General features: G+C 70.3%; 55 protein-coding genes (2 of these 55 cut by a window edge). 30 read left to right on the top strand and 25 right to left on the bottom strand.

Annotated elements, in window-relative coordinates; all coding sequences use genetic code 11:
- A protein-coding gene (locus AB0L64_RS21880) for an alpha/beta hydrolase (protein WP_363712673.1) crosses the window boundary here: on the top strand, positions 1-566 show its 3' portion. The gene continues 295 nt to the left of window position 1, outside the view; only the last 566 of its 861 coding nucleotides appear in the window; its start codon lies off the left edge, out of view; it ends in the stop codon at positions 564-566.
- Here AB0L64_RS21880 and AB0L64_RS21875 read toward each other — a convergent pair.
- A complete protein-coding gene (locus tag AB0L64_RS21875; protein ID WP_363712671.1) occupies positions 563-1807 on the bottom strand; it encodes an amidohydrolase family protein in 1245 nt (414 codons plus the stop codon). The two genes, AB0L64_RS21880 and AB0L64_RS21875, sit on opposite strands and share 4 nt — an antisense overlap.
- A 64-nt stretch (positions 1808-1871) precedes the next feature.
- Here AB0L64_RS21875 and AB0L64_RS21870 point away from each other — a divergent pair, with 64 nt between their 5' ends.
- Positions 1872-2360 carry a MarR family transcriptional regulator gene (locus tag AB0L64_RS21870; protein WP_363712669.1) on the top strand — a complete coding sequence of 163 codons (489 nt, stop codon included), beginning with the start codon at positions 1872-1874 and terminating at the stop codon, positions 2358-2360.
- A 64-nt stretch (positions 2361-2424) separates the two neighbouring features.
- Here the strand turns inward: AB0L64_RS21870 and AB0L64_RS21865 are convergent, their stop codons facing one another.
- Positions 2425-2640, bottom strand: coding sequence for a helix-turn-helix domain-containing protein (locus AB0L64_RS21865; RefSeq protein WP_012923942.1), 216 nt, complete (start codon positions 2638-2640; stop codon positions 2425-2427).
- A 118-nt stretch (positions 2641-2758) separates the two neighbouring features.
- Positions 2759-3934, bottom strand: coding sequence for an acetoin utilization protein AcuC (locus tag AB0L64_RS21860; protein ID WP_363712667.1), 1176 nt, complete (start codon positions 3932-3934; stop codon positions 2759-2761).
- A 300-nt stretch (positions 3935-4234) separates the two neighbouring features.
- On the opposite strand from AB0L64_RS21860, the gene AB0L64_RS21855 reads away from it, so the two are divergent.
- From AB0L64_RS21855 to AB0L64_RS21845, 3 genes are all read left to right on the top strand, one after another.
- Positions 4235-4972 carry a hypothetical protein gene (locus tag AB0L64_RS21855; protein ID WP_363712665.1) on the top strand — a complete coding sequence of 246 codons (738 nt, stop codon included), beginning with the start codon at positions 4235-4237 and terminating at the stop codon, positions 4970-4972.
- 188 nt (positions 4973-5160) lie between these two features.
- The gene (trpS, locus tag AB0L64_RS21850) at positions 5161-6129 is read left to right on the top strand and encodes a tryptophan--tRNA ligase (RefSeq protein WP_363712663.1); all 969 of its coding nucleotides are present in this window, start codon (positions 5161-5163) and stop codon (positions 6127-6129) included.
- On the top strand, positions 6126-6872 hold the full coding sequence (locus AB0L64_RS21845) for an endonuclease/exonuclease/phosphatase family protein (protein ID WP_363712661.1): 747 nt from the start codon (positions 6126-6128) through the stop codon (positions 6870-6872). The genes trpS and AB0L64_RS21845 overlap by 4 nt, the downstream gene beginning before the upstream one ends.
- Here AB0L64_RS21845 and AB0L64_RS21840 read toward each other — a convergent pair.
- Together AB0L64_RS21840 and AB0L64_RS21835 are read right to left on the bottom strand one after the other, a co-directional pair.
- Entirely contained in the window at positions 6858-7760 is a 903-nt protein-coding gene (locus AB0L64_RS21840) for a TIGR03560 family F420-dependent LLM class oxidoreductase (RefSeq protein ID WP_363712659.1), read from the bottom strand. The genes AB0L64_RS21845 and AB0L64_RS21840 overlap by 15 nt on opposite strands.
- 363 nt (positions 7761-8123) lie before the next feature.
- A complete protein-coding gene (locus tag AB0L64_RS21835) occupies positions 8124-8480 on the bottom strand; it encodes a helix-turn-helix domain-containing protein (RefSeq protein ID WP_363712657.1) in 357 nt (118 codons plus the stop codon).
- A gap of 50 nt (positions 8481-8530) precedes the next feature.
- On the opposite strand from AB0L64_RS21835, the gene AB0L64_RS21830 reads away from it, so the two are divergent.
- Positions 8531-8965 carry a PPOX class F420-dependent oxidoreductase gene (locus AB0L64_RS21830; RefSeq protein WP_363712655.1) on the top strand — a complete coding sequence of 145 codons (435 nt, stop codon included), beginning with the start codon at positions 8531-8533 and terminating at the stop codon, positions 8963-8965.
- On the opposite strand, the gene AB0L64_RS21825 is transcribed toward AB0L64_RS21830, so the two are convergent.
- Together AB0L64_RS21825 and proC are read right to left on the bottom strand one after the other, a co-directional pair.
- Positions 8958-9524 (bottom strand): hypothetical protein, encoded by a 567-nt coding sequence (locus tag AB0L64_RS21825; protein WP_363712653.1) that lies wholly within the window; start codon positions 9522-9524, stop codon positions 8958-8960. The genes AB0L64_RS21830 and AB0L64_RS21825 overlap by 8 nt on opposite strands.
- A gap of 70 nt (positions 9525-9594) precedes the next feature.
- Positions 9595-10398 carry a pyrroline-5-carboxylate reductase gene (gene proC, locus AB0L64_RS21820; protein WP_363712651.1) on the bottom strand — a complete coding sequence of 268 codons (804 nt, stop codon included), beginning with the start codon at positions 10396-10398 and terminating at the stop codon, positions 9595-9597.
- 103 nt (positions 10399-10501) lie between these two features.
- Between proC and AB0L64_RS21815 the strand changes: the two genes are divergently transcribed.
- Complete coding sequence (locus tag AB0L64_RS21815) at positions 10502-11041, top strand: hypothetical protein (protein ID WP_363712649.1); 540 nt, start codon at positions 10502-10504, stop codon at positions 11039-11041.
- Here AB0L64_RS21815 and AB0L64_RS21810 read toward each other — a convergent pair whose 3' ends face one another.
- Positions 11042-11971: a proline dehydrogenase family protein gene (locus AB0L64_RS21810; protein ID WP_363712647.1), complete on the bottom strand. Its 930-nt coding sequence runs from the start codon at positions 11969-11971 to the stop codon at positions 11042-11044.
- Positions 11972-12040: 69 nt separating this feature from the next.
- Between AB0L64_RS21810 and AB0L64_RS21805 the strand changes: the two genes are divergently transcribed.
- Genes AB0L64_RS21805 through AB0L64_RS21790 form a run of 4 tightly spaced genes read left to right on the top strand, consistent with a single transcriptional unit; the run spans position 12041 to position 15651 of the window.
- Positions 12041-13075 carry a DUF695 domain-containing protein gene (locus AB0L64_RS21805; protein WP_363712645.1) on the top strand — a complete coding sequence of 345 codons (1035 nt, stop codon included), beginning with the start codon at positions 12041-12043 and terminating at the stop codon, positions 13073-13075.
- Positions 13076-13133: 58 nt separating this feature from the next.
- The gene (locus AB0L64_RS21800) at positions 13134-13640 is read left to right on the top strand and encodes a SigE family RNA polymerase sigma factor (protein ID WP_363712643.1); all 507 of its coding nucleotides are present in this window, start codon (positions 13134-13136) and stop codon (positions 13638-13640) included.
- 11 nt (positions 13641-13651) lie between these two features.
- Positions 13652-14683 carry a hypothetical protein gene (locus tag AB0L64_RS21795; protein ID WP_363712641.1) on the top strand — a complete coding sequence of 344 codons (1032 nt, stop codon included), beginning with the start codon at positions 13652-13654 and terminating at the stop codon, positions 14681-14683.
- A 59-nt stretch (positions 14684-14742) separates the two neighbouring features.
- On the top strand, positions 14743-15651 hold the full coding sequence (locus tag AB0L64_RS21790; protein WP_363712639.1) for a hypothetical protein: 909 nt from the start codon (positions 14743-14745) through the stop codon (positions 15649-15651).
- A gap of 42 nt (positions 15652-15693) precedes the next feature.
- Here AB0L64_RS21790 and AB0L64_RS21785 read toward each other — a convergent pair whose 3' ends face one another.
- From AB0L64_RS21785 to AB0L64_RS21760, 6 genes are read right to left on the bottom strand one after another with little or no spacing between them, the layout of a single operon-like run.
- Positions 15694-16431 (bottom strand): ABC transporter permease, encoded by a 738-nt coding sequence (locus AB0L64_RS21785; protein WP_363712637.1) that lies wholly within the window; start codon positions 16429-16431, stop codon positions 15694-15696.
- The gene (locus AB0L64_RS21780) at positions 16428-17150 is read right to left on the bottom strand and encodes an ABC transporter ATP-binding protein (RefSeq protein WP_363712635.1); all 723 of its coding nucleotides are present in this window, start codon (positions 17148-17150) and stop codon (positions 16428-16430) included. Before AB0L64_RS21780 ends, AB0L64_RS21785 begins: the two co-directional genes overlap by 4 nt.
- Before the next feature lie 44 nt (positions 17151-17194).
- Positions 17195-17764 (bottom strand): HDIG domain-containing metalloprotein, encoded by a 570-nt coding sequence (locus AB0L64_RS21775; RefSeq protein ID WP_363712633.1) that lies wholly within the window; start codon positions 17762-17764, stop codon positions 17195-17197.
- Positions 17764-18354 carry a TetR family transcriptional regulator gene (locus tag AB0L64_RS21770; protein ID WP_359932044.1) on the bottom strand — a complete coding sequence of 197 codons (591 nt, stop codon included), beginning with the start codon at positions 18352-18354 and terminating at the stop codon, positions 17764-17766. The genes AB0L64_RS21775 and AB0L64_RS21770 overlap by 1 nt, the downstream gene beginning before the upstream one ends.
- Positions 18351-19205, bottom strand: a complete 855-nt coding sequence (locus AB0L64_RS21765) for a sugar phosphate isomerase/epimerase (RefSeq protein WP_363712630.1) — start codon at positions 19203-19205, stop codon at positions 18351-18353. Before AB0L64_RS21765 ends, AB0L64_RS21770 begins: the two co-directional genes overlap by 4 nt.
- A gap of 4 nt (positions 19206-19209) precedes the next feature.
- Complete coding sequence (locus AB0L64_RS21760; RefSeq protein ID WP_363712628.1) at positions 19210-20142, bottom strand: Ppx/GppA phosphatase family protein; 933 nt, start codon at positions 20140-20142, stop codon at positions 19210-19212.
- Positions 20143-20215: 73 nt separating this feature from the next.
- Between AB0L64_RS21760 and AB0L64_RS21755 the strand changes: the two genes are divergently transcribed.
- Positions 20216-20956, top strand: coding sequence for a hypothetical protein (locus tag AB0L64_RS21755; RefSeq protein ID WP_363712626.1), 741 nt, complete (start codon positions 20216-20218; stop codon positions 20954-20956).
- A 55-nt stretch (positions 20957-21011) separates the two neighbouring features.
- Positions 21012-21644 carry a VOC family protein gene (locus AB0L64_RS21750; protein WP_363712624.1) on the top strand — a complete coding sequence of 211 codons (633 nt, stop codon included), beginning with the start codon at positions 21012-21014 and terminating at the stop codon, positions 21642-21644.
- Position 21645: 1 nt separating this feature from the next.
- Here the strand turns inward: AB0L64_RS21750 and AB0L64_RS21745 are convergent, their stop codons facing one another.
- A complete protein-coding gene (locus AB0L64_RS21745; RefSeq protein WP_363712622.1) occupies positions 21646-23169 on the bottom strand; it encodes a wax ester/triacylglycerol synthase family O-acyltransferase in 1524 nt (507 codons plus the stop codon).
- 125 nt (positions 23170-23294) lie between these two features.
- Positions 23295-24719 carry a family 20 glycosylhydrolase gene (locus AB0L64_RS21740; protein WP_363712620.1) on the bottom strand — a complete coding sequence of 475 codons (1425 nt, stop codon included), beginning with the start codon at positions 24717-24719 and terminating at the stop codon, positions 23295-23297.
- Positions 24720-24809: 90 nt separating this feature from the next.
- Between AB0L64_RS21740 and AB0L64_RS21735 the strand changes: the two genes are divergently transcribed.
- The 11 genes from AB0L64_RS21735 (at position 24810) to AB0L64_RS21685 (ending at position 37577) form a co-directional block, all read left to right on the top strand.
- Positions 24810-26009, top strand: a complete 1200-nt coding sequence (locus tag AB0L64_RS21735) for an MFS transporter (RefSeq protein WP_363712618.1) — start codon at positions 24810-24812, stop codon at positions 26007-26009.
- 4 nt (positions 26010-26013) lie between these two features.
- Positions 26014-26709, top strand: coding sequence for a class I SAM-dependent methyltransferase (locus tag AB0L64_RS21730; RefSeq protein WP_363712616.1), 696 nt, complete (start codon positions 26014-26016; stop codon positions 26707-26709).
- Between the two features lie 89 nt (positions 26710-26798).
- Positions 26799-27350, top strand: coding sequence for a hypothetical protein (locus AB0L64_RS21725; protein WP_363712614.1), 552 nt, complete (start codon positions 26799-26801; stop codon positions 27348-27350).
- Complete coding sequence (locus tag AB0L64_RS21720; protein ID WP_363712612.1) at positions 27340-28587, top strand: ABC transporter substrate-binding protein; 1248 nt, start codon at positions 27340-27342, stop codon at positions 28585-28587. The genes AB0L64_RS21725 and AB0L64_RS21720 overlap by 11 nt, the downstream gene beginning before the upstream one ends.
- A complete protein-coding gene (locus AB0L64_RS21715; protein WP_363712610.1) occupies positions 28587-30359 on the top strand; it encodes an ABC transporter permease subunit in 1773 nt (590 codons plus the stop codon). The genes AB0L64_RS21720 and AB0L64_RS21715 overlap by 1 nt, the downstream gene beginning before the upstream one ends.
- Positions 30356-31642: a hypothetical protein gene (locus AB0L64_RS21710; protein ID WP_363712608.1), complete on the top strand. Its 1287-nt coding sequence runs from the start codon at positions 30356-30358 to the stop codon at positions 31640-31642. The genes AB0L64_RS21715 and AB0L64_RS21710 overlap by 4 nt, the downstream gene beginning before the upstream one ends.
- Positions 31643-31652: 10 nt before the next feature.
- The gene (gene radA / locus AB0L64_RS21705; RefSeq protein WP_363712606.1) at positions 31653-33053 is read left to right on the top strand and encodes a DNA repair protein RadA; all 1401 of its coding nucleotides are present in this window, start codon (positions 31653-31655) and stop codon (positions 33051-33053) included.
- Positions 33054-33183: 130 nt separating this feature from the next.
- A complete protein-coding gene (locus tag AB0L64_RS21700) occupies positions 33184-34122 on the top strand; it encodes a beta-ketoacyl-ACP synthase III (RefSeq protein WP_363712604.1) in 939 nt (312 codons plus the stop codon).
- A 179-nt stretch (positions 34123-34301) separates the two neighbouring features.
- On the top strand, positions 34302-35396 hold the full coding sequence (gene disA / locus AB0L64_RS21695) for a DNA integrity scanning diadenylate cyclase DisA (protein ID WP_355694744.1): 1095 nt from the start codon (positions 34302-34304) through the stop codon (positions 35394-35396).
- A gap of 115 nt (positions 35397-35511) precedes the next feature.
- Positions 35512-36084, top strand: coding sequence for a PadR family transcriptional regulator (locus AB0L64_RS21690; RefSeq protein WP_363712601.1), 573 nt, complete (start codon positions 35512-35514; stop codon positions 36082-36084).
- Positions 36060-37577: a DHA2 family efflux MFS transporter permease subunit gene (locus tag AB0L64_RS21685; protein ID WP_363712599.1), complete on the top strand. Its 1518-nt coding sequence runs from the start codon at positions 36060-36062 to the stop codon at positions 37575-37577. The genes AB0L64_RS21690 and AB0L64_RS21685 overlap by 25 nt, the downstream gene beginning before the upstream one ends.
- Here the strand turns inward: AB0L64_RS21685 and AB0L64_RS21680 are convergent.
- Entirely contained in the window at positions 37565-38239 is a 675-nt protein-coding gene (locus AB0L64_RS21680) for a hypothetical protein (RefSeq protein ID WP_363712597.1), read from the bottom strand. The two genes, AB0L64_RS21685 and AB0L64_RS21680, sit on opposite strands and share 13 nt — an antisense overlap.
- Positions 38240-38262: 23 nt before the next feature.
- On the opposite strand from AB0L64_RS21680, the gene AB0L64_RS21675 reads away from it, so the two are divergent.
- Complete coding sequence (locus AB0L64_RS21675) at positions 38263-39153, top strand: A/G-specific adenine glycosylase (protein ID WP_363712595.1); 891 nt, start codon at positions 38263-38265, stop codon at positions 39151-39153.
- Between the two features lie 54 nt (positions 39154-39207).
- On the opposite strand, the gene AB0L64_RS21670 is transcribed toward AB0L64_RS21675, so the two are convergent.
- The 6 genes from AB0L64_RS21670 to AB0L64_RS21645 all read right to left on the bottom strand — a co-directional run bounded on the left by AB0L64_RS21670 (position 39208) and on the right by AB0L64_RS21645 (position 48745).
- Complete coding sequence (locus AB0L64_RS21670; RefSeq protein ID WP_359931988.1) at positions 39208-40158, bottom strand: DivIVA domain-containing protein; 951 nt, start codon at positions 40156-40158, stop codon at positions 39208-39210.
- Between the two features lie 72 nt (positions 40159-40230).
- A complete protein-coding gene (locus AB0L64_RS21665; RefSeq protein ID WP_363712593.1) occupies positions 40231-42213 on the bottom strand; it encodes a kinetoplast-associated-like protein in 1983 nt (660 codons plus the stop codon).
- Positions 42214-42540: 327 nt separating this feature from the next.
- Complete coding sequence (locus AB0L64_RS21660; RefSeq protein ID WP_363712591.1) at positions 42541-45090, bottom strand: ATP-dependent Clp protease ATP-binding subunit; 2550 nt, start codon at positions 45088-45090, stop codon at positions 42541-42543.
- A 341-nt stretch (positions 45091-45431) separates the two neighbouring features.
- A complete protein-coding gene (locus tag AB0L64_RS21655) occupies positions 45432-45761 on the bottom strand; it encodes an Lsr2 family protein (RefSeq protein ID WP_355694755.1) in 330 nt (109 codons plus the stop codon).
- Between the two features lie 229 nt (positions 45762-45990).
- The gene (gene lysS, locus AB0L64_RS21650) at positions 45991-47511 is read right to left on the bottom strand and encodes a lysine--tRNA ligase (RefSeq protein WP_363712588.1); all 1521 of its coding nucleotides are present in this window, start codon (positions 47509-47511) and stop codon (positions 45991-45993) included.
- Between the two features lie 10 nt (positions 47512-47521).
- Entirely contained in the window at positions 47522-48745 is a 1224-nt protein-coding gene (locus AB0L64_RS21645) for an MFS transporter (protein ID WP_363712586.1), read from the bottom strand.
- A 58-nt stretch (positions 48746-48803) separates the two neighbouring features.
- On the opposite strand from AB0L64_RS21645, the gene AB0L64_RS21640 reads away from it, so the two are divergent.
- The 4 genes from AB0L64_RS21640 to AB0L64_RS21625 all read left to right on the top strand — a co-directional run bounded on the left by AB0L64_RS21640 (position 48804) and on the right by AB0L64_RS21625 (position 51514).
- Positions 48804-49373 carry a winged helix-turn-helix domain-containing protein gene (locus tag AB0L64_RS21640; RefSeq protein WP_363712584.1) on the top strand — a complete coding sequence of 190 codons (570 nt, stop codon included), beginning with the start codon at positions 48804-48806 and terminating at the stop codon, positions 49371-49373.
- A 71-nt stretch (positions 49374-49444) separates the two neighbouring features.
- On the top strand, positions 49445-49891 hold the full coding sequence (locus AB0L64_RS21635; protein WP_359931971.1) for an NfeD family protein: 447 nt from the start codon (positions 49445-49447) through the stop codon (positions 49889-49891).
- A complete protein-coding gene (locus AB0L64_RS21630) occupies positions 49879-50799 on the top strand; it encodes an SPFH domain-containing protein (RefSeq protein ID WP_363712582.1) in 921 nt (306 codons plus the stop codon). Before AB0L64_RS21635 ends, AB0L64_RS21630 begins: the two co-directional genes overlap by 13 nt.
- A 46-nt stretch (positions 50800-50845) precedes the next feature.
- Positions 50846-51514 (top strand): DedA family protein, encoded by a 669-nt coding sequence (locus tag AB0L64_RS21625; protein ID WP_363712580.1) that lies wholly within the window; start codon positions 50846-50848, stop codon positions 51512-51514.
- Here the strand turns inward: AB0L64_RS21625 and AB0L64_RS21620 are convergent.
- Positions 51500-52807 (bottom strand): hypothetical protein, encoded by a 1308-nt coding sequence (locus AB0L64_RS21620; protein WP_363712578.1) that lies wholly within the window; start codon positions 52805-52807, stop codon positions 51500-51502. The genes AB0L64_RS21625 and AB0L64_RS21620 overlap by 15 nt on opposite strands.
- Positions 52808-52987: 180 nt before the next feature.
- Between AB0L64_RS21620 and AB0L64_RS21615 the strand changes: the two genes are divergently transcribed.
- A complete protein-coding gene (locus AB0L64_RS21615; RefSeq protein ID WP_363712576.1) occupies positions 52988-53548 on the top strand; it encodes a carboxymuconolactone decarboxylase family protein in 561 nt (186 codons plus the stop codon).
- On the opposite strand, the gene AB0L64_RS21610 is transcribed toward AB0L64_RS21615, so the two are convergent.
- Positions 53536-54797, bottom strand: partial view of a multicopper oxidase family protein gene (locus tag AB0L64_RS21610; RefSeq protein ID WP_363712574.1) — the 3' portion only. The gene runs 175 nt beyond the window's last position; 1262 of the gene's 1437 nt are visible here — the last part of the coding sequence; its start codon lies off the right edge, out of view — the gene reads right to left on this strand; its stop codon occupies positions 53536-53538. The genes AB0L64_RS21615 and AB0L64_RS21610 overlap by 13 nt on opposite strands.

The following is a 54797-nucleotide window of genomic DNA, read 5'->3' as shown; positions in this document are numbered from 1 at the left end:
GGCACGACCGGGGAGCGTTGGTGGCGTTCCGCGCGGGTCTTGATCACCCGGATGCCGTCTCCCATCTGATGTGTCTGGACGTTCTGCCGAACCTCGACGCGTGGGACGTCATGCAGGGAGCCGGTGCTGCGGTCGGCTTCCACCTCTACCTGATGGCGCAGCCGCCCGGCCTGCCGGAGCGGATGATCGCGGCCAGCTCGGACGAGTTCTTCGGGTACTTCCTGGATCAATGGGTGAACGATCCCGCGGCGATCCCGTCCGACGTCCGCGCGGCGTACCTGGAGGCTTGCCGGCGGGCAGTGCCGTCGATCGTCGCGGACTACCGCGCCACGGCGACCGTCGACATCGCCCACGATGAGCAGGACCTTGCCCGCGGCAACAAGTTGCGCATGCCGGTGACCGTGATCCAGCAGGACTGGGGCACCGCCCTCGGCTTCGACGCCGCCGCCCGCTGGAAAACCTGGACCACCAACCTCCACCACCAAACCACAACCTCCGGCCACTTCATGGCCGAAGAATCCCCCACCGAGATCACCACAGCGATCCGGGCGCTCCTCGACCGCTAGACGGATGCCCCCTCGAGGTACACCGCGGACTCCGCGAGCTCGGACAGGGCGTCTGGCAGCGACGTGCTGATGATGTGGCCGTCGCGCTTGACTGGGGTGCCTGCGACCAGGACTGTGTCGACGTTGCCGGGGTGGGCGGATGTCACCACAGTGGCCACTGGGTCGTGTAGGCCGCCGGCGAGGTTGAGGTCTGTGGCCCTTAGCAGGATCACGTCGGCCTGATTGCCGACGGCAAGCGATCCTACGTCGGGCAGGCCCAGTGCACGCGCACCGGCGGATGTTGCCAGCTGCAGGATCTCGGCGGCGGAGAAGGTCGGGTAGCCGAGGGAGAGCACCTCGTGCATGGCGCGGAACATGTCGCCGCCGGCTGTTGTCACGACGTCGATGCCGAGGCTGAAGTCGACGCCGGCTGCTCGCAGGCGGCCGGCTAGTGGCTGGCCCATCTCCATGCGGGCCTCGACGGTCGGTGTCGCGGAGACTGCCGCGCCGGTCTCCGCGATCACCTTCAGCTCGGAGTCCGGCAGGTTGTTGCCGTGCACGTACAGCGTGGTGGGCCGCGCCAGTCCGGCGTCCCGCAACCGCGTGACCGGATCCGGTGTGTCCGAGCTGCTGCTGATGTGCACCACGACCGGCACATCGAGCGAGTCCGCCAGCTCCCAGTCCGCCCGCACGGTCTCGAACGGCGCGAACGACGGCCCGATCGCCGCCACCGCGAGCCCGAGCCGCCCGGAGCGGCGGGCCAGCACCCGGCGCATCTCCCCCGCCTCCACGGCGCCGCCGCTCAACGGCGACGGCCCGTAACCGAAGACGGCCCGGATGCCGCTGCGCTCCAGCGCGTCCAGCGCCGCGTCGGCGTGGTCGGGGGTGCGCTGGACGTGTGAGTAGTCCTGCACGGTGGTGATCCCGGCGTCCAGGCACTCGAGGGCGCCGACGAGGTTGCCTGCGGCAACATCCTCCGGCCGGAACCGCGACCCGTAGGCACCGAGCACCCGCTCGAAATAGGTCCCGAGACCGGCGTCGACCGCGATCCCCCGCAGTGCCGTCTGCCACAGATGCCGATGGGTGTCGACGAAACCGGGCAGCACGATCCGCTCCCGCGCGTCGATCACCTCCGCGTCGACCTCCAGCCCCGGCCCGACCGCGGCGATCCGTCCGTCCTCGATCAAGACATCGGTGTCCCGGCGGACGACGACCTCCGGGTGGGTGTCGATCACCGTCCCGCCCTTCAGCAACAGCCTCACGAGCATCTCCCTCAGTAGAAAGCTTTGAGGAAAGCTATCATCAAAGAAAGCTAGGCTGTCAACCGTGACCGACGACCCTGTGGACCGGGTGATCGCCTCCTGGGAGCACGAGCTGCCCGAGGTGCTCTATCCGACCAGCGAGCTGACGAAGCGGATCATGCTGCTCGCCGGCGAGCTGAACTCGGCGACCCGGCGGGTGCTCCGCGACCTGGAGCTGACGATGGCGGAGTTCGACGTGATCGTCTCGCTGCGCCGGTCCGGGGCGCCGTACCGCCAGAAGCCGTCCGACCTGGTCCGGATCCTGTTGCTGTCCTCCGGCGGCACCAGCAATGTGACGAACCAGCTGGTCCGCCGCGGCCTGGTCGTCCGCGAGCCCGACCCGGACGACGGTCGCGGGACGCAGGTCCGGCTGACCCCGGAGGGCATCAGCCTCGCCGAGCAAGCTGTGAAGGCCAGCTCGGCCGCCCACGCCGAGCTGTGGGCCGACATCCCGGCCGACACGCTCGAGGCGGCCACCGCCGCGCTACGAGGCCTGTCCGCCCGCGGCCGGTGAACCTCGCGCGGACATACAACGAGGCGGCCCGACCCAGAAGGGCCGAGCCGCCTCGTTCTCGTTGTTATCCGGCTTGAAAGAAGGCGCCCTTGAGGTAGTCGTGCACGGCGTCCTCCGACACCCGGAACGAACGACCCACCCGCACCGCGGGCAGCTCCCCGGAGTGCACCAACCGGTACACCGTCATCTTGGACACGCGCATGGCCGTGGCGACTTCCGCCACGGTCAGGAACTTCACCTCGGCGAGCGGCTGCTCACCACCGGACTTCTTTGATGCCATTGCGCACCGCACTTCCAGCACGGATCGTGCGCCGGCTTCCCCTCCGGCACCTCCGTCCGTGCATGTCACGAGCGTAGTGGCTGTTGGTACGAATGGGAAAGAGGGGGACTCGTGTGACTCACCAGCTCGGATCGAGACCGAGCAGCGGGAAGCTCGCGTCGCGGGTCGCCTTGATGGCGCGGTCCAGCCAGGTGTCGGGGTTGTAACCGGTCGACCAGTCGACGTACGACGCGTCACGGCCGTCGGTCATCCGCAGCGGCGCGACCCGCCCGAACCGCAGCTGGACCTCCTCGCGCCAGGCGTCCGGCACCGGCGTCGCGGGGTCGATCGGCGTACCGGCGACGATCGCCAGCAGATGCGTCCAGGCCCGCGGCACGACGTCGATGATCGCGTACCCGCCGCCGCCCGTGGCAACCCATTTCCCGTCCGCCACCTCGTGCGCGAGGTCGTGCAGCGCGACGTACGCCGCCCGCTGCCCGTCGATCGTCTTCGTCAGGTGCGCCAGCGGGTCCTCGACGTGCGAGTCGCAGCCGTGCTGCGTGACCAGCACGCTCGGGCGGAACGCCTTCACCACGTCCGGTACGACGGCGTGGAACGCGCGCAGCCAGCCCGCATCCCCCGTGCCGGGCGGCAGCGCGACGTTGACCGCCGTACCCTCGGCGCCCGGCCCGCCGGTCTCACCGGCGCTTCCGGTGCCCGGGAAGAGTGTGGTCGGCGACTCGTGCAGGCTGACGGTCAGCACCCGCGGGTCGTCGTAGAACACGGTCTGGACGCCGTCCCCGTGGTGGACGTCCACGTCGACGTACGCGACCCGCTCGGCGCCGTGGTCGAGCAGCCACCGGATCGCGATCGCCGGGTCGTTGTAGACGCAGAATCCGCTGGCCTGGTTGGGCATCGCGTGGTGCAGGCCGCCGGCGACGTTCGCGGCGTGCAGAACGTCCCCCTCCCAGACCGCGCGGGCCGCCTCCACGGTCGCGCCGGCGATCCGCGCCGAGACCTCGTGCATGCGCGGGAAGCAGTACGTGTCCGACGTGCCCAGGCCGTGCACCGGATCGGCCTCGTCGGGGTGGTCGCCGGCCGCTTTCACCGCGGCCACGTACTCGGTGGTGTGCACGGTCTCGAGCAGCGCGTCGTCGGCGGTCGGCGCGGGCGCGACCTTGAGGTGGTCGAGGACGCCGAGCTCACGGGCGAGCTTGATGGTCAGCTCCACCCGGATCGGACTCATCGGGTGTCCCCGGCCGAAGTCGTACGCCGTCAGCCCGTCGTCGAACACCAGCAACGCCTCACCGCTCATGCCCTCGACCTTAACCGTCGCGCCTGCGCAAGCGCGGGTCCGAAGCCGCTCCAACCGGGTTGAGCGGGGTCCGGGCTCAACAGGCACGGACGGCGCGACACCCCTCCCTGGCCGCGCCGGCCCCGCCAGCGGTCCAACAGTCGATTCATCGGCGCCGGACTGCAAAGCGTTACAGATTTTGCCGTCGGAGGCGCAGAAACCGCAGATTCTGGGTCCGCCGCGGCGTCGGGCGACTGCGGACAGTGAGATTCGGACTTGCGAGTACCCTCGGTCGGCCGCCACAGTTCTCCGGTGAGGCAAATGAAACCCAACCGGCGGCAGATCTTTACAGTAGGAGCGGCGGCCGCGGCCGCCGCGACGGTGGCCGCCTCGACCGAGACCGCATCCGCCACCACGTCGTCGGACACCGGGCCGTACGGCTCCGGCGTGCTCGGCTCCTGGGCCGGTGCGACCCGTGCCATCTCCACCGCGGCGCAGTTCCAGCACACCCGTGAGACCAACGGCGTGTTCATGTTCGGCGACAGCATCTCCGTGCAGGACGGCAAGGCGCTCGCGATCCGGCTGCAGGACCGCGACGGCAGCCAGCTGGCTGTCAACAACTGGTCCAGCCGGCCGACGTCCGGCGCGGTCGACGCACTCCAGCAGTGCGCGTCGGCGTACGGTCTGCCGCGGCGCGTGCTGATGGCGAGCGGGTCCAACGACATCTTCGACCCGCCGAAGTTCGCCGCCCAGGTGGCCCGGGCGGTCAGCATCGTCGGGCAGAACCGGATCCTGTACTGGGTCAACATCCAGGTCGTCCGCAAGAGCGTGACCTCGACCGTGCAGCTCGCCGACCAGCGGAACAGCTCGTGGCTCAACATGCAGCTCTACGACCAGCAGGAGAAGTACCCGAACCTGCGGATCATCCGGTGGGCCGAGTGGCTCTGGGTCAAGCCGTACCGGCTGCTCAACTACCTGCGCGACGGCGTGCACCCGACGGTGCCGCTCGGTCAGGACGCCCGCAACGAGCTGATCGTCCAGTCGCTCGTCCAGCGTTGAATTCCTTCCCCACCCCACCGCCCGGTCGGTGAGATATGCTGGCAGCGTGAACACGAACTTGCAGCTGTGGTGGGCCGCCTAGGGCGGTCCACCCGGCGTGTTCGCACGCAGCCACTGAGGCCGCCTCGCCGAGGCGGCCTTTTTCATGTCCTCGGTGAGGCCTCACACACCACCGAAAGGGCACGATCATGACCTCGCTTTCCGGCATCACCCCGTCCGGCCGGCTGACGCTCGGCAACCACCTCGGCGCGCTGCGCCGGTTCACCGACCCGGACGGTTTCTACTTCGTCGCGAACCTGCACGCGATGACGACCAAGCACGATCCGCGAAGACTCGCCGCGCTGACCCGCGAGTTCGCGACGCTGATGCTCGCGGCCGGTGTCCCGGAGGGCACCGTCTTCGTCCAGTCCGACGTCCCCACGCACGCCCAGCTCGCGTACCTGCTGGAGTGCACGTCGTACGTCGGTGAGCTGTCCCGGATGATCCAGTACAAGGAGAAGGGCAAGGGTCGCCCGATGACGCGGGCCTCGCTGTTCACGTACCCGTGCCTGATGGCCGCGGACATCCTGCTGTACGGCGCGGAGCAGGTCCCGGTCGGCGGCGACCAGGACCAGCACGTCGAGCTGGCCCGGGACATCGCGATCCGGTTCAACCGCGAGTACGGCGACACGTTCGTCGTACCGCAGCTGAACAAGGCGGCGCTCGCGACCCGGGTGAAGGACCTGCAGAACCCGACCGCGAAGATGAACAAGTCCGACGCCGACGACGCGATCGGCACGATCCGGCTGCTGGACCCGCCGGACGTCATCCGCCGGCAGATCATGCGCGCGGTCACCGACTCCGGGAACGAGGTCCGGCACGACGAGGCGGACAAGCCGGGCATCACGAACCTGCTGGAGATCCTGGCGGCCTGCACCGACGGCGATCCGGTCGAGCTCGCGAAGTCCTACGCGTCGTACGGCGCGCTGAAGCAGGACGTCGCGGACGCGGTGCTGGCCGTCATCGAGCCGCTGCAGAAGGAGTACGCGCGGCTCACGACCGACCGCGGCGCGATCGAGGACCTGCTCGCGCAGGGCCGGGACCGGGCGCTCGAGGCGAGCACACCGCGACTCCGGGCGGCGTCCCGCGCGATGGGTTTGGCAGGATCACCTGTATGAAGATCCGCGCCGCTTCGTTCAACATCCGCAACTCCTCCGCGCCCGACGGCGACAACGCCTGGCCGGTCCGGCGGAAGGCAACGGTGGCGGCGATCGAGCACCTGGACGCGGACGTGGTCGGGCTGCAGGAGGTGCTGCCCGACCAGCTCGACTACCTGCGCTGGCGGTTCCCGAAGCACGAGCTGGTCGGCGCCGGCCGGGACGACGGCATGAGCGCGGGCGAGCACGCCGCCGTCCTGGTCCGGCCCGGTGACTGGCGGATCGAGCGGCACGAGACCCGCTGGCTGTCCGACGACCCCGGGACGCCGGGATCGATCGGGTGGGACGCCGACCTGACGCGGGTCGCGACCCTGGTGTGGCTACGGCACCGCAACGGTACGACGGTCGGCCTCGTCAACACGCACTACGACCACGCGGGCGAGGTCGCGCAGCTGCAGTCGTCCCGGCTGATCGCGCGCTGGATCACCGGGTCGCTGCCGTGGATCGTGATGGGCGACCTGAACGCGACACCGGACTCCCCGCCGCTGAAGACGCTGGTGGACTCCGGGCTGCGGCTCGCCGTACCGGCCGCCGCGGGCGGCAGCTGGCACGACTTCACCGGAGCGACCGACGACGACCGCATCGACCACATCCTCGTCACGAAGGAATGGACCGTGACCGAAGCGGCCGTCTCGCACTACCGCCCGGACGGCCGCGTGCCGAGCGACCACTGGCCGTTGTTCGCGACGCTAGAACTTCAGTAGGACCTCTTCGCGCAGCCGTTCCAGCGCGTCGAACCGCCGGTTGCCCTCACCGAGGAACGCGTCCGGGACCAGCAGTTCGTCGATCCCGGCCGCCGGGTACTGCGCGACCACGTCGAGCACCTCCTGGGCCGACCCCATCACCACATGGGCCCCACGCTCCTCCAACCGGGCCTTCCGCTCGGTTGCCTCGGTGTCCCCCGGCTCGACGATCTCGAGGAAGGTCTGGGCCGACCGCCTGACGGTCCGGGGATCCCGCCCGACCCGCTCGCAGTGCTGGGCGAACACCTCGCCTTTCTGCGCCGCCAGATCGGGACGTCCCCAGTGGTTCCACTCGTCCGCGTACCTGGCAACGATGCCGAGGGCAACCTTTTCGCCGGAGGCGCCGATCAGGATCGGGAGCTGCGCCGGCTTCGGCTCACAGGGCGCGTCCGACAGCTGGTAGTACTTGCCGTCGAAGGTCGTCCGCTCCTGCGTCAGCAATCCCTTGATGACCTGGCACGCTTCCTCGAAGCGCTTGAGCCGCGGCCCGATCGCAGGGAGCTCGATGCCGTACGCCGCGTGCTCGTTCACCTGCCAGCCCGCGCCGATGCCGAGCACGAACCGGCCGTTCGCCATCTGGTCGATGGTCGCGGCCGCGTTCGCCACCACGGCCGGATGCCGGTACGTGTTCCCCAGCACCATCGTGCCGACCCGGACCCGCTCGGTTCGCGCGACGATCCCGGCGACCAGCGCCAGCGCCTCGTTCACCGGAACGCTCAGGTCGTCCCCGTTCTGCATGAAATGGTCAGCGATCCACACGCCGTGCCAGCCGGTCCGCTCGGCGTACTCAGCACCTTCAAGCACCGACTGCCAGCTCCGGGAGGCCGCAGGCCACAAAGAGAAGTCCATACCCCGACCCTACGGTCGCCCACCCCGACGCCCACCACGCCGCCGCCCACCGCCGCCACCGCCCTACCCGCGGTCCGTTTGAGTGGTGAACCCCGCATGTTGCCCGTTCACCGTTTGCACCCAGCACGGGAAGGGGCACGGCAGAAGGTTCACCCCCGAAACGGCCCTGGACGGCGGCCGGCGGCCGGCGGCGTGGTTTTGGCAGGTTCACCTCGGAGCTTGCCCGTTTCCCCGGTGGCATGCGGACTGTCAACGGGCGCGCTCGAAGGTTCACCACTCAAACGGCCCTGGACGGCCGGGTGGGGTGGGGCGGGCGGAGGGCGGGGGCGGGCGGAGGGTGGGAGGTGGGGTGAGGTGGGGTGGTCAGGTGTTTTCCTGGGCTGCGAGGACGGCTTCGCCGTTCTCTTCCGCCCACTCCGTGAGCAAGCGGATCGGGCCCATCAGCGTGCGCCCGAGCTCGGTCAGGTCGTACTCGACGCGGGGCGGGACGCCGCCGTGGTGCATGCGCGTGACCAGACCGTTGGTCTGCAGGCGGCGCAGGGTCTGGGTCAGCACCTTCTTCGAGATGCCGCCGATCAGTTCGAGCAGCTCGGAGTGCCGTCTGGCGTGATCGTTGAGACCCCACAGCACCACGACCGCCCACTTGTCGGCGATCAGCTCGACCGCGAGCCGGGCCGGGCAATCGGCCAGGAAGACATCTCCGGGTTCCACTCCGTGCACAGCGGTCAGGGTACCCAGAGGTTCCCACGGCGCTGTCTAGCGTCTGCCGCATGAACAGACTTCCCGAGAGCAGCTACCGGCTCTTCGACGAGCCGAAGGACGTCACGATGATCACGATCGACCCGGACGGGTCGCCGCAGGCCGCGCTGGTGTGGGTCGGGCGGGACGGCGAGGACCTCCTGATCGGCGTCGAGGAGAAGCATCGCAAGACCCGGAATCTGCGCCGGGACCCGCGGATCACGTTGCTCGTGCAGGACGACCGGATCAGCCCGCGCGGCCTGACGCAGTACCTGGTCGTGCGCGGAACCGTGCAGTTGGAAGGACCCGGCAACCCGGCGTACAAGACGCTGATGGACCGGCTGGCGCGGAAGTACCTCGGCCAGGAGACGTTCCCGTTCGGCAGCGAGCAGGTGTACGCCGGGGCGACGGTCGTGCGGGTGCGGGTCGAGAAGGTGACCGGGGAAGGGCCGTGGGCGGTCAGATGACGATGTGCCAGCGGAGCAGGAAGGCGCCGATGGAGAGGACGACGTAGAGCAGGACGAGCGCGGCGCCGATGCCGGGGCGCGGGCGGTGGCGGCGGACCGGGGTGGTCAGGGAACGCTCGCGCAGGGCCTCCATCACCGCGGCGACCTCGGCCGTGCGGTCGGTGGGAATGCCGTTGATCTCGTGCTCGTCCGGGCCGCGGGTGAGCACGACGTTGTCGTCGCCGACCTCGATCTTGCCGACGTCCTGCCAGGCCAGGCTGCGGATCAGCATGCTCGTCCGCGCCTTCAGGCCGCTCGGGAACAACTCGACGCGGTACAGCACGACGCCGCCGGCGACCCGGACGACCGATGCGCCGATGATCGTCAGCAGCGCGACGGCCAGCATGTCGCGGGCGCCCATCCACAGCCACGAGTTCAGCGCCGGCACGACGACGAACGGCAGCACGAACAGCGTCCAGGCCCACCACGGCGCCGGGTCCAGCGGCACTCGCCACGGGAGCGGCGGCACCTCCTGCTGCGGCGCAGGCGCGGCGACCGGCTCGACCGAACCATTAGTCATGGGCGGACTCATCCCTCGAACATGGTGGGAAACCTCGGCGCCCACCTTAACGCCACCCGCGCGAGAGGTGTTACTCGGCGGCCAGGGCCCGTGACCGGTTGCGAGCGGCCTCGATCGCGGACAGGAACGCGGCGCGGACCTTGTGGTCCTCGAGCTCCCGGACCGCGGCGGCCGTCGTACCGCCCGGAGAGGTGACGCGCTCGCGCAGGACCGTCGGGTGTTCGCCGGTCTCGCGCAGCAGCTTCGCGGATCCGACCACGGTCTGCACGACCAGATCGGTCGCCGTGCCGCGCGGCAGGCCCATGTGCACGCCGGCCTCGATCATCGCCTCGACCACGAAGAACAGGTACGCCGGGCCGGAGCCCGAGATCGCGGTGACCGCGTCCTGCTGCTTCTCCGGCACCCGGATCACCCGGCCGGTCGCGGCCAGCAGGCTCTCGGCCAGCTCCAGGTGGCTCTCGTCGCAGTGCGCGCCGCGGGAGATGGCGGCCATCCCCTCGTCGACCAGGGCGGGCGTGTTCGGCATCACCCGGACGACGGCGACGCCTTCCGGCAGCCGCGACTCGACGAAGTTGGTGGTGATACCGGCGGCGAGCGAGACGACGGTTTGCGACGGCCGGACCGCCGGGGCGATCTCGGCGAGCAGGTCCGGCATGTCCTGGGGCTTCACCACCAGGACCAGCGTCTCCGCCTGCTTCGCGGCCTCCACGTTCGACACGACGTCGACGCCGTACCGCTCGCGCAGCTCGGTGGCACGCTCCTCCCGGCGCTCGGTGATCAGGAGGTCCTCCGGTCGCCGCCCGGCCCGAATCAGCCCGGACAGCAACGTCTCCCCCATCACCCCGGCCCCGAGAACGGCCACCTTTGCACTCATGCCCACAGACTACTGACGAACTGCTCAGATCCCGGTCCCGCTGCCCACCAGGCGGGACATAGGCTCTCCTCTCCCACTCCTCCGCCCCGAGAAGAGACCGCCCATGCGAATGCTGCGCGCCCTCGCCGTCCCCGCCGCCGCTCTCCTGCTGGCCGGCGGCCTGACCCAAGTCACCGCCGCCGCACAAGCCGTGGCCGCCCCTGGAGCTGCCGCCGTCGTACAGGCCGCCGACACCGACACGGACGACGGCGACACCGGAACCCTGACCAACCCGACCATGGCCACCGTGGTCGCCCCTGCGGCGATGTCGACGGCAGGCTATTCGTACACGTCGCCCGTCGACCACTGCATCCTCTACGGCTACGAGATCGGCGCCACCTGCTACCAGTGGGTCGGTGACGATCAGTGGGTGGTGGACGGCATCGCCAACGGCTGGGCCGCCGTGGTGCACGTACAGACCAACTACGGCAAGGACCGGTACTGCCAGGCGCTCCCGTCCGCTGACGGCTGGGGGAAGTGCAACTACGACCACGTCGAGGGCAAGTGCGTCCGCTGGCAGATGTACGAGCTCAAGGACGGGGACACCCGGAACTTCACGGGCTGGAGCGCCTGGTACGGCACGCAGTACGGCTACCCGTGCTGATTACTTCCTGCTGATCAAGGAGCGGGCGAAGAACTGCAGGTTGGCGGGGCGCTCGGCGAGGCGCCGGACCAGGTAGCCGTACCAGTCCTCGCCGTACGGGACATAGACGCGGACCGTGTGGCCGAGGCCGGCCAGCCGGAGCTGCTCCTCGGGGCGGATGCCGTACAGCATCTGGTACTCGTAGCTGCCCGGCTTGCGCCGCGCGCGGTCGGCCAGCGCGCCGGCGATCCGGATCAGCCGCGGGTCGTGCGACGCGATCATCGGGTAGCCCTGGCCGTTCATCAGGATCTTCAGGGCGCGGACATAGGCCTTGTCGACCTGGCGCTTCTCCTGGAACGCGACCGACTCGGGCTCCTTGTAGGCGCCCTTGCAGAGGCGGACGCGGGAACCGGCGTACGCGAGGTCGCGGCAGTCGGCCTCGGTACGCCGCAGGTACGCCTGCAGGACCGCGCCCGTCGCCGGGAAGTCCTGGCGCAGCTCGCGGAGGATCCCCAGCGTCGAGTCGGTCGTGGTGTGGTCCTCCATGTCCAGCGTCACCGTCGTGCCGGCATTGCGGGCGGCGAGGCAGATCGTCCGCGCGTTGTCGAGCGCGATCTTCTCGCCGTCACCGGGCAGCGCCTGCCCGACCGCGGACAGCTTCACCGAGACCTCGGCGTACTTCGTCAGGCCGGCCGCGGACAGCTTCTTGAGCAGCTCCAGGTACGCGTCGGCGGTCGCGGTCGCGGCGGCCGGATCGGTGACGTCCTCGCCGAGATGGTCGAGGGTGACGCGCAGCCCGTTGCTGACCAGCTTCTCGGTGGCCAGCACCGCCTCCGGAGCGGTCTCACCGGCGACGAAGCGCGCGACGATGCCACTGGACACCGGCAGCGACGCCACCGCCTTCTTGATCTGGGGGCTGCGGGACATCCCCAGCAGCATTCGCCGAAGCACTCCGTGTTCCTCCTCAACCAGGGGTCACTGGTTCGATCGTCGCACCCCTGCTTGTTAGAGGATGCGCCCATGCCCATCTTCAAGCGCCGCCGCCGGAACGCCGTGGAGGCCGACCCGATCGGCGCGTTCTGGTCCTGGTGGTCGAGCACCGGAGCCGGCGGCGTCGCGGACGCCGTCAGCCGCCGGGAGCCGACCGGCGCGAACGCGGAACTGAACGAGCGGGTCGCCCGCATCCACCCCGACCTGGAGTGGGAGCTCGGCCCCGGGCTGCACGCCGAGCACGTGCTGATCGTCACCGCGGCGGGCAACCCGGCGCAGCGTGCGATCGCCCGCCGCTGGCTGCGGGCCGCCCCGCCGTCCGACCAGGTCTGGGAGTACGCCGACCTGCGCCGCCCCGGGCCCGCGGTGACGTTGCAGTTCGACGGGCTCCCGCCGGTCGCGATCGACGAGTCGCTGGTCTCGATCGAACCCGACGCGGCGGCGGTGCACGTCGGCGTCCACCACCCGGTGTTCTCGTCGCTGCCGGTGGACGCGCAGCGGCGGGTGACGTTCCTGATCCTCGACCTGGTGCTCGGCGAGGAGATGGTGGAGACATGGGTGGGCGCGATCGACACGCTGCCGGACGCGCCGCAGGACGCCGTACCGGTGACCGAACTGCTGCCGGCGGTGGCCGGGTTCGCCGCCGAGCACACGCTCGAGGACGGCAGTCCGGCGTGGAAGATGCTGGAGGGGACCCGCGACGGGCAGCGAGTGATCGCGACCGCCGAGTACCCGCTGCGGTCGATCCGCCGGCCGCATCTCGACACCCACGTGGCGGTCGCCATCCACTATCCCCTGGTCCGCGACGACGGGCTGCCCGAGTCCGAGATGCTCGACGAGCTGCGGGCCTTCGAGGACCACCTCACCGATCGCCTCGGCGGCTCCGGCAACCTGCTCGCCCACGAGACGTCCGCCGGCGTCCGGATCCTGCACTACTACGTCGACGGCACCACGCCCGCCGATGCCCAGCTCCAGGCCGCCACGACCGGCTGGCCGCACGGCAAGGTGGCGCTCACCGCGTCCCCCGACCCCGCCTGGCAGAACGTCGCGCACCTGTCGGGGTGATGCAACCTGGGAGTCCGGGCTTTTCGTCTTGAGGGGGAGATGGAGAGTGGAGGCGCGGATGTCGGAGCGAGACCAGGAGTTCGTCGAGTTCGTCGAAGGAGCCGAGGCGGCGTTGCGGCGGACGGCGTTCCTGGTGTCGGGTGACCGGCACCGGGCCGACGACATCGTCCAGGACGCGCTGTACAAGCTGTACCTGGCCTGGCCGAAGGTACGGCGGACCGGCAACCCGTTCGCGTACGCCCGCCGGACGGTGGTCAACGCGGCGTACGACGGGAAACGCCGGCCGTGGCGCCGGGAGGTGGCGATCGCCGACGTACCGGACCGGGCCGGGGACGACGACTTCGCGGTCGGGCACGCCGACCGGGTCGAGGTCCTGGCGGCCCTGCGATCGCTCGGTCCGCGGCAGCGCGCCTGCGTCGTCCTGCGGTACTACGAGGACCTGTCCGTCGAGCAGACCGCGGACATCCTCGGCTGCTCCACGGGCACCGTGAAGAGCCAGGCGGCACGTGGTCTCGAAACTCTCCGACGAGCCATCGACCAGCGGCGGACGAGCCGGGCGCTGTGAAGGAGAACGAGATGGAAGACGTACGAGAGATCAGCGCCGAACTGCACCGGCTCGCCGAGTCGGAGACGATGCAGCCGCTGGACACAACCGAACTACTGGCCCGCGGCCGCCGCACCAGGCGCCACCGCAAGCTGCTGGGCGCGGGCGGTGCGGTCGCAGGCGTCGCGGTGATCGCCCTCGGCGCCAGTCTGCTGCCCAACCTGAGCTCGGCCGACAACCAACCGGGGATCGCCGGCAACCCGCCCGATCGGTTCGAGGCCGTGCCGGGAGTGCCGCGCGGCGAGGCCGGCGCGGACCAGCGAATCACCATGGCCGAAGCACAGCGCCGCTGTGAGCTGCGGAATCCGGACGAGAAACGCAAGCTCGCGGACACCAAGGGCGCCCGGTCCGGCCACCCGGCGACGTACGACGTGAAGGTCGGCGACAAGAAGAACCACTGCATCGTCCCCGGCGGCGACAAGCCGTCGCCCGAGTTGGTCGCGGCGGCAAACAAGGATCCGATGCCGAAGAGCATCGCCGGCAAGCTCCGCAACTGTTCCGTCCTGGCCTGGGTCGACGTGACCGGCTGGCAGGTCGTGGCGTCCGACGAGTCGAGGACGCTCGGACAGGCCGAGGTGGTCGCGATCTCCCCTATCGGCCACAAGGTCATGGAGTGCTCGTTGCAGACAAACGTCCCGTTCGCGACCGGCCTCCAGGGCAACACGACGTTCGCGACGCTGACCAACCTCACCAGCAGCGACCCGCAATTGAACCCGGCCGTCAAGTCCGGCCGGACCGATATGTACGCCGGCGGAGGCAGCAGCGGGCCTTGCACTGCAGGGATCTGCAAGGGGTGGGGAATGAGCGGCTGGGGCCGAGTCGGTTCGAAGGACGCCGTCACGGTCCGCCTGCGGATCGCGAACGGCCCGGTCTACCAGGTCCCGGTCGGCGAGGGCGGCTGGTTCGCCTTCACCTGGAAGAGCTCAGCGGTCCACCAGGAGAAGACGTACCCGAAGGTCGCGGCGTACGACAAGGCCGGGAAGATCGTCAAAGTCTTCGAATAGTTATCAACCGAACGGCGGCCTCGTTGGTCTTACCCATCGAACTTTTCGAAGGGGGAGACATGGGGAAACTGCGTACGACCTTGACCTTGCTCGCGGCGGCCGGACTGGCCGCCGCGGGTGTGAACACCGCCGTCGCCGGGACGACGGCAACCACCGCGTCCTGCGGGCTGAACCTCGGCTCGGTGACGGCCGGTGGTGACCAGACACTGCAACGGCTGACCGCGTCGGCACCGCCGGCGGCGGGTGCGCGGAGCGTCGTACCGAACGTGTACGCCGACGGCGCGGCGAGGATGGTCGCGACGCTCGTCAACGAGGCGACGGCGACCGGCAGTTCCCGGTACGGGCGGGTCGTGCTCGGGGACTCGATGTACCAGCACTGGCTCGAGCTCGACAAGAGCGGCAAGGTGACGTCGTCGGAGCTGGCCCGGATCGGCGGCGGGTGGAGCAGGTTCGTCGACCACGAGACGTCGGTGTTCAACGACGACCCGGCGCACCCGCGGACCTACGAGTACGCGCTCCGCTCGGACGGCGTGCTGTTCCGGTGGGTCGTCGGCGACACCGGCGCCTGGAAGGCGTACGGATCGGCGTCCGGGTTCGCGGCGGTGAAGTCGATGACGCTGATCAGCAAGGCCGCGGCGTACGACACGTTCCTCGCGAACACCCGCGGCGGCGCGCTCTACACCATCCGCATCCCGGTCAACTCCCAGCTGCGGCCGGTCGTCACCAAGGTGCGGTCCGCGACCTGGCAGGGCTTCGAGACGCTCGTCGCCGGCGGTTGCGGCAACTACGGGACCGTTGTCGTCGGCATCGACAAGGAGACCAAGTCGGCGTACCTCTACACCTTCGGTCACGCGGACGGGGCGAAGACGTCGATCACCGGCCACGGAAAGGTGCCTGGCACCTTCGCCGATCCCAGCTACTTCCGCTGGGCCCCGCCGGTGAAGTCCGACTGGCTGTTCGGCGAGTAGGACAGGTCTGGCGCGCGCACCCCACTGCGCGCGCCAGATCCCCTAAGCGGTGCGGCGTCTGAGTGTGGCCGCACCCAGGCCCAGAGACGCCAGGATGAACGCGACGACCACCAGCGTGTCACCGCCGACCCCTGAGGTGAATCCGTTGCCTGCGGCAACTCCCAGGACGGCGTCGACGGCGTAGGACAACGGCAGGACGTCGCTGATCGCGTGCAGGACCGTCGGCAACTGGTCGCGGGGAACGAGCAGGCCGCACAGCAGGATCTGCGGGATCATCACGGCCGGCATCATCTGCACGGCCTGGAACTCGGTCGCCGCGAACGCGCTCGCGAACAGGCCCAGCGCCGTACCGAGGACGCCGTCGAGGACCGCGACCACACCGAGCTGCCAGGCGTCGCCCTGGATGTCCAGATCCAGCAGGTACAAGGCGATCGAGACGACCACCAGCGCCTGGACGACGGCGATCAGCGCGAAGGCAAGCGCGTACCCGAGCAGGAAGTCCAGCTTGCCCATCGGCATCGTGAACAGCCGGGACAGGGTGCCGCTGGACCGTTCGCGCAGCGTCGCGACCGATGTGACCACGAACATGACGATCGACGGGAAGACCGCGAGCAGCGGCCCGCCGATCCGGTCGAAGACCATCGGGGAGTCGGTGAACATCCACCACATCAGGCTGACGAGCAGGGTCGGCAGCACGATCAGCATCGCCACCGTCCGGTGGTCCCGGCGCAACTGCGCCAGCACCCGGGCCGCAACGGCGAACGTCACCCGCGGGGTCATCGCGCACCAGCCTTCCGGTCGATCAGGGTGAGGAACGCCTGCTCCATCTCGCCGGCGCCGGCCGCCGCGAGCAGCGCCTGCGGCGTGTCGTCGGCCAGCAGTTCGCCCTCGCGCATCAGCAGGAGCCGGTCGCAGCGGGAGGCCTCGTCCATGACATGGCTGGAGACGAGCAGGGTCGCGCCGCCGTCGGCGAGCCGATGGAAGAGCGCCCAGAGATCGCGCCGCAGCACCGGGTCGAGTCCGACCGTCGGCTCGTCGAGCACCAGCAACTCCGGGTCGCCGAGGAGCGCGGCGGCCAACGAGGCGCGCGACTGCTCGCCGCCGGAGAGGCGGTCGACACGGGCGTCCGCATGGCCGGCGAGGTCGACGGCCTCGATCACCCGTTCGACGTCGCCCGACGCGACCCCGAGGACCGCCGCGAAGAAGCGCAGGTTCTCGGTGACGGTCAGATCGCCGTACACACTGGGCTCCTGCGTCACGTAGCCGATCCGCCCGCGCAGCTTCGGCGCGCCGGCCGGCAGCCCGAGGACCGAGACGTCGCCGGTCACCCGCGCCTGCAGGCCGACGATCGCGCGGATCAGCGTCGTCTTGCCACAGCCGGACGGCCCGAGCAGCCCGGTCACGGTCCCGGCCCGGAGGTCGAACCCGACCCCGTGCAGGACCTCCCGGTCGCCGCGCACCACGACGACGTCACGGCAGCTCACCGCGTTTTTCATCATATGATGAATTTAGCGCGAACCAGGACCGACGGCAACAGGGAGATTCAGACGACGGCGTACCCGGTGGCCCGGCTCAGCGCGTCCAGCGACGGGTCGCCGTACCGCTCCCGCAGCGCCGCGAAGCGCGTCACCTTGTCCGCGCCGAACCGGCCGACCTCGGCGGCGTAGGTGTCACCGGACAGGAACACCGGCGGCCGCCGCTTGCTGTGGAACTTGTCCGCGTACAGGACGAGTTCCTCCTCGGGCGTCCGCGGCAGGTAGTCGTCGACCGGGATCGGCAGCGCCTGCCGTACGACGTCCTCGCGCGTGATCCCGACGCCGGTGTGACACGACGCGAACCGGCAGATCTCGACCGGGAACCCGAGCGACGCGAGCAGTGCGTGCCCGAGGACGCCGTGCCGCACGTATGCCGTCGAGTCCAGGCGGTAGACACCGATGTCGTGCAGCAGAGCGCCCGCCCGCACCAGGTCGGCGTCGATGTCCAGACCGGCGAAGAACTGCGAGGCCACCGCGCAGACCAGCCGGCAATGCTCGTACACCAGCTCGAACGACGACCGGCTCGGCGCGTGGTCGCGGTGCAGCGCGCGGATCTCCCGGTCGGTCGGGATCTCCATCAGCCCGAGACGTACTGCTGGATCGCCGGCGCGATCCGGTCGACGAGGGCGTCCAGGCCGGCCGAGGCCACCGGCTCGAGCTCGACCACGTAGCGGGTCAGCGCCAGCCCGATCAGGTGGCTCGCGATCAGCGCGACCCGCAGCTTCGCGTCCGGGACGTCGATGAACCGCGAGACCGGCTCCAGGATCATCCGGGTCATCCCCTCGCGCATGATCCGGGCGACCTCGTCGCTGGTCACGACGCTGCGCAGCATCGCCTTCATCCGCTGCTGCCCCTCGTCGGACTCCCAGACGCCGAGGAACACCGTCGCGATCCGGCGGCCGAGATCCTCGCGGGAGCCGTCCAGGATCGCCGCGGCCACCTGCCGCGGATCCAGCGGCAGCGCCATCGCCTCGATGAACAGCTCGTCCTTGCTGTCGAAGTAGTGGTGGACGAGCGCGGCGTCGACACCGGCCTGGCGCGCGACCGCGCGGATCGAGGTGGCCGCGAATCCCTTGTCCGCAAAGGATTCCCGGGCCGCCCGGAGGATCTCGCCCCGGGTGTCGGGCCCGCCCGGACGGCGTCCCGGCGTACGGCGGGCGACCGTCACGGAGTCAGCTCCGAGATCTCCCCCTCCGGGGTGACCGCGAACGACGTCCGGCGGGAGCCCGCCTTCACGAAGTGCTTGCGGGTGAACTCCAGCGACTCGATCAGGTCGATCTCGCGTTCGGACCGGCTGGCCGCGCGGCGGGTGTTGATCTCGATGACGATGTGACCGCGGAAGTCCTGCTTGGCCAGGGCGGTCAGCAGGTCCGCGGCGCGCTGCGTGCCGCGGCCCGGCACCAGGTGCTCGTCCTTCGCGGAGCCGGTCCCGTCGGTCAGGTGCACGTGAGTGAGACTCTTGCCCATCGTCGCGGCCAGCTCGACGCAGTCCTGCTCCGCGGTGGACGCGTGCGACAGGTCGAGGGTGGTGTGCGCGTAGCTCTGCTCGGTCGGGTCCCAGCTCGGCGCGTACGCCTGCAGGCCCTTTCCCGGCGCCCGCCACGGGTACATGTTCTCGACCGCGAAGATCACGCCGGTCTCCGCCTCCAGCCGCGCGATGCCCTCGACGAAGCCGCGCGCGTACTCCCGCTGCCAGCGGAACGGCGGGTGCACGACGACCACGTCCGCGCCGAGGTCCTTGGCCGCCTCCGCGCTGCGCTCGAGCTTGCCCCACGGGTCGGTCCCCCAGACCCGCTGGGTGATCAGCAGGCAGGGCGCGTGGACCGCGAGCACCGGCAGCTGGTGGTAGTCGACGAGGCGCTGGACCGCGTCGATCTGGGTGCTGAGCGGGTCGATCCCGACCATCACCTCGACGCCGTCGTACCCGAGCCGGGCGGCCAGTTCGAAGCCGCTGGCGGTGGACTCGGGGTAGACGGAGGCGGTGGACAGGCCGATCTTCGCGGTCGTACGGGGGTTCATTGGTTCACCGGGGTTGCAGCTGGTCGAGCCGGGACAGGATGACGCCTTCACGCAGGGCCCACGGACAGACCTCGAGCGCGGGCAGGTCGAAGAGGTCCATCACGGCGTCCGCGACCAGCGCCCCGGCGGTCAGCTGGGAGGCGCGGCCGGGCGAGACCCCGGGCAGGGCGGCCCGCTCGGCGGCCGACATCTTGGTCAGTTTCGGGATCCACTCGCTCAGATCGTCGCGGTTCAGCGTGCGCGGCACGTACGGCCCGTCGGCAGACGGGGCCGCGCCGGCGATCCGGGCCAGCGAACGGAACGTCTTGCTGGTGGCCACGGAACGCTGCGGCTTACCGGCCCGCAGTACCGGACCTGCGACCGCGGCCAGCTCCAGCCGGATCCGGCGCCGCAGCGCCCGGACCTCGTCCCTGTCCGGCGGATCCGCGGTCAGCCCCTCGCGGGTCAGCCGGCCCGCGCCGAGCTGCACCGACTCCGCCACCGTCGGCTGCTCGTCCGATCCGGCCGCGATCTCCAGGGATCCGCCGCCGATGTCGAACACCGCGAGCCGCCCGGACGACCAGCCGAACCACCGCCGGACCGCCAGGAACGTCAACCGGGCCTCGTCCTCACCGGTCAGCACCTCGAGGTCCACGCCGGTCTCGTCGCGGACCCGGCACAGCACCTTCTCGCCGTTCGGCGCCTCGCGGAGCGCGGACGTCGCGAACGAGAGCACCGACTCGCAGCCCTTGTCCTCGGCCAGCACGACGGCTTCCTTGGTGAACGCGATCAGCCCGTCGACCCCGGACTCGGCGATCCGGCCGTCCTGGTCCAGGTGCTCGGCCAGCCGCAGCTCAGTCTTGTGCGAGTACGCCGGCAGCGGCGCGGCGCCACGGTGCGCGTCCACCACGAGCAGATGAACGGTGTTGGATCCCACGTCGAGTACGCCGAGCCGCATACCCTCACGCTACTGGACAACCGCAGCAGCAGTGCATTCACGCATGGGCGGCTTCGGCGCGTACGCTTTTCAGGTGCCTGAGGTTTCTCTCGATTTCCCCCGTGCCTGGGTCGAGTTCACCGACCCCGCCGACCCCGACCAGGTCTTCCGCTGCGACCTGACCTGGCTGACCTCCAACTGGAGCTGCATCTTCGGCGGCGGTTGCCAGGGGATCTACAAGGGCCGCCCGAACGACGGCTGCTGCACCCTTGGCGCGCACTTCTCCGACGCCGACGACGAGAAGCGGGTGAAGAAGTACGTCAAGGAGCTCGGCAAGGAGGACTGGGAGTTCCGCAAGGAGGGCCGGAACAACGGCTGGGTCGAGACCGACGACGACGGCGAGCGCAAGACCCGGGTCTGGGAGGGCGCCTGCATCTTCCTGAACCGGCCGGGCTTCCCGGGCGGCGCCGGGTGCGCGCTGCACGGGCTGGCGCTGAAGCGCGGTATCCATTTCGTCGAGACCAAGCCGGACGTGTGCTGGCAGCTGCCGATCCGGCGGACGTTCCGCGAGGTCGAGCGGCCGGACGGCACGACGTACACCGAGGTCGGCATCGGGGAGTACGACCGTCGCGGCTGGGGTCCGGGCGGGCACGACCTGGACTGGTACTGCACCGGTAACACCGAGGCGCACATCGCCGTCGAGCCGGTGTTCGAGTCCAGCAAGGTGGAGCTGCAGACGCTGATGGGCGTGAAGGCGTACGACGTCCTCGCCGACCTGTGCCGGCAGCACTTGGAGGCCGCGCGGCCGTTGCTGCCGCACCCCGCCTCGAAATAGCGCCGACACACCCTCGGTGTGTCGGCTGTCGGTGCGAGACGTAACAATGACTGACATGCGTCTGGATCATCTGTCGTACGCGTGCGGACCCGATGGCTGTGCGGCCACGGTCGAGCGGCTGTCCGCGCTGCTCGGCGCCGAGTTCCTGGACGGCGGGGTGCACCCGCGGTTCGGCACCGTCAACCACATCCTGCCGCTGGAGAACGACCGGTACATCGAGGTGGTCGACGTGCTCGACCACCCGGCGTCGGACAAGGCGCCGTTCGGGCAGGCGGTCCGGGCCCGCAAGGAGCTCGGCGGCGGCTGGCTGGGCTGGGTGGTCGCGGTCCGCGACATGGCGGCGATGGAGAAGCGCCTCGGGCGGCAGGCGGTGCCCGGCAACCGGCACCGGCCGGACGGGGTGAACCTGACCTGGCGGCAGATCGGCGTGAAGGGCCTGATCGCGGACCCGCAGCTGCCGTTCTTCATCCACTGGGACGACCTCGCCGAGCACCCGTCGATCGGCGGCAAGGACCTCGAGCTCACCGGCCTGGAGATCGCCGGCGACCCGTCCCGGGTCACCGACTGGATCGGCCACCCCGCCGACCATCTGCTCGACGACCTCGACGTCACCTGGGCCGGCCCGAACGGTCAGCCCGGCCTGGTAGCAGCCACTTTCAGCACGCCGAACGGCCCGGTCCGGATCTGAGTCAGTGGAGGATCTCCAGGTCGGCCAGGGAGGTCTCCAGGTGGCCGAGCAGGCGCTGCAGGTGCGGGACGGTGCGGCGGCAGCCGACCAGGCCGAAGTGCAGCTCGTGCGCGTAGCTGGTGACGCTGATGTTCAGTGCTTGGCCGTTCAGGACGATGCTTGCGGGATACATCCCGAGCAGGCGTGAGCCGTTCCAGTAGAGCGGGCTGTCGGCGGGGCCCGGCACGTTCGAGATGACCACGTTGTACGGCGGCGTCGTACGGCCGGCCACGCCGGGAAGGATCGCGGCAGGACCGGCGACGCCGAAGCCCAGCGCGCCGACGATCAGGTTCTGCAGCGGGCTGAGGCCGGACAAGACGCGCTTGGCGTGCGCGGTCGACGCCATGATCCGGTGGATCCGGCGCTCGGGGACGGCCTCGTCGGTGGCGAGGTCGGCGATCAGGGTGGCGAGCGAGTTGCCGCCGCCGGGGGCGTCGTCCTTGGTCCGCAGGGAGACCGGCACCATTGCCGTCAGCCCTTTGTCCGGCAGGGCGTTCTGCTCGAGCAGATAGTTGCGCAGGGCCCCGGAGCACATCGCCAGCAGGACGTCGTTGAGCGTCGCGCCGGTGATTGCCCGGACCTTCTCCAGCCGCTCGATCGGCCACGACTGCGCCGCGAACCGGCGCGCGCCGGTGACTCGCTGGTTGAAGATCGTCCGCGGCGCCTGGAACGGCATCGTCGACTCCAGCAGCCCTTTGAGCCCGGCGGCGGGGAGTCCGGCCAGTTCCGCCAGCAGGTGCCCGGCGGCACCGGGCACCTGCGCGGCGGCACCGAGCGTGCGCCCAGGCACGCGACCGAGAGCGGCAAGCAACCCCGCAGGAGTCGGCAGCCCGCCGAACGCCCCTCCCGGGGCAGCACCGAGCCCGGGGCGGGCGGCACCGGGCGCGACCCCGTAGCCGACCCTCGACCCGGCGCCTTCGCCGCGGAGCGGCTTCTCTCCTCCGGCCGGCAGGGCGTAGGTGGCCGGCATACCTGTGCGGGTCGGGTCGGTGGTGAGGGTGTCGTGCATCCAGCGCAGTGCCGTGACGCCGTCGATCATCGAGTGGTGGATCTTGCTGTAGATCGCGAACCGCCGGCTCTCGACGCCGTCGATCAGGTGCATCTCCCACAGCGGGCGGTGCCGGTCGAGGAGGGTTCCGTGCAGGCGGCCGGTGAGTTCGAACAGCTCGCGGAACCGTCCGGGCCGCGGCAGCGCGGACAGCCGGACGTGGTACTCCAGGTCGATCTCGTCGTCCTGCTCCCAGGACCAGTAGCCGAGGTCGACGGGCCGGTTCCGCACCCGGCGCGCGAACAGCGGGTTGACCTCCGGCGCCGCCACGATCTCGTGGTACAGCCGCGACACGAAGTCCCGCGACGACTCCGGGAACACGTGGTCCCGCCCGGCCCCCTCCGGAAGCTCGAACAGCATCAGCCCGCCGACATGCATCGGCTGCTCCCGGGTCTCCCCACCAAGGAACATCGCATCCAGCGGCCCCACCGCGGCCATGCGCCCTCCGCTCCCGATCTGGTCCCCCGACCCATCGTCGCGGCCGGGCGCCACCCCGTCCACACCCCCACAACAATCCGCTCGATCCACCACTTTGACGGGCCGGCGGCGGGCGGCGGGGCGGGCTAGTCGAGGGGGCGGTGGTTGAGGCCGAGGGCCTCGATGCGCTTGAGGTGCGGGCGGAGCCGGCCGAGGAACTCGTCGTACGAGACCTTCGGGGATCCCCAGGCGCGTTCGGCGAAGGCGGACAGCCGGGGCAGCAGCATGTAGCCGACCTGCTCCGGGCCCTCCATGTACTCGGTCCAGATCTGGCACTGGGTGCCGATGACCAGCGCCTTCTCCGCGTCGGACAGCGCCGCCGGGACCACCTCGAAGTCGTACACCTTCTCCAGCGGGATGTTGCCGCCGATCGCCAGCGGCTCGGTCGCGGGGTCGCCCTGGTAGTAGTCGAAGTACACCGACTCGCACGGCGCCATCACGACCTGGTGCCCGGCCTTCGCCGCGACCTCGCCGCGCTGGGCGCTCCGCCACGCCATGATGACCGCGTCCTTGGGGCAGTCGGTCTCGACCATCTCGTCCCACCCGACCAGCCGGCGGCCCTCCTCGGCCAGGACCTCCGCGACCTGCGCGGTGAACCAGCCCTGCAGCTGTCCCGGCTCGTCCAGCCCCAGCTCGGCCTGCCGCTTCTGCGCCGCGTCCGACTCGGCCCACTGCACCGACGGGCACTCGTCCCCGCCCAGGTGGACGTACTCGGCGGGGAAGATGTCCAGCACCTCGCGCAGCACGGTCTTCACGAACTCGACCGTCGCGTCGTTGACGTTCAGCACGTCGTCGCTGATCCCCCAGACCTGCCGCACGGACAGCTGCTGGCCGGGGTGGTTGCCCAGCTCGGGGTACGCCGCGATCGCGGCCTGCATGTGCCCCGGCAGGTCGATCTCGGGGACGACGGTGATGCCACGCTCCGCGGCGTACGCGACGATCTCGCGGAGGTCGGCCTTGGTGTAGAACCCGCCGTGCCGCGTCCCGTCGTACTCGAACTCCGTCTGGCCGTGCGACATCCTGCCGACCATGCTCTCGACCCGCCACGCGCCGACCTCGGTGAGCCGCGGGTACGCCTCGATCTCGACCCGCCAGCCCTGGTCGTCGGTGAGGTGGAAGTGCAGCACGTTCAGCCGGTGCAGGGCGAGGACGTCGATGATCCGGAGCACGAACTCCTTGGGCATGAAGTGCCGCGCGACGTCGAGCATCATGCCGCGCCAGCCGAACCGCGGCGCGTCCGCGACGTGCGCCAGCGGTACGGCGACCTGCCCGCCGCCGGCCGGCTCGGCGGCCTCGACGAGCTGGGCGTACGTCGTCTCGGCGTGCCGCAGCGCGTCCTCGGAGCCGGCCGTCAGCCGGGCGCCCTCGCCGGTGATCTCGATCCGGTACTCGGCGGCGCCGAGGTTCTCGACGACGTCCCGGACGGCCTCGCCGAGCGGGTCGGCGGTCACCCAGCGGCCGTCGTGGACGGTGAGTTCGCGCGGGGCAGGAACGATCGCGATGTCGGACATCCGGACTCCAGGGGGAAGCAGCGCGGGTCGATTTATGTCAGGACGATCCTATAAGCGGCTTCCCTGTCAGGTTCATGAGAGGGTTTGCCCGTGACGAGCGAGCAGCAGCGGACAACTCTCCGGGTCCTGGTGGCGAGCAACGCGCTCGGCGGCGTCGCGACAGCCAGCGGTTTCGCGGTAGCCGCGCTGCTGGCGGAGAACGTCTCCGGCTCGACGTCACTCGCGGGCCTGGTCGCCACCTCGACCACGCTGGGCGCAGCCGTCCTGGCCGTCCCCCTGGCCGGCCTTGCCCGCACCTCCGGTCGAAGGGTCTCGCTGTCGCTCGGCTACCTCATCGCGTTCGTCGGCGCCGCGCTGACGATCGTCGCCGCGCAGATCGGTTCACTCGCACTGCTGCTGGCCGCCGGCTGTCTGTTCGGCAGCGGCTCGGCTTCCAACCTGCAGTCCCGGTACGCCGCGACGGACAACGCGGAGCCCAGCCGGATCGCCAGGTCACTCGGACTGGTCGTGTGGGCAACCACGATCGGAGTCATCGTCGGACCGAACCTGACCGGTGTCGGCGGCTCGGTGGGGACGTCGCTAGGCATCCTGGCGCTGGCCGGCCCGTACGTGTTCTCGGTCGTCGCCTTCGGCCTCAGCTCAGCCACGGTGTGGGTCGGGATGCGCAGCCAGGTGCGGCCCACCAAGGTGGAGCGCCAGCCGCTCGGAGAGACGTTCCGCCAGGTGCTGAGCATCCCGCACGCGCGGCTGGGCCTGCTGGCGATCGCGACGGCGCATGCGGTGATGGTCGGCGTGATGTCGATGACCTCGGTGCACCTGCGGCACCACGGCGCCTCGCTGACCATCGTCGGCTTCGTCATCAGCGGTCACGTGGCCGGCATGTACGCCCTGTCGCCGCTGACCGGCTGGCTGGCGGACCGGCTCGGCCGGATCCCCACGATCGGCATCGGCCTCGGCGTACTGGCCGTGGCGATGATGCTGGCCGCGGTCGCGCCGGACGATGCGCATGCGCTGACCGGACTCGCGTTGTTCACACTGGGCCTCGGCTGGTCGGCCTGTCTGGTCGCCGGGTCGACGCTGCTGTCGCGGTCGGTCCCGGACGACATCCGTACGTCGGCACAGGGGCTGTCGGATCTCACCATGGGCGTCCTGGCTTCCCTTTCGGGCACGGCTGCCGGGCCGGTCCTCGCCTATCTCGGCTTCCACTGGCTGGCGGTCTTCTGCGGCATCCTGCTCGTTCCGGCCGCCGTGCTCGCCGCGACGACCAAACAGGCAATGGCTAGGGTCTAGCGGTGTGAGCATCGCGGAGGGCGGGATCCCGAGCCCGAACATCTGGCACCACCCGAAGGTGTACGAGGTCGAGAACCGCGCGGTCGACCCGAACGGCGTGATCGAACCGGCGATGCGGGCGATCCGCGACTGGGCCGGCGCGACCGTGCTCGACATCGGCTGCGGCACGGGCTTCCACCTGCCGATGTTCGCGGCGACTGCCGCACGCGTGATCGGCGTCGAGCCGCACGGAACACTCGCCGACGCGGCCCGGCGGCGGACGAGCGCGCTGCCGAACGTCGACGTACGGCAGGGTACGGCGCAACGCCTGCCGGTGCCGGACTCGTCGATCGACGTGATGCATGCGCGCTGGGCGTACTTCTTCGGGCCGGGCTGCGAGCCCGGGCTGGCCGAACTGGACCGGGTGATGCGCCGCGGCGGGACCGCGTTCGTGATCGACAACGACGGGAGCCGTTCGACGTTCGGCGAGTGGTTCAGGACGTCGTACCCGATGATCAAGCCGCCGGAGGTGGAGCGGTTCTGGGCGGACCGCGGCTGGCACCGGACGGCGCTCGACATGGGCTGGCGGTTCGAGACCCGCGCCGACCTGGAGGCGGTGGTGAAGATCGAGTTCACCCCGAAGGACGCCCGGCGGATCCTCGCGTCGCACACGGGCGTCGAGGTCGACTACGCGATCAACCTCTGGAGCCGGAGCTTCTGACGACACTCGGGCGCCTGCGCACGGACCTCGCCGCCTCATAGGGTTGACGAACCACTGGACGGGGCTTTCTGGGGAGGCGCCAGGCGCGGATGGACGGACTGCTGCTCGAACGGGTGCCTGGGTTGCCGGAGAGGCTCCGGGTCGATGTCGGTGAGCAGCGTGCGGTGGTGGTGCCTCAGGCAACCGACCGTCGCAGGCTGGCCGACGTCGTGACCGGACTGGACGAACCACCGCCCGGAGCGCTGGTCCTGGCCGGAGGAACGGTCCGGCTGGTGCCCGCGGAAGGCGGTCTGCTCCCTCACCTCACAGTGCTCGACAACGTGATGCACGGACACCGCACCTCGCAGCAGGTCACCAAGCAAGCTGCCCGGGAAGCGAGTCTGGTCAAGGCCGTCGGCTGCGGTCTCGAGGACGTGCTGGACCGCTACCCGTACGAGATCACGCCCGGCCGTCGCCGACTGGCCGGAGTGGCCCGCGCGCTCGGCGCGTACCCTCGCGCGATCGTGCTGGAGGACGCGAACGGCCTGCCTACCTGGGGATCCCTGCTGTCGCTGCGGCCCAACCCCGACCTCGCCTCAGCCGCTCTGCTGCTCATCACGACCAGCGCGGACCGTACGGCGGGATTCGTCGATGCCGAGTAGCCGCAGAGTGTTCCTGGGAGCAGCGGCAACGTTTCTGCTGACCGGATGTTCGAGTGACGTGCTGGGACTGCGGCGCGCGGTCCGGGTGGCGGTGAGCTGGAGCGGTGAGGAGCTACGCGCGTTCCACAAGGTGCTGGAAGGCCTGGGTGCGTTGGACTACCCGGTCGAGGTCGTCCCGCTCGGCGACGACATCTCCACCGCCTTCGGCGCCCGCTCCACCCGCAGGCCGGACATCGTCATGCTGCCGCAGCCAGGTCTGGTCCCGCGGCACCTGGCCGACCTGGAGCCGGTCCCCGACGACATCGCACAGCTCGGTCGCGCACGCCTCTGGAAAGAGCTCCTGGTCCACGAGGGAACGACGTACGGCGTGCCGTTCAAGACGGCGCACAAGTCAGCGGTCTGGTACCGGCCGTCGGTGTTCCGCCAGGCAGGCGTCGGACCGCCCCGGCTGTGGAGCGAGTGGCTGACGCTGAACCAGACACTGACCCAGGCCGGTGTCACACCGTTGTCGCTGGCCGCAGGTGACGGATGGGTGCTGACGGACTTCTTGGAGAACATTCTGCTGGGTATCGCGCCGTCCGTGTACGCCGGACTCGCGACAGCGACCGACCCGCGTCCGTCGCAACACCCGGAGGTCGCAGCGGCGCTTCGGTTGCTGGGCACGATGTGGTCGGCGCCCGGTGTCCTGGCCGGCGGTGTGAAGGAGTCGCTCGTCCAGCAGTTCCCGGATGCACTGGTGGAGGTCTTCGGGCATCGCAGGGCCGCCATGGTGCTCGCATCCGACTTCGCCGAGCCGGTGGTGCGCTCGTTTGCCGCAGACCCTGACGACATAGGGCTTTTCACGTTCCCTCCCATGGCTGCAGGGGCTGCAGCACCTGTGGTCGTCGGAGGTGACGTGATGGTGCTGCCGAAGCCGACCACGGAGGACGCCCGCGACCTGGTCCGCCGGCTGTCCGCGCCGACCGCGGCAGACCCCTGGATCGCGGAGGGCGGGTTCCTGGTCGACGGCCGGACCAGTGGGTACTCCCCCGAGCTCACCCGGCTGGCAGAGCAGCTCACCAAGCCCGGCGAGCAACTGCGGTTCGACCTGTCCGACCAGCTCGGGCGCATCGGCGACATCAACGGTCTGTGGCGCGTCCTGACCGACTTCCTGATCGCGGTCGGCCGGCCCGGGGCCGTCGTACCGGACGCGGTGGGCGACGCGATAGCCGAGCTGCGGAAGGTGGAGGAGAGCTGATGGGCCTGCACACCAACGGCCTGTCACTCGAGGTCGTCGGCCGGGAGATCACCGGCCGGCCGGTCCAAGGCAGACCCCGCCGTCCCGCCGGCCCGTACCTCTTGGGGCTGCCGGCGTTGTTGCTCAGCTGCCTGCTGCTGATACCGATCGGCGTGACCGTGGTGACGGCGTTCCGGACCGACGGCGGGTTCGGCCTCGGCAACTTCGCGGTGATGGGTGACCCGTCCGCTTTGCATGCCGTGGGCAACAGTCTGTTGTGGATGCTGGTCGCGTTCGGGACGGTGGGCGTCGGGTTCCTCCTGGCCTTGTCGAGCTATCGGCTCCCGGCGGTCACGACGTTCCTCCAGCCTGCGCTGGTCATTCCGTTCGCCGTGTCGATCCTGGTGTCCGGTGCGACCTTCCGGCTGATCTTCGACCCGACTCCGGAGCGCGGGACGATCACGGCCGTCTCGACCCGGCTGTTCGGCTCCAGCCCGGTGTGGTTGGGCCCCGGTCTGTTCTGGCTGGTCCTGGTGTCGGCGTTCGGCTGGACATGGCTCGGGTACGTCGTCTCGCTGTTTCGCGCCGGCCTGGACGCGATCCCCGACGACGTGACCCGCACGATCACCGCTGAAGGCGTACGCGGCTGGCGACGGGTGCGGGCGTTGGAGATTCCGTTGCTGCGTCCCATCACCGGGGTGATCACGCTGACGCTGGTCATCGCGGCGGTGCGGGTGTTCGACCTGGTGCTCATCGTCGTACCGGGGTCCATGCAGAGGTCGGCCGACGTGCTGGGGCTGAACTGGTGGCGGGCCACCACGACAGGCGGCGATTCCGGGCGTACGGCGGCCCTCGGCGTCGTCCTGTTCGCGATCGTCGCCACGGTCGGGCTGATCGGCGTCCGCGGGCTGCGGCGGCGCCGGTGGGCGATGCCGGTGACCGTCGTACGGCCGGATCCGTCGCTGGGGCGTCCCAAGCCCACCAAGGTGGTACGGCGGTTCGGGTGGTTCATCGGGTTCGCTGTCGCGCTGGTGTGGATCTTCCCGGCCGTCGTGCTCGTCGCCACGGCGTTGCACTCGCCACGGGAGGCAGGGCTCCACGGCTGGTGGTCGTTCTCGGGGCTCGGGTTCTCGTCGTTCGGAGAAGCGGCGAACGTCGGGCTGTTCCGGGCGCTGCTGTCCACCCTGGTCATCGCGGCCGCGGCTACAGCGGTCCTGCTCGTGATCGCCGTACCGACGGCTTATCTGGTCGCGTGGGGCGGTCTGCCGACGCGGCTCGGGCGGATCGCGATGGGCGTGTTCGTCGTACTGGCCGTGACGCCGGTGCAGATGTACGCCGCACCGCTGCGGGACGCGATCGACACAGCGGGCCTGGCGGGTTCCAGGGTCGCGCTGGCCCTGGTACATGCGGCTGCTGGTCTGCCGTTCGCCGTACTGCTGCTGAGGTCCGCCTTCGCGTCCGCACCGCCCGCACTGGTGTCCGAGGCGTTGCAGGGTCCTGCGCGTCAAAGCGCCGTACTGGCGACTGTGCAGCGGACGTACCGGCCCGCACTGGTTGCTGTTGCGGTGCTGGAGTTCGCGCTGGTGTGGAACGACTTCATCGTCGGGTTCTTGATCAGCGGCCCGGGCACGACGCCGCTGTCGCTGGTGTTATGGGGTGAGGCGCGACAGTTCTCCACGTCGAGCGGACCGGTCGCCGCAGCGGCTGTCGTCGCGTCGGTAGTGCCTGTGGTGCTGATGCTGACGTTCTGGCGGATCGTCGTGCGCGGGCTGACGACAGGGAGCCGGCCATGAGCGAGGAGGAGGACGCTCCGGACCAGCGGGACGAGGAGCCGTCGCGGATCCAGGTGTTCTTCCTGTTCGTCGGCGGTGTCGTGTCCGGCGTACTGACCGATCTCGTCTCACAACTGCTCAGCCAGAGCTTCGGCCAGCGCGGCATCGTGCAGTGGGTCGGCTACTCCGTGGCCGGCCTGCTCGTGCTCGTCGCCTTCGCTCTGTGGCGCTGGCGGTCCCGGATCGTTCGACGGCGTTTGCAGGGTGTGACCCGGCTGCACGCGGCCGCCGAAGAGGCCGAGCAGTGGATGATCGCGCTCGGGACCGACGCCGGCGGCATGGCCGCGGCCGAGTGGTTCACGCTGCACGAGGACGGGCTGCGTGAGCTGCTCGCCAACGAAAAGGCGCAGAACGCGGCGGTCGACGACTTCGCCCGGATCTGCGACGCCCTCGAGGCCTGGTACGTACGACATCCAGATCCGGACGCGCTGCTCCAACTGAGCGAGCTCCTGACCACGACGGCCGAGTCCAGTGGTCGCCGCGGTCTCGCCGAGCTGGCAGCGGCGCGCGCCGCGACGGCGTACCGGATGCTGGGCGATCTGGACGCGGCCACCACCCGCCTGGGCGTCTCGAGCAACATCGCCGCCCACGGTCGTACGGCGGCCGCGCTGAAGATGCGACGCCAGGTCGAACGCGCCCTGCTGCACCTGGCACGCGCCGATCGCGCACCGGCCGGGAGCGACCGCGACGAAGCCGTCCTGAACGCCCGCGACCGACTCGACGACGCACGCCTGACCCGCCCCGGTCCGGACCTCGCGGCGGACGTGGCGATCGCCATCAACCTCGCCGTCGTCCACCTGTACCAGTACGACGGCGAGGGCGCCCTGGAACAGCTGCGGCCGGCCCTCGCCCGCGCGACCGCGGCCGGCGACCTGAGCGGCCAGGCGCACGCCCTGGAGCTGATGGGCGTGGCCGCGTGGATGCGGCGCAACCCGCACGAGGCCGGCAGTCGCTGGGAGCACGCCGCCCACCTGTACGCCGAGGTCGACGAGCGCGACGGCCACGCCCGCTGCCTGCAGCACCTCGGCTCCGCGGCCGTCGTCGCGGGCGACCTGGACAAGGCCCTCGACCTGCTCGAACAGAGCTCGATGCTGCGGACGTCGGAGAGCGAGATCCTGACCAAGTACCTCGACGCGGCCCGGCGAACCTCGGAACTCCCGGTCGTCGCCGACGACCCGCCCCGCCGGACGCCGCGCACCTGGTTGCGCCGCGCCCTGAGACGTTTTGTCGGCGGGCTCAAATAGGTTTGGTCCCATGGCGAAGGCGGCGACTCAGGCGAAGAGCAAGGCGGCGTACGCGTGCTCCGAGTGCGGTTGGACCTCGGCGCGCTGGATCGGCCGGTGCGGCGAGTGCCAGGCCTGGGGCACGGTCGCCGAGATCGGTGCGCCGAAGGCCGCCCGGATCACCGCCGGCCCGGTGACGTCGCCGGCGATGCCGATCGCCAAGGTGTCCGCGATCGAGGCCGAGTCCCGGCCGACCGGGATCGGCGAGCTCGACCGGGTGCTCGGCGGCGGCGTCGTGCCGGGCGCCGTGATCCTGCTCGCCGGTGAGCCGGGCGTCGGCAAGTCCACCCTGCTGCTGGAGGTCGCGGCGCAGTCGGCGCGCGGCGGCCAGCGCACGCTCTACGTGTCCGGCGAGGAGTCGGCCGCGCAGGTGCGGCTCCGGGCCGGGCGGACCGACGCGCTCGTCGACGACCTGTTCCTGGCCGCCGAGACCGACCTGGGTGCGGTGGTCGGCCAGGTCGACGCGGTCGAGCCGTCGTTCCTGGTGATCGACTCCGTGCAGACCATGGCGCACCCGGAGGTCGACGGCGCACCGGGCGGCGTGACGCAGGTCCGCGAGGTCACCGGCGCGCTCGTCCGGCTCGCGAAGGAGCGGCACATCGCGGTCGTGCTGGTCGGCCACGTCACGAAGGAAGGCGCGATCGCCGGCCCGCGGATGCTCGAGCACCTGGTCGACGTGGTGCTCGCGTTCGACGGCGACCGGCACTCCGGGTTCCGGATGGTGCGCGCCACCAAGAACCGCTTCGGCCCGTCGGACGAGGTCGGCTGCTTCGACATGGTCGACACCGGCATCGTCGAGGTCACCGACCCGACCGGGTTGTTCGTCTCCGAGCATGCCGAGCCGGTGGCCGGCACCTGCGTGACGGTGATGATGGAGGGCCGCCGGCCGCTGCTGGCCGAGGTGCAGGCCCTGGTCGGCCCGTCCGCCGCGCCGCAGCCGCGCCGGACCACGTCCGGGCTGGAGTCGTCCCGGGTCGCGATGGTGCTCGCCGTGCTCGGCAACCGGGCCGGCCTGAAGCTGGCCGACCAGGAGGTCTACGTGGCCACCGTCGGCGGCGTGAAGATCACCGAGCCGGTCGCGGACCTGTCGGTCGCGATCGCGGTTGCCTCCTCGGTGATGGACAAACCGATCCACCCCGGCCTGGTGGCGATCGGCGAGGTCGGCCTGGCCGGCGAGGTGCGGCGCGTCGGCGGCCTGGAGAAGCGGCTCGCGGAAGCGGCCCGGCTCGGGTTCACCAAGGCGATCGTCCCCGCCGACATCCCGAACCGGAGCAAGGACGTGAAGCCGATGGACATCCAGAAGAAGTACGGCCTGCGCACCTTCGCCGCCCCGGATCTCCGCTCCGCCCTGATGGCCGCGGGCCTGGCCTGACGCCCCTGTGGCGCACGCCACAGCTGAGACGGGGGATCACCAGCCGCTGGTCCGGGAACGTACGCTGGGGGCGCCCCTCGCCGGGTTCAGTGTGGAGCACCGGCGTACGTCGATGACCACAGGAGACCTGATGACCGGATCCAGAGTTGTCGCGCTCGGCCACTACCAGCCGGAACGGGTGCTCACCAACGACGAGCTCGCGACCATGGTCGAGACCAACGACGAGTGGATCCAGAGCCGGGTCGGCATCCGCGAGCGGCGGATCGCGGCCCCGGACGAGCAGGTCGACGAGATGGCCTGGCGCGCCGCCGACAAGGCGATCGCGAACGCCGGCCTGGACGTCGCCGAGATCGACTACGTCGTGGTCGCCACCTGCACCGCGATCGACCGGTCGCCGAACATCGCGGCCCGGGTCGCCGCCCGGCTCGGCCTCGGCAACCCGGCCGCCATCGACCTGAACACCGCGTGCTCGGGCTTCGCGTACGCGTTGGCCACCGCCGACCAGGCGATCCGGGCCGGCGCCGCCTCGAAGGCGCTGGTGATCGGCGTCGAGAAGCTCAGCGACTGGACCGACTGGACCGACCGCACCACCTGCGTGCTGATCGGCGACGGCGCGGGCGCCGCGGTCCTGGTCGCCGACGAGGACCCGGGCGTCGGTCCGGTGGTCTGGGGTTCGGTCCCGGAGATGTCCGACGCGGTCCGCATCGAAGGGCGCGAGGGCCCGTTCCAGCAGGAGGGTCTGAGCGTCTTCCGCTGGGCCACCACGCAACTGCCGGAGATCGCCAAGCAGGTCTGCGAGAAGGCCGGCCTGAAGCCGGAGGAGCTCGGCGGCGTCGTCCTGCACCAGGCCAACCTGCGGATCATCGAGCCGCTCGCCAAACGCCTCGGCGCGGTCAACGCGGTGGTCGCCAAGGACGTCGTGGAGTCCGGCAACACCTCGGCCGCGAGCATCCCGATCGCGTTGTCGAAACTGGTCGAGAAGCGCGAGATCCCGTCCGGCGCGCCGGTACTGCTGTTCGGATTCGGCGGCGGCCTGTCGTACGCCGGTCAGGTCATCCGCTGCCCCTGACGTGACAGGCGTCGGCCCTCCCGACGCCCGATCCACGCGGGAAACGGGGACTGCACGGTCCGATGCACGGGCGGGTGCACGCGCATTCGCGACCGCTCGCCGATCGGCGGCGGCCCGACCGGACGAGCCTGCGGATATCGGCGCGTCGGCACGCGCCGGACCGCATAGACTCAGGTTCCGTGGCGGCGAACACGGACAAGAACAGCACCGGCGCCCGGCTCCGCGCGACGCTCGCGGCGGTGGCGCCGGGTACCGAACTACGCGAAGGCCTGGAACGGATCCTGCGCGGCCGGACCGGCGCGCTGATCGTGCTCGGACACGACAAGGCCGTGGACGCGATCTCCACCGGCGGCTTCGAGATCGACGTCGAGTTCACCGCGACCGGGTTGCGCGAACTCAGCAAGATGGACGGCGCGATCGTCCTGGACCGGGACGCCACCCGGCTGATCCAGGCCGCCGTGCACCTGATGCCGGACCCGTCGATCGTCACCCAGGAGACCGGCACCCGGCACCGCACCGCGGACCGCGTCGCGCGGCAGACCGGGTTCCCGGTGATCTCGGTCTCGCAGTCGATGCACATCATCGCGCTGTACGTCGACGACCAGCGGTACGTGCTCGAGGACTCCGGCGCGATCCTGTCCCGCGCCAACCAGGCCCTGGCCACCCTCGAGCGCTACAAGCTGCGCCTCGACGAGGTGTCCGGCACGCTGTCCGCACTCGAGATCGAGGACCTGGTCACGGTCCGGGACGTGGCCGCGGTCGCGCAGCGGCTGGAGATGGTCCGCCGGATCGCCACCGAGATCGACGGGTACGTCGTCGAGCTCGGCACCGACGGCCGGCTGCTCACCCTGCAGCTCAACGAGCTCGTCGCGGGCGTGGCCGGTGAGCGTGAGCTGGTCGTCCGCGACTACCTGCCGCCGGCCACGGGTCGCCGGCCGAAGACCGCGGACGACGTCCTGCTCGAGCTGGACGCCGTGAGCCCGACCGACCTGCTGGACATCGGCCAGGTCGCCCGGGCGCTGCAGCTCGGCGGCGCCGAGCAGCTGGACGCGGCGGTCACCCCGCGCGGCTACCGCCTGCTGGCCAAGGTGCCGCGGCTGCCGGGCGCCGTGATCGACCGGTTGATCGACCACTTCGGCCACCTCCAGAAGTTGCTCGCGGCAAGCATCGACGACCTGCAGACGGTCGAGGGCGTCGGCGAGAACCGGGCCCGCACGGTCCGCGAGGGCCTGTCCCGGCTGGCCGAGTCCAGCATCTTGGAGCGCTACGTGTAGGGCCTCGCCACTGACGGTCACCTGACGCCCCCGGTTCGTGAAAGAACCGGGGGCCATCTTGCATTCCTGCCCGCGGCGGCGAATACTCCACATGGAACATTCCGTTTGGAGGATAATGCCCGAGCTGACGCCGTTGGCGATCTCCGTGCTGGCGCTGCTGAACGAGCGGCCGATGCACGCGTACGAGATGTACCAACTGCTGCTGAGCCGCCACAACAACCGGATCGTCAAGGTCCGGCCCGGCTCGCTCTACCACACGGTCGAGCGGCTGGCCGGGCAGCAGTACGTCCGCGCGACCGGCACCGAGCGCGCCGGGAACCGCCCGGAACGGACGACGTACGAGATCACCCAGGAGGGGAACGCGGCGCTCACCCGCCGGGTGGAGAGCGGGCTGGAGAGCTTCGTCTACGAATACCCGCTGTTCCCGGTGGTACTGAGCGAGGCACACAACCTGGAGGCCGACGACGCGGTGCTGCGGCTGCGCCGGCGGGTCGAGGACCTGGACCGCTGGCTGGCCGACGTCGACGAGGCGATCGGCCTCGCGCGGTCCTCCGGCGTACCGGAGCGGTACTGGATGGCCGCGGACTATGTCCGGGGCCAGATCGCGGCCGAGCGCGCGTGGCTCGCCGGCACCGTCGAACGCATCGAGAGCAAGGACTTGGAATGGCTATCCCGCAAGACTCAGTGAAGCCCGAGATCCGGCCGTGGCCGGCGTTGTGGGCGCTGGTGCTCGGCTTCTTCATGATCCTGGTCGACTCCACCATCGTCTCGGTCGCGACCCCGGCGATCCTCGAGGACTTCGGCTCCGACGTCGGCACGGTCGTCTGGGTCACCAGCGCGTACCTGCTCGCGTACGCCGTACCGCTGCTGATCACCGGCCGCCTGGGCGACCGGGTCGGCCCGAAGAAGCTGTACCTGACCGGGCTGGCGCTGTTCACGCTGGCGTCGGTGTGGTGCGGCCTGACGAACACCATCGAGCTGCTGATCGTGGCCCGCGTGTTCCAGGGCCTCGGCGCCTCGATGATGACGCCGCAGACGATGGCGGTCATCACCCGGATCTTCCCGCCGGACCAGCGCGGCCGGGCGATGAGCCTGTGGGGCGCGACCGCCGGCGTCGCCACACTGGTCGGCCCGATCCTCGGCGGCGTGCTCGTCGACAGCCTCGGCTGGCAGTGGATCTTCTTCATCAACGCGCCGGTCGGTGTGGTCGGGTTCGTGCTGGCGATGCGCCTGGTGCCGGACCTGCCGACGCACGAGCACAAGTTCGACCTGATCGGCGTCGTGCTCAGCGCGGTCGGGTTGTTCCTGCTGGTGTTCGGCATCCAGGAGGGGCAGAAGTACGACTGGGGCCAGATCAAGGGCCCGATCACGGTGTGGTCGCTGATCATCGCCGGGCTGGTCGTCCTGGCGGCCTTCGTCTTCTGGCAGTCCCGCACCCGGGGCGAGCCGCTGCTCCCGCTCGGCCTGTTCAGGGACCGGAACTTCTCGCTGGCGAACGTCGCGATCACCACGGTCGGGTTCGCGATCACGGCGATGGCGTTCCCGTTGATGCTGTGGGCGCAGGCGGTGCGCGGCCTGACCCCCACCCGGTCGGCGCTGCTGCTGGTCCCGATGGCGGTCATCTCGGGTGCGCTGGCGCCGTTCGTCGGGCGGCTGGTCGACCGGACGCCGCCGCGGTTCATCGCCGGGTTCGGGCTGCTGTGCTGCTCGACGTCGCTGTTCTGGATGAGCCAGGTGATCGAGCCCGACATGCCGATCTGGGAGCTGCTGCTGCCGATCGCGCTGCTGGGTGTCGCCAACGGCTTCATGTGGGCGCCGATCGGTACGACGGCCACGCGGAACCTCCCGCTGCACCAGGCCGGCGCCGGGGCCGGCGTCTACAACACGACCCGGCAGGTCGGCGCGGTCCTGGGCAGCGCGAGCATCGCCGTACTGATGGAGTCGCGGCTGGCGCACAACCTGCCGGCGGCGGCCGGCGGGACACCCGCGGGCGAAGGGTTCTCGGCCGGACAGCTGCCCGAGATGATCCGGCCCGGGTTCAGCGACGCGATGGCACAGTCACTGGTGCTGCCGGCACTCGTGCTGTTGATCGGCCTGGCCGCCGCATTGATGTTCACCGCACCCAGCCACCTGAAGAAGCAGCCCGCCGAGTCGGCACAGCCGGCTGATCAGACCACCTGAAACGCCTGCAGGCTCGACAAGCGGCCGTCGTACTCGGCCTTGACGACATAGGTTCCGGGCTTGGCGACCGGTTGACCCGGAAGGCAGCCAGGCCTGGACCGACGTCCGTTCCAGGGCACGGTGACGGCCGCTTGTTTGCCCTTGGCAACGACGAGGGTGGCGGTCTGGATCACCTTGTCGCATTGGGTGGTGCTCCAGATCAGATCGTTGCCGGACGTCACCGTGACCGTCAGCTTGTCGGCGTTGACGGTCGCCTTGCAGCCCTCGTCGACCGGGTTCAGCTGGACGACGAAGTTCAGCACCGAGCCGGAGACGATCTTCCGGTTCGCGGGCAGGGCCGCGACGGTCAGGTCCGAGCCCTCACAGGGCTGGTCGCCGCGCGGCGTGGTCTTCGTCGGCTTCGGCGTCGGGGACGCCGTCGTCGTCCCCGACCCGGTGCTCTGCCCGGTGCTCGGGGTCGGCGTCGGGGTGGAGACCGGCGCGGCGCCGGTCGGGTTCGGTTGCGGGTCCGACGAGGCAGCGTTCGTGGTGTCGTCGCCACCGCCGGCGAACAGCCGGGAGATCAGGACGACCAGGACCACGACGACCGCGAGCACAAGTCCGCGCCGGAACCAGTAGACGCTGGCGGGCAGGTGCCCGACCGGACGGAGCAGGCTGCTCATAAGCGCACTCTAATATCGGCCTTGTGCAGGACCACTCAGGCTCGCCGTCGGCCATCCATGACCCAGTACTGCGCTGGTACGACGCGAACGCGCGGGATCTGCCGTGGCGGGAGCCCGGCGCCGGCGCGTGGGCCGTGATGGTCAGCGAGTTCATGCTGCAGCAGACACCGGTGAACCGGGTGCTGCCGGCGTACCGGCGCTGGCTGGAGCGGTGGCCGAAGCCGGTGGACCTGGCCGCAGAGGCTCCTGGTGAGGCTGTGCGGGCCTGGGACCGGCTCGGCTACCCCAGGCGCGCCCTGCGCCTGCACGCGGCCGCTCAGGCGATTGTGGAGCGTCACGGCGGTGAAGTGCCGGACGACCACGACGCCCTGCTCGCACTGCCCGGAGTCGGGACCTACACGGCCGCCGCGATCGCGTCCTTCGCGTTCGGTCAGCGGCACGCGGTCGTCGACACGAACGTCCGCCGGGTCCTCGCCCGGGCCCTGACCGGCGTCGCCCAGCCGAGCATCTCCCCCACCGCGGCCGACCAGCGGCTCGCCGTCAGCGCCCTGCCCGCCGACCGGACCACAGCCGCCCGGTGGGCGGTGGCGTCGATGGAGCTCGGCGCTCTGGTCTGCACCGCCCGGACGCCGCGCTGCGCCGATTGCCCGATCCGGTCCCGGTGCGCCTGGGTCCTCGCCGGAAGCCCGCCGTACGACGGCCCGCCGCGGCGGGGCCAGACGTACGAAGGCACCGACCGCCAGGCCCGCGGCCGGCTCCTGGCCGTCCTGCGGGCCGCGTCGGCGCCGGTACCGAAGTCCGGACTGGACGCTTCCTGGCCCGACGCCGCCCAGCGCGAACGCGCCCTCGACGGACTGGTTGCCGACGGCCTCGTCGAGCCCCTCGCACGCGGTCGCTACCGTCTGCCGGGCTGACACACCAAGAAGCCGGCTCGAAGGTCTCGAGCCGGCTTCTTGAATGGTGGTACTTCAGTTCTTCTTGCTGCCGGTGGTGGCGTCCTGCTCGTCGTCGGCCAGCAGGTCGAGCGGCATCGCCGGCTGGCCGGACAGCGTCGCCAGCATCTGGCGGACGTTGGTCAGCTGCGCGTTGATGCTGTCCCGGCGCTGCGTCGCGGCCGCGAGCTCACGCTCGGACTCGGCACGGATCCGCTCGGCCTTGTCCTTCGCGGCGGCGACGATCTCCTGGGCCTGCCGGTTCGCGTCGGCCAGCTGCTGCTGGGACAGCCGCTCGGCCTCGGAACGCGACCGGTCGGCCTCCCGCTGCACCTGCGCGGCGCGGTCGGTGACGGCGGCCAGCTGCTGCTCGGCCAGCGCCGTGCGGGCGGCGAACTCCTGCTCGACCTTGCCCCGGCGCTCGGCCAGGGTGGTCTCGAAGGCGGCCGCGGCCTGAGCGGACTTGGCCCGCTCCTGCTCGTACAGCGCCTGGGCCTCGCTGCGGCGCGCGGTCGCGTCGCGCTCGGCCTCGTCGCGCATGTCGTCGGCCTGGGTCCGGGCCTCCTCGAGGATCCGGGCAGCCTCGGCGTCGACCTCGCTCTTCCAGTCCAGGGAGTACTGCTCGGCCTCCTTGCGGACCTTCTTCGCGTGCGCCTCACCGTCGGCGACGATCGCCTCCGCGTCGGTGCGGGCGCGGGTCACCAGGTCGCGGGCCTCGTCGTCGGCCAGCGACAGGATCTTCGCGACCCGCTCGCCGAACTCGGTGAACGTCGGCGCGCGGTCCTTGGAGTCCTCCTGGGCGGAGATGACGGCCGCCTCCGCAGCGTCCGTGCGGGACTGCAGCTCCTGGACGTGCCGCTGCAGCTGCTCGGACTGCTGCTGCAACGCGGTCAGGGAGGTGGTCAGCTCACGGATGTGCTGGTCCACCTGGGCAGGCTCGTAGCCACGCAGAACGGTACGGAACGGGGTTGGGCTTTCACTGCTCATGTTTTCCGATGCTCACTTCGATGGGTGGGTGGATCACACATTGTCACTGACAAGGATCTGACTGTCACGTCCTCATCCTGATTCCCCCGTGGAACCCTCACTGGAAGACATTCCACCACCTGGGCGGAACCCCGGTACAGCGAGTGCCTCGATCACACCCGAAAGCTGGGTGAGCTCCTTGGTGATCTCATCACGGCGCTGGTTCAGCGCCGCGACCCTCGCCTCGGCGTCGGCGAGAAGTTTTCGGGCCTGGGCACGCAGGGTGTCGGCGTGCTCGCGGGCCTGGGCCTCGAGCTGCTGGGCCTCGGCGCGGGACTTGCGGATCAGCTCGTGCGACTGGCGCTGCGCCTCGGACAGGTCGTTGGCGGCGCGCTCGCGCAGGACCTGGGTGCTCGCCTCCGCCTCGGCCTCGCGGCGGTTCGCCCGCTCGATGATCTCCCGCGCGTCCTGCGCGGCGGACGTCCGCAGCCGGTCCGCCCGGGCCTGCGCCTGGGCAGTGACCTTCTCGGCCTCCTGCTTGGCCGAGGCCAGCGTCGACTCGGCCTGCTCGCCGGCCGAGTACAGCGTGGTCTCGGCGAGCTGGGTCAGCTCGGCGTTCTCCCGGGCGATCGCTTCCTGGGTCTGCCTGAGCCGGCTGGTCGACCGGCCGACCACGCGCCGCAGGTGCGCGCGCTTCTGCTTCAGGTACTTGTCCGCGTCGGCGGCGGCCTGCGCGCGGATCGACTGCGCCTCGGACTCCGCGGCGGCGATCAGGTCGTCGACGGTCTTCCGGCTCCACAGCGTCTGCTTCTCGGCCTCGGCCAGCGCCGCCTCGGCCGCCTTGTTCGCCTCCTCGACGATCCGCTGCGCCTCGGCCGCGGCCGTCCGGCGGTCCGCCTCGATCGAGTCCACGACGAGCTTGGCCTGGGCCCGGGCGTCGGCCATCAGCCGCTCGTTGCCGGCCTCGGTCTCGGCCTTGCGCTCGGCGATCTCGGCGACCGCCTCGGCCCGCAGCTTGTCGATCTCCAGCGAGATCGCGGCCAGCTTGGCCCGCTCGGTCTCCTCCAGCTCCGCCGTCCGGCGTTCCAGCTCGGTGCGGTTCTCGCCGCGCAGCCGCTCGATCTCGGCATGGGCCTCGGCGATCTCGATGCGGGACCGCTCGCGAGCCGCCTCGACCTCGCGCTCGACCGCGGCCCGCAGCTCGCTCGCCTCGGTCTCGGCCCGGGCGATCAGATCGGCCTCGTTGCGGACGGCGGCCTGGGACACCAGGGCGGCCTGCTCACCGGCGTCGGCGACCAGTTGCTGCGCCTCCCGACCGGCCCGGTCGACCATCGCCTGCGCCGACTCGCGGGCCAGCTGGGCCTCTTCGAGCAGGTCGTCGGCCTCCTCCCGCAACCGGGCGGCCTCGCTCTCGGCGGCCGCGAGCCGCCGGTCCGCCGCCGCCTGGGACTCGACCCGCAGCTTCTCGGCGGCCGCCTCGCTCTCGGCGCGCAGCCGGTCGGCCGCCTGCTCCGAGTCGGCGCGGCGCCGGGCCACCTCGTCGGCGACCGTCGCCCGGAGCTCCTCGGCGGCGGACTCGGATTCGACCTTCAGCCGCTCCGCGATCGCGGCCGCCTCCCGGCGCACCCGCTCGGCGTCGGCGGTCGCCTCGGAGGTCAGCTTCTCGGCCGCGGCGGCGGCATCCCGCCGGACCCGCTCGGCGTCGGCGGTGGACTCGGCACGGAGCCGGTCCGCGGCTTCCTCGGCCTCGGAGCGGACCCGCTCGGCTTCGGTGGTGGACTCGGCACGGAGTTGCTCGGCGGCCCGCTCGGCGTCGTTCAGGACGCGCTGGGCGGCCGTCATCGCGTCGGCCCGGAGCTTCTTCGCGGCGGCCTCGGCGTCGGCCTTCAGCCGCTCGGTCTCGGTGCGGGTCCGGCTCGCCTCGTCGCGGGCGAGATCGTTCTCGTGCTCGGCCTGCTCGCGGAGTGTGTCGGCGATCCGCTGGGCCCGCTCGAGCACCCCGCCCGCCTGCCGCACGCCAAAGGAACCGGTGTCGGCGACCGGTTCCTGGGTCAGCGGCAGACGCGGAGCGTCCATGCGACGAGATGATTCCATTCCCGGCCCCCTTTCCGACAGTCCGGGTCCGAACAGCGTGCTCACAGGGTTAACAACGCGGTAGACAGGCGGTAGGTAACTGCTTCATCAGCAGTCGCGCGATCTTCCCATCGAACCGAAGGCGGACGGAAGCCGTTCAGGCACCGAGTTGATCACGCTCCGCAGGACGATACGACCAATCAGTAGCATGCGCGCAAATCAGGCGTGTCCTTTCGGTACGCCGGGGTGGATCGGAGTACACCCGGCGGGCGCCGGACAGCAGAAGGCCCCGCGCGGTTGCGCGGGGCCTTCTGGGTGATCAGCGGTCGATCACGTGTCCTGCAGACCGGTGCTGCCGGTGGAGCCGCCGGTGGTCAGGTCGGTGAGCTCCAGGTCGGACGTCGAGGACTTCTGGTTACCGGTGAAGGTGAAGTACTCGGTCAGGCCGTCGTCGTTGACCGTGCCTTCCGGCGCGGCGTCGACGAGCACGATCTGGCCGGGACGCAGCTCCCCGAACAGGATCTTCTCGGCCAGCACGTCCTCCACGTCGCGCTGCAGTGCGCGGCGCAGCGGGCGGGCGCCCAGGACCGGGTCGAAGCCGCGCTTCGCGACGAGTTCCTTCGCCGCCGGCGTGAGCTCGATGCCCATGTCCTTGTCCTTCAGGCGCTGCTCGATCTGCGCCACCATCAGGTCCACGATCCGGACGATGTCGTCCATCGTGTGCTGGTGGAAGACGACGATCTCGTCCACGCGGTTCAGGAACTCCGGCCGGAAGTGCTGCTTCAGCTCCTCGGTGACCTTCGCCTTCATCTTCTCGTACGAACCCGTGACGTCGTTCGCCTGGGAGAAGCCGAGGGAGACCGACTTCGCGATGTCCTTCGTGCCCAGGTTGGTGGTCATGATGATCACGGTGTTCTTGAAGTCGACCACGCGGCCCTGGGCGTCGGTCAGACGACCCTCGTCCAGGATCTGCAGCAGCGAGTTGAAGATGTCCGGGTGGGCCTTCTCGACCTCGTCGAACAGCACCACGCTGAACGGCTTGCGGCGCACCTTCTCGGTCAGCTGGCCGCCCTCTTCGTAGCCGACGTACCCAGGAGGCGAACCGAACAGCCGGGAGGCCGTGTGCTTCTCCGAGTACTCCGACATGTCGAGGCTGATCAGCGCGTTCTCGTCGCCGAACAGGAACTCGGTCAGCGCCTTCGACAGCTCGGTCTTACCGACACCGGACGGGCCGGCGAAGATGAACGAGCCGCTCGGGCGCCGCGGGTCCTTCAGGCCGGCGCGAGTCCGCCGGATCGAGCGGGACAGCGCCTTGACCGCGTCTTCCTGGCCGATGTAGCGCTTGTGCAGCTCCTTCTCCATGTCCAGCAGCCGCGAGGACTCCTCCTCGGTCAGCTTGAACACCGGGATGCCGGTCGCGGTGCTGAGCACCTCGGCGATCAGCTCCTCGTCGACCTCGGCGACGACGTCCATGTCGCCGGCCTTCCACTGCTTCTCACGCTCGGACTTCGCGTTGATCAGCTTCTTCTCGTCGTCGCGCAGCCGCGCGGCGCGCTCGAAGTCCTGCGCGTCGATCGCCGATTCCTTCTCCCGGCGCACGGTCGCGATCTTCTCGTCGAACTCGCGCAGGTCCGGCGGCGCGGTCATCCGGCGGATCCGGAGCCGGGCGCCGGCCTCGTCGATCAGGTCGATCGCCTTGTCCGGCAGGAACCGGTCCGAGATGTACCGGTCGGCCATCTGCGCGGCGTTCACCAGCGCGGCGTCGGTGATCGTCACCCGGTGGTGCGCCTCGTACCGGTCGCGGAGGCCCTTGAGGATCTCGATCGTGTGCGCGATCGAGGGCTCGGCCACCTGGATCGGCTGGAAACGGCGCTCCAGGGCGGCGTCCTTCTCGACGTACTTGCGGTACTCGTCGAGGGTGGTGGCGCCGATGGTCTGCAGCTCACCGCGGGCCAGCATCGGCTTCAGGATGCTCGCCGCGTCGATCGCGCCCTCGGCCGCACCGGCCCCGACGAGGGTGTGGATCTCGTCGATGAACAGCACGATGTCGCCGCGGGTGCGGATCTCCTTCAGCACCTTCTTCAGGCGCTCCTCGAAATCGCCGCGATAGCGCGAACCGGCCACCAGGGCGCCCAGGTCGAGGGAGTAGATCTGCTTGTCCTTCAGCGTCTCCGGGACGTCACCGCGGACGATCTGCTGGGCCAGACCCTCCACGATGGCGGTCTTGCCGACGCCCGGCTCACCGATCAGGACAGGGTTGTTCTTGGTCCGCCGGGACAGCACCTGCATGACCCGCTCGATCTCGGTCTCGCGCCCGATCACCGGGTCGAGCTTCGCCTCACGAGCGGACTGGGTGTAGTTCCGGCCGAACTGGTCGAGCACCAGGGAGCTGCTGGGCGCGCCCTCGGTGGGCGCACCGCCGGCGGCGGTGGTCTCCTTGCCCTGGTATCCGCTCAGCAGCTGGATGACCTGCTGCCGGACCTTGTTCAGGTCCGCACCGAGCTTGACCAGGACCTGCGCGGCGACACCCTCACCCTCGCGGATGAGGCCGAGCAGGATGTGCTCGGTGCCGATGTAGTTGTGGCCCAACTGCAGGGCCTCACGCAGGGAGAGCTCCAGCACCTTCTTGGCGCGGGGGGTGAACGGGATGTGCCCGCTCGGTGCCTGCTGCCCCTGGCCGATGATCTCCTCGACCTGGGAACGAACGGCCTCGAGCGAGATACCCAGGCTCTCGAGAGCCTTGGCGGCGACACCCTCACCCTCGTGGATCAGGCCGAGCAGGATGTGCTCGGTCCCGATGTAGTTGTGGCTGAGCATCCTGGCCTCTTCCTGTGCCAGGACGACTACCCGACGGGCGCGGTCCGTAAATCGTTCAAACATCGCCAAAGCGCTCCTTGCCTCAGAGGAGTCGGACGTGCCGTGGTGGCCGACCCCCGTACATGCATGCTAGTCCCCGGTGCCGACAGGCTCGCTCTCGGCGAACACCCGATCACGCGTCCATCGGCCTTCAGGTCGGCATCACAAGGGAACAACCGCACTGATCACCAGCGTGTTCCCGGTTCACCGTGATCCGACAGCTTGTTCGCCACCAGCGAATTCCGCCGAACTACCTGCCGACTCAGCGATCGCATCCGACACGCCGTGTCCCACTCTGTGAAACAACCGGAATGCGGACGGTCCCGACACCCGATGCGGGTGCCGGGACCGACGGCAGCTGGAAATTACTTGGCTTCGTTGTACGCCGCGCGCACCTCGGCCGAGATCCGGCCGCGCTCGCTGACCTCGTAGCCGTTCTCCTTCGCCCAGGCCCGGATGTCCGCGGAGTCCGAGGCCGACCGGCCACGGCCCCGCGCCCGGCCGGTCGCGCCGCGGCGGCCGGCCACCCGGCGGCCGGAGCCGACATACGCGGCGAGGGCGTCGCGCAGTTTGGCGGCATTCTTCTTGGACAGGTCGATCTCGTACGTCGTTCCGTCCAGCCCGAAGGTCACGGTCTCGTCGGCCTTACCGCCGTCGAGATCGTCCTCGAGAACCACCTGCACCCTTTGCGCCATCGATGACAACCTTTCCGCGCCCGCCATCGGGCACAATCCCCCTGCCGAATTGTTAGCACCTGATTTGTACCGCACAAACCAGGCACTTGTCATTCATCGACGCTGCGCATCCTCGGTTACCTTGAGTATTCGCCCGGTTCGAACCGGCCCGTCCGGAATGAATTCGGACCCTGGATTTGCGAAGGCCGTCCGTTGTGCTACGCAACGACCTGCACGGGGATTGCCGAAATCACTCCGGACGGAGCAACGGGAACAGAATCGTCTCCCGGATACCGGTCCCGGTGAGCAACATCACCAAGCGGTCCAGGCCCATCCCCATCCCGCCGGCCGGCGGCATCCCGAATTCCATCGCGCGCAGGAAGTCCTCGTCGAGTTCCATCGCCTCCGGGTCGCCGGCCGCGGCCTGCAACGACTGTGCCTCCAGGCGATCGCGCTGGATCACCGGGTCGTTCAGCTCGGAGTAGGCGACCCCGAGCTCGACCCCGTTGAAGAACAGGTCCCAGGCCTCGACCAGTCCGGGAATTTCCCGGTGCGGCTTCGCCAGCGGCCGCGCCGACTCCGGATAGTCGCGCACAAAGGTGGGCTGGATCAGCGTGTGCTCGCAGAGCTTCTCGAACAAGTCGACCGCGATCTCACCGGCATTCCGGCCGGGCTGCAGCTCGACGTCGTGCTGCTCGGCCAACTTCAGCAGTGTGCGCAGGTCGGTGGTCACGTCGACGCTCTCGCCGACAGCTTCGGACAGCAGCCCGAAAAGCGTCGCGTGCCGGAACGGCTGCTCCACGTCGATGACCGAACCGTCGCGCCCGGTGACCGTCGTCCGACCGATCGCGCGGCCGGCGTTCCGGATCAGCTCCTGGATCAGCTCGGCCATCGTGTCGTAATCGCCGTACGCCTCGTACGCCTCGATCATCGAGAATTCCGCCGAGTGCGTGGAGTCCAGCCCCTCGTTGCGGAACGTCCGGCCGATCTCGTAGACCCGGTCGACGCCGCCGATCATCGCCCGCTTGAGGTCGAGCTCGAGCGCGATCCGCAGCTTCATCTCCTGGTCGAAGGCGTTCAGGTGGGTCGAGAACGGCCGGGCCGCGGCGCCGCCGTTGGTCAGCTGCAGCACCGGCGTCTCGACCTCGACGAAGCCGCGCTCGTCGTACGTCGCGCGCAGCGCCTTGAGGACGGCCGCCTTCGCGCGGACCATCTCGCGCGCCTCGGGCCGCACGATCAGGTCGACGTACCGCATCCGGACACGGGCCTCTTCGCTGAGCGGCTTGTGCTCGTTCGGCAGCGGGCGGAGCGTCTTCGCGGCCATCTGCCACGTGGTCGCCTGCACGGACAACTCACCGCGCCGGCTGGTGATCACCTCGCCCTGGACCGACAGCAGGTCGCCGATGTCGACGAGCTGCTTGAACCGGGCCAGCTCCTCCTCGCCGAGGTCGGCCAGCGACAGCATCACCTGCAGTTCGGTCCCGTCACCCTCGCGGAGCCGGACGAAGCAGAGCTTGCCGGTGTTGCGCAGGAAGATCACCCGGCCGGTCACCGAGACCTGCTGACCGGTCCGCGTGTCGGGCTCCAGGTCCTGCGCGTCGTACGTGGCCCGCAGGTCCTTCAGCAGGTGCGTCCGCGGCACCGAGATCGGGTACGGCGGCACTCCTTCCGCCAGCAGCCGGTCACGCTTCTCCCGGCGGACCCGCATCTGCTCGGGCAGGTCGTCCTGCCCGCTGTCGGGGTTCACCGGGTCCACGTGTGCATCAGTCATGCCCCAAAGGCTAGTGACTGACCGCCTCCAGCTCCGAATCCTTTGTTCCGGCCGTGCTCCGGGCGACGAGGGCGCCGACCACCGCGGCGGCCACCGCGCACGCGAGTCCACAGGTCACGAACGTGCCTCGCGGACCGAGCACCGCACCTGCCAGACCGCCCAGCAGCATCGCGAGAATGCTGAACGACCGGACCGTGCCGTTCAGGGCCGCGATCACCCGGCCGCGGACCGTCTCCGCGGACCTGGTCACCACGAGCGCGTTGGCGGCCGCGTTCAGCAGCCCGCTGCCGACGCCGATCGCAGTGGCGCCGATCATCAGCGTGACGAGGTTCCCGGCCAGTCCCATCAGCACGCTCGACCCGCCGATGGCCGCCATCCCCACAACGACTCCGGCGGCCCTGGACCGGTCACCGTTCAGCCGGCCGCTGTACCAGGCGCCGAGGATCGCCCCGGCGCCGGTCGCCGCGCCCGCCGCGCCGTACAGGGAAGGCCCGAGACCGAGTTCGCCGGTGATCAGGAAGACCTCCACGACGTTGACCGCCTCGCCGGCGACCACGAACAGCCAGATCGCCGGCACCAGAACGCGCAGCAGGTCGTCACCGAAGATCGCGCGCAGGCCGGCCGACACCCCGCCGCCCTCGTCGGCGCTGCCGGGCTCCGGCCGACGACGGGTCTGGACCAGTTGCGCGACGAGCACCAGGACCAGGAAGGTCCCGGCGTCGACGAGCAGGGCGCCACGGGTCCCGGCCCAGCCCACCAGCACACCACCGGCCGCCGAACCCGCGAGCATCGCAACCCCGATCAGGGCCTGACTCGTCCCGGTGGCGCGACCGACGAGATCCTCGCCGACGATCCGCGGGATCAGCGCCCCCCAGGCGGGCCCGGCGACAGCTTGGCCGACCTGCAGCACACAGACCAGCGCCAGCGTGTGGACCAGATCGTGCACGAGGGCCAGCCCGACCCCGGCCACCACCTGCAGCAGCCCTGACCAGACCAGAACCGTCCGCGAGTCGAAGCCGTCCACGATCCGCCCGGCGAACGGGATCATCGCGACGGTCGGTACGGCGAACGCGAGCAGCAGGGCCGTGATCGCGGCCGGGCCGTGACCTTCGGAGACGCGCAGCATCAGCGCGATCAGCGCGATGGAGTCACCCGCGAACGACAGCGCGCGGGCGGGCAGTACGAGCCGGATGTCCCGGTGCGACCAGATCGAGGTCTGAAGTATTTGCTTCATAGTTATGAAGTTAATGCTTCACATTTCCATCCGTCAAGGGGTTCGCTACGCTGACGTCGTGGCCAAGCAGAAGCCCGCGGTGGTGATCACCGATCCGCACGCGATCCGCGCCCTGGCGCACCCCGCGCGGCAGCGGGTCATCGACGAGCTCTACAACGGCCAGGTGCTGACCGCGACCGAGTGCGCCGAGATCGCCGGGCTGACGCCGTCGGCGATGAGCTACCACCTCCGCGCGCTGGAGAAGTGGGGCATCATCGAGCGCGCCGAAGAGACCGCCGACGGCCGCGAGCGGCCGTGGCGGGCCCGGGCGGCGAGCCTGCGGATCGACTCGCAGAGCGGCGGCGCCGGGCGACTGGCGGGCCAGGCGATCATGCGGACCGCCGTGGACGGGGTCCTCGAGCAGTTCGCGGAGATGGCCGAGGACGATCCGTGGGACGACGTCAGCTCGCTGAGCCGCTCCCGGTTGTGGCTCACCCACGAGGAAGCCCAGCGGTTCGGCAAGGAGCTCAACGACCTGGTCGACCGGTACAAGGAGAACCGGACGCAGGCCGATCGTCCGGCCGGTGCGCGCCAGGTCAGCTCGCTGATCGCCGTCGTACCGATCGGGAAGGCCCCGAAGGGCGACTGAACCGTTAGCTGCCTCCGGGCGTATCCAGGAGTACCGTCGAAGCAGAGGGTTATCTCCGCCGGGTGGTCGTCATGCAGTCCTGGGTCCTGTGGTTGATCGTCGCCGCCGTCCTCGGCTCGGCCGAGTTGATGACAGCGACCTTCGACCTGCTCCTGCTCGCGATCGCCGCGCTCGCCGCGGCCGGGATCGGGGCGCTCGGACTCGGCATCGGCTTCCAGGTGCTGGCGTTCACCGTCACCGCCGCCGCGATGGTCACGCTGGTCCGCCCGATCGCGCGCCGGCACCTGACCGGTCACCCGAAGCTGCGCACCGGCGTCGCCGCGCTGATCGGCCGGGAGGCCGTCGTGCTCGCCGCCTGCGACCGGGACGCCGGGCGGGTCCGGATCGGCGGCGAGGAGTGGAGCGCACGCTCCTACGACCCGCACCTGCACATCCCCGCGGGCACCCGGGTCGACGTCTTCGCGATCGAGGGAGCCACCGCCCTCGTGCATCCCCAGGAGGAACCATGGCCGAACTGATCATCGGACTGGTCGCCGCGCTGCTCGCCGTCGTCCTGGTTCTGCGGACGGTACGGATCGTGCCGCAGGCCCGGGCCAGCAACGTCGAGCGCCTCGGCCGGTACCTGCGCACGCTCGAACCCGGGCTGAACATCGTGATCCCGTTCGTCGACCGCCCCCGGCATCTGATCGACCTGCGCGAGCAGGTGGTCTCGTTCGAGCCGCGGTCGGTGATCACCGAGGACAACCTGGTCGTCCACATCGACACGGTGCTGTACTTCCAGGTGACCGATCCGCGCGCGGCGGCGTACGAGATCTTCGACTACATCCAGGCGATCGAGCAGCTCACCGTGACCACGTTGCGCAACGTCATCGGTTCGCTGGACCTGGAGAAGGTGCTGACCTCGCGCGAGCACATCAACTCGACACTGCGCGGCGTCCTCGACGAGGCGTCCGGCAAGTGGGGCATCCGGGTGAATCGGGTCGAGCTGAAGGGCATCGAGCCGCCGGCGTCGATCAAGGAGTCGATGGAGAAGCAGATGCGGGCCGAGCGCGAGAAGCGGGCCGCGATCCTGGCCGCCGAAGGCCAGCGGCAGTCCAAGATCCTCACCGCGGAGGGCGAGCGGCAGGCCGCGATCCTGCGCGCAGAGGGGCAGGCGAAGGCGATCGACACGGTGTTCGAGGCGATCCACCGCAACGACCCGGACCCGAAGCTGCTCGCGTACCAGTACCTGCAGATGCTCCCCGAGCTCGCCAAAGGACCCGGCAACACGTTCTGGGTGATCCCCTCCGAGGTCACGACCGCACTGCAGAACGTCACCAAGGCGTTCAACGGCGAGGTCCCCATGGTGGCGCCGCAGGTGCCGCCCCAGGTGCCGTCGGAAGTGCCGTCGGACAACGGCCACAACCCTGAAATCTCCCGGGGATAGTTGCCCGGTCACCAAATCGGTTGTCCCACGATGTCACTATGGGTGCATGGGGGAACCTCTGCTGATCGCGCAGGCGATCGCCATCCCGTCCGGGGTGGCCGTCCTGGCGTACCTGGTGGTCGGACTTGTCATCGGAGTGGAGAGCATGGGGGTGCCGCTGCCCGGTGAGACCACGCTGATCGCCGCCGCGCTGCTCGCGTCGCAGCAGCACCACCTGAAGATCGAGTTCGTGATCCTGGCCGCGGCGGTGGGCGCGATCGTCGGCGACTCGATCGGCTACTTCATCGGCCGCAAGGCCGGCCGCCGGCTGTTCGAACGGCTCGGCCGCCGCTTCCACCACTTCTCCGAGGACCGGATCGTGCGGGCCGAGAAGTACTTCCACAAGTACGGCGTCTGGACGGTGTTCTTCGGCCGGTTCGTCGCCCTGCTGCGGATCTTCGCGGGCCCGATGGCCGGCATGCTGCGGATGCACTACCCGCGGTTCCTGGCCGCGAACGCCGCCGGCGGCATCGCCTGGGCGACCACGATCGGCCTCGTCGCGTACAAGATCGGCGACAACGCCGACCGGATCTTCGGCCGGGTGTCGGTCGCCGCGCTGATCGCGGTCGGCGTCGCGGTAGTCGTGCTGTACGTCGTCCGCAAGGTCCGCAAGCGCCGCCGGGAGCAGACCGAGGTGCTCGACGTCGCCCCGGCGGTCGAGTCAGCGGACGTGTAGCGCCAGCTGCGGCGTGGTGGTCCCGTCCATCGGCCGACCGAACATCATCGCGCCGGGAATCACGAACCGGTAGACGAAGTCGCCCGGCTGCGCCGCCTTGAACGCCAGCGCCGCCTGGCCGCGACGCATCGGCAGCGCCTTGGAGTCCACCCATCGCCGGGTCTGCCGGTTCCACGCCTGCAGCATCACGATCGTGTTCATGGCCGGCTTCACCGCCACCGACACGGTCACCGTCGAGCCGCGCGCGACCGCGGTGTCGCCGCCGGCGAAACCGGCCGACGCGACCCGGACGACGCTCTTCGTGTACGCCGGCCTGCTCGTCGACGTACCGGTCAGCATCCCGCCCTTGACGTACTCCGGAACGATGATCTTGTACGGGCGGCTGCCGCCGGTCGGCACCGCGATGTCGTAGTACCCGCCGCCCGTCGTCGACCCGCGCGCGGCCGGCGTCCACCGGGCACCGGGCGCCACCTGGGTCAGCACCACGACCGGTACGCCGGCCGGCGTCGCGCGCTTGCTCGTGCACGGCGACTCGAGGTCGCAGCCGACCTGGTGCAGGATGACCCGCCCGCGGATCCGGATCGGCACACTGAACTGGGCCAGCGCCGGGACGGCCGCGTTGATCGAACTGGTCAGCCCGAGCACCTGCCCGCCGGCCCGGGTGCTCCACTCGTTCTGGGTGCGCAACTGGAAGACGTACGGCGGTTTGACGCTCTTGACCACCTGCCGGTTCGAGGTCGTCGCCGGGCCGATCACTTTGAGCATCTGGCCGGGCCGCCCGATCATCGGCACGTACCGCTGGGTCTTCTTGCCTTTCACGTCCAGCGGATCGTTCGGGGTGAAGTCCTGCGGCGCGGCCGGCACCGACCACCTGACCAGGATCCCGCGGCCCTGCGGGGCCACCGCGGCCGCGGTCGGCAGCACCGGCCCGTCGGTGTCGAACACCGGCGACCTGGTCAGATCGCTGGTCACCCCGCCCTGGGACGTCCCGGTCGCCACGGCGATCTTGTAGTTCCCGTCCGGCGGGAACGCCGAGGTCGGGATCTCCCACCGGTTCGGATCGCCGGCCGGGATGTACTTCACGTACGACGGGCTCTCGCTGAGCACGCCCTCGATCGTGATCCGGTTCGGCTGGGCGGCGTCCTTCCAGGTCACCACCACCGCCGGCCGCCCGTTCGGCGCCCAGGCGACGGCGACGTCGGTCGGCGCCGGGTCCGAGGCGCAAGCCGTCAGCGAGACGGCCCCGGCCACCATCGCCAGCGCCACGGCGAGCACCCGCCGCATTCCGCCCATCCCTCGTCTCCTCACGACCGACCGGGTGAACCATACCCAGTCCCAGGTGCCCTTTCCCCAGGACCGTTGCCGGATCGGTACCCCCCATTTACCGTGAGGTAGAGGTCGGGCGGCGAGGTGGCGGCGCGCAGCAGGCGTCAGCTCGCCGCCCGACCTCTAAGCCACTGAGGGGGAACCACGATGGCATTCATCGAGACGCCGAGCGATCCGGAGCTGTTCGAGGCGAACCGGGCGCCGGCGGGGCACGTGCCCAACTACGTCCACGCGTTCGCGGCGCGGCCCGCGGTCTACGAGGCCTGGAAACAGCTCAACGGCGCGATCAAGGAGTCCATGGACCTGCGCCGCTACGAGCTCGCCACGCTGGCCGCCGCGACCGCGCTGAAGTCGAGCTACTGCAGCCTCGCGCACGGGCAGGTGCTGGCCGACAAGTTCTACACCGCCGAGGAAGTCGTGGCGCTGCTGGACGAGCCGCCGAACGACCCGGTCGACCGCGCGGTGATGGCGTTCGCGCGGAAGGTCGCGCTCGCCGCCGACACGGTCACGCAGGCCGATGTCGACGAGCTGCGAACGCTCGGCCTGTCCGACGCCGACGTGCTCGACGTCGTCCTGGCCGCCGCGGCGCGGTCCTTCTTCTCCAAGACTCTCGACGCCACCGGCACCCAGCCGGACTCGGCGTTCAACGGCCTGCCCGACACGCTGCGTGCGGCGCTGACGGTCGGCCGCCCGATCTACTCGGGCTGATTGTCCGGCGCGCCGCCGAGGTGGTACCCGGTCGTGGCACCGGCGTACATCAGGTGCGTCACCAGGCCTTGCGCGGCATGCGGGAGGTTGTGGCAGTGGTCCATCCAGATCCCCGGGTTGTCGGCCACGAAGGCGACCTCGTAGGTCTCCTTGTCCTCGACGTTGAGGGAGTCCGTCCACCACGGACTCCCGGTCGCGCGCACCCCGTCACGACTCAGGACGACGACGTGATGGCCGTGCAGGTGCATGGGATGGACCTGACCGGAGGTGTTCGCGATCGTCATCCGGACCACGTCGCCCTCGCTGACCACGAACATCGGCACGTCCGGGAACTGGTGCCCGTTGATCGTCCACCACAGCCCGGGCTTGCCGTCGAAGAACCCGATCCGCCGGCCGATGTCGTACCGGAACGAGCGGGTGGCCTTCGCCGGATCGAACCCGAGCGGTCGCGCCGATCCGTAGCTCAGCAGGTCGACCCGCTCGCGCGGCTCGGTCCCGGCCGGTGCGTCGCCGTCCCCGATCACCAGCGTCGTCGGTCCTCCGCCGAGGCCGATCCGGACCGCCTTCGACGTCGGCACCTCGAGGTCGATCCGGCCGCCCGCCGTGACGAGCACCGACTTCCCGCTCACCTCGGTCGGTCCGTTCACGTCGGTCCCGTCGACCGCGACCAGCTTGTACGGCGCGCCGTCGACCCAGACCGCCAGCGGCCCGTTGTCGGTGTTGATCAGCCGGACGCGTGTGATCGGGCCCGGCGCCTTCACGCGCCGTTCGCCGTACTCGCCGTTGACCGTGCGGACCTTGTCGTAGGTGTGGACCGCGGCGACCACGTCTGTCGGCGCCGGCTGTACGACCAGGACACCGTACAGGCCCTTCCGCACCTGCTCGTGCGACACCTGGTGTGAGTGGTACCAGTACGTGCCGGCGTCCTTCGCGACGAAGCGGTACACGAACGACTGGCCGGGTCCGACGGCGTCCTGCGTGACACCCGCGACACCGTCCTCGGCGTTCGGTACGTCGACACCGTGCCAGTGCAGGGTGATGCCGTCGGCAACGTTCTCGTTGCGCAGCGTGACCTGCACCAGATCGCCCTGGTTCGCGACGATCCGGGGACCGGGCGACGTGTGGTTCAGCGTGTACCCGTCCATGGACCCGCGACCTGGGATGTCGAAGCGCTCCTGGCGCGCCACCAGATCCACCACGACGTCGGGCCTCTGGTCCACGGGACCCGTCAGCTGACGAACGTCCGTGC

Source organism: Kribbella sp. NPDC051936, assembly GCF_040680955.1.
In the GTDB taxonomy this organism is placed as follows: domain Bacteria; phylum Actinomycetota; class Actinomycetes; order Propionibacteriales; family Kribbellaceae; genus Kribbella.
Note: the sequence above shows the minus strand (reverse complement) of the source record. Positions and strands in the feature narration are given on the sequence as shown.

Excerpts from the sequence above, each read along its gene's own strand:
- AB0L64_RS21790 (WP_363712639.1), top strand. The coding sequence starts at position 14,743 with ATGGGGAAACTGCGTACGACCTTGACCTTGCTCGCGGCGGCCGGACTG.
- AB0L64_RS21765 (WP_363712630.1), bottom strand. The coding sequence starts at position 19,205 with ATGAACCCCCGTACGACCGCGAAGATCGGCCTGTCCACCGCCTCCGTC.
- AB0L64_RS21635 (WP_359931971.1), top strand. The coding sequence starts at position 49,445 with ATGCAGTCCTGGGTCCTGTGGTTGATCGTCGCCGCCGTCCTCGGCTCG.
- AB0L64_RS21725 (WP_363712614.1), top strand. The coding sequence starts at position 26,799 with ATGGACGGACTGCTGCTCGAACGGGTGCCTGGGTTGCCGGAGAGGCTC.
- trpS (WP_363712663.1), top strand. The coding sequence starts at position 5,161 with ATGACCTCGCTTTCCGGCATCACCCCGTCCGGCCGGCTGACGCTCGGC.
- AB0L64_RS21865 (WP_012923942.1), bottom strand. The coding sequence starts at position 2,640 with ATGGCATCAAAGAAGTCCGGTGGTGAGCAGCCGCTCGCCGAGGTGAAG.
- AB0L64_RS21715 (WP_363712610.1), top strand. The coding sequence starts at position 28,587 with ATGGGCCTGCACACCAACGGCCTGTCACTCGAGGTCGTCGGCCGGGAG.
- AB0L64_RS21785 (WP_363712637.1), bottom strand. The coding sequence starts at position 16,431 with ATGACCCCGCGGGTGACGTTCGCCGTTGCGGCCCGGGTGCTGGCGCAG.
- AB0L64_RS21845 (WP_363712661.1), top strand. The coding sequence starts at position 6,126 with ATGAAGATCCGCGCCGCTTCGTTCAACATCCGCAACTCCTCCGCGCCC.
- AB0L64_RS21745 (WP_363712622.1), bottom strand. The coding sequence starts at position 23,169 with ATGGCCGCGGTGGGGCCGCTGGATGCGATGTTCCTTGGTGGGGAGACC.
- AB0L64_RS21710 (WP_363712608.1), top strand. The coding sequence starts at position 30,356 with ATGAGCGAGGAGGAGGACGCTCCGGACCAGCGGGACGAGGAGCCGTCG.
- AB0L64_RS21680 (WP_363712597.1), bottom strand. The coding sequence starts at position 38,239 with ATGAGCAGCCTGCTCCGTCCGGTCGGGCACCTGCCCGCCAGCGTCTAC.
- AB0L64_RS21645 (WP_363712586.1), bottom strand. The coding sequence starts at position 48,745 with ATGAAGCAAATACTTCAGACCTCGATCTGGTCGCACCGGGACATCCGG.
- AB0L64_RS21780 (WP_363712635.1), bottom strand. The coding sequence starts at position 17,150 with ATGATGAAAAACGCGGTGAGCTGCCGTGACGTCGTCGTGGTGCGCGGC.
- AB0L64_RS21620 (WP_363712578.1), bottom strand. The coding sequence starts at position 52,807 with ATGGGCGGAATGCGGCGGGTGCTCGCCGTGGCGCTGGCGATGGTGGCC.
- AB0L64_RS21655 (WP_355694755.1), bottom strand. The coding sequence starts at position 45,761 with ATGGCGCAAAGGGTGCAGGTGGTTCTCGAGGACGATCTCGACGGCGGT.
- AB0L64_RS21805 (WP_363712645.1), top strand. The coding sequence starts at position 12,041 with ATGCCCATCTTCAAGCGCCGCCGCCGGAACGCCGTGGAGGCCGACCCG.
- AB0L64_RS21795 (WP_363712641.1), top strand. The coding sequence starts at position 13,652 with ATGGAAGACGTACGAGAGATCAGCGCCGAACTGCACCGGCTCGCCGAG.
- AB0L64_RS21815 (WP_363712649.1), top strand. The coding sequence starts at position 10,502 with ATGCGAATGCTGCGCGCCCTCGCCGTCCCCGCCGCCGCTCTCCTGCTG.
- radA (WP_363712606.1), top strand. The coding sequence starts at position 31,653 with ATGGCGAAGGCGGCGACTCAGGCGAAGAGCAAGGCGGCGTACGCGTGC.
- AB0L64_RS21800 (WP_363712643.1), top strand. The coding sequence starts at position 13,134 with ATGTCGGAGCGAGACCAGGAGTTCGTCGAGTTCGTCGAAGGAGCCGAG.
- lysS (WP_363712588.1), bottom strand. The coding sequence starts at position 47,511 with ATGACTGATGCACACGTGGACCCGGTGAACCCCGACAGCGGGCAGGAC.
- AB0L64_RS21625 (WP_363712580.1), top strand. The coding sequence starts at position 50,846 with ATGGGGGAACCTCTGCTGATCGCGCAGGCGATCGCCATCCCGTCCGGG.
- AB0L64_RS21750 (WP_363712624.1), top strand. The coding sequence starts at position 21,012 with ATGCGTCTGGATCATCTGTCGTACGCGTGCGGACCCGATGGCTGTGCG.
- AB0L64_RS21830 (WP_363712655.1), top strand. The coding sequence starts at position 8,531 with ATGAACAGACTTCCCGAGAGCAGCTACCGGCTCTTCGACGAGCCGAAG.
- AB0L64_RS21740 (WP_363712620.1), bottom strand. The coding sequence starts at position 24,719 with ATGTCCGACATCGCGATCGTTCCTGCCCCGCGCGAACTCACCGTCCAC.
- AB0L64_RS21825 (WP_363712653.1), bottom strand. The coding sequence starts at position 9,524 with ATGACTAATGGTTCGGTCGAGCCGGTCGCCGCGCCTGCGCCGCAGCAG.
- AB0L64_RS21690 (WP_363712601.1), top strand. The coding sequence starts at position 35,512 with ATGCCCGAGCTGACGCCGTTGGCGATCTCCGTGCTGGCGCTGCTGAAC.
- proC (WP_363712651.1), bottom strand. The coding sequence starts at position 10,398 with ATGAGTGCAAAGGTGGCCGTTCTCGGGGCCGGGGTGATGGGGGAGACG.
- AB0L64_RS21615 (WP_363712576.1), top strand. The coding sequence starts at position 52,988 with ATGGCATTCATCGAGACGCCGAGCGATCCGGAGCTGTTCGAGGCGAAC.
- AB0L64_RS21720 (WP_363712612.1), top strand. The coding sequence starts at position 27,340 with ATGCCGAGTAGCCGCAGAGTGTTCCTGGGAGCAGCGGCAACGTTTCTG.
- AB0L64_RS21775 (WP_363712633.1), bottom strand. The coding sequence starts at position 17,764 with ATGGAGATCCCGACCGACCGGGAGATCCGCGCGCTGCACCGCGACCAC.
- AB0L64_RS21760 (WP_363712628.1), bottom strand. The coding sequence starts at position 20,142 with ATGCGGCTCGGCGTACTCGACGTGGGATCCAACACCGTTCATCTGCTC.
- AB0L64_RS21855 (WP_363712665.1), top strand. The coding sequence starts at position 4,235 with ATGAAACCCAACCGGCGGCAGATCTTTACAGTAGGAGCGGCGGCCGCG.
- AB0L64_RS21685 (WP_363712599.1), top strand. The coding sequence starts at position 36,060 with ATGGCTATCCCGCAAGACTCAGTGAAGCCCGAGATCCGGCCGTGGCCG.
- AB0L64_RS21700 (WP_363712604.1), top strand. The coding sequence starts at position 33,184 with ATGACCGGATCCAGAGTTGTCGCGCTCGGCCACTACCAGCCGGAACGG.
- AB0L64_RS21840 (WP_363712659.1), bottom strand. The coding sequence starts at position 7,760 with ATGGACTTCTCTTTGTGGCCTGCGGCCTCCCGGAGCTGGCAGTCGGTG.
- AB0L64_RS21860 (WP_363712667.1), bottom strand. The coding sequence starts at position 3,934 with ATGAGCGGTGAGGCGTTGCTGGTGTTCGACGACGGGCTGACGGCGTAC.
- AB0L64_RS21665 (WP_363712593.1), bottom strand. The coding sequence starts at position 42,213 with ATGGACGCTCCGCGTCTGCCGCTGACCCAGGAACCGGTCGCCGACACC.
- AB0L64_RS21670 (WP_359931988.1), bottom strand. The coding sequence starts at position 40,158 with ATGAGCAGTGAAAGCCCAACCCCGTTCCGTACCGTTCTGCGTGGCTAC.
- AB0L64_RS21630 (WP_363712582.1), top strand. The coding sequence starts at position 49,879 with ATGGCCGAACTGATCATCGGACTGGTCGCCGCGCTGCTCGCCGTCGTC.
- AB0L64_RS21660 (WP_363712591.1), bottom strand. The coding sequence starts at position 45,090 with ATGTTTGAACGATTTACGGACCGCGCCCGTCGGGTAGTCGTCCTGGCA.